The sequence below is a fragment of the Candidatus Leptofilum sp. genome (assembly GCF_965223525.1).
Taxonomy (GTDB): Bacteria; Chloroflexota; Anaerolineae; order Promineifilales; family Promineifilaceae; genus Leptofilum.
Window position 1 is genome coordinate 807,401 of the sequence record NZ_OZ245005.1, and the last position, 57,216, is coordinate 864,616.

At 51.1% G+C, this 57,216-nt stretch carries 54 protein-coding genes and 1 riboswitch (1 of these 55 running past the window's edge); of the genes, 28 read left to right on the top strand and 26 right to left on the bottom strand.

Going from position 1 to position 57,216, the window contains the following annotated elements; translation table 11 throughout:
- From ACOQPM_RS20520 to tsaE, 6 genes are all read right to left on the bottom strand, one after another.
- Window positions 1-2,657: the 5' portion of a S8 family serine peptidase gene (locus ACOQPM_RS20520; protein WP_420632123.1), read on the bottom strand. The gene continues 652 nt to the left of window position 1, outside the view; only the first 2,657 of its 3,309 coding nucleotides appear in the window; the start codon lies at window positions 2,655-2,657; its stop codon lies off the left edge, out of view.
- A 261-nt stretch (window positions 2,658-2,918) separates the two neighbouring features.
- Window positions 2,919-4,229 carry a GAF domain-containing sensor histidine kinase gene (locus ACOQPM_RS20525; protein WP_420632124.1) on the bottom strand — a complete coding sequence of 437 codons (1,311 nt, stop codon included), beginning with the start codon at window positions 4,227-4,229 and terminating at the stop codon, window positions 2,919-2,921.
- A 130-nt stretch (window positions 4,230-4,359) separates the two neighbouring features.
- Complete coding sequence (locus ACOQPM_RS20530) at window positions 4,360-5,376, bottom strand: GDP-mannose 4,6-dehydratase (protein ID WP_420632125.1); 1,017 nt, start codon at window positions 5,374-5,376, stop codon at window positions 4,360-4,362.
- Between the two features lie 147 nt (window positions 5,377-5,523).
- A complete protein-coding gene (gene rimI / locus ACOQPM_RS20535; protein WP_420632126.1) occupies window positions 5,524-6,054 on the bottom strand; it encodes a ribosomal protein S18-alanine N-acetyltransferase in 531 nt (176 codons plus the stop codon).
- Window positions 6,055-6,069: 15 nt separating this feature from the next.
- Window positions 6,070-6,735: a tRNA (adenosine(37)-N6)-threonylcarbamoyltransferase complex dimerization subunit type 1 TsaB gene (gene tsaB / locus ACOQPM_RS20540; protein WP_420632127.1), complete on the bottom strand. Its 666-nt coding sequence runs from the start codon at window positions 6,733-6,735 to the stop codon at window positions 6,070-6,072.
- Between the two features lie 5 nt (window positions 6,736-6,740).
- Window positions 6,741-7,241 (bottom strand): tRNA (adenosine(37)-N6)-threonylcarbamoyltransferase complex ATPase subunit type 1 TsaE, encoded by a 501-nt coding sequence (tsaE, locus tag ACOQPM_RS20545; protein WP_420632128.1) that lies wholly within the window; start codon window positions 7,239-7,241, stop codon window positions 6,741-6,743.
- Window positions 7,242-7,355: 114 nt separating this feature from the next.
- Between tsaE and ACOQPM_RS20550 the strand changes: the two genes are divergently transcribed.
- Together ACOQPM_RS20550 and ACOQPM_RS20555 are read left to right on the top strand one after the other, a co-directional pair.
- On the top strand, window positions 7,356-8,102 hold the full coding sequence (locus ACOQPM_RS20550) for a metallophosphoesterase family protein (protein WP_420632129.1): 747 nt from the start codon (window positions 7,356-7,358) through the stop codon (window positions 8,100-8,102).
- A 122-nt stretch (window positions 8,103-8,224) separates the two neighbouring features.
- The gene (locus ACOQPM_RS20555; RefSeq protein WP_420632130.1) at window positions 8,225-9,184 is read left to right on the top strand and encodes a DUF4349 domain-containing protein; all 960 of its coding nucleotides are present in this window, start codon (window positions 8,225-8,227) and stop codon (window positions 9,182-9,184) included.
- Window positions 9,185-9,313: 129 nt separating this feature from the next.
- Here ACOQPM_RS20555 and ACOQPM_RS20560 read toward each other — a convergent pair whose 3' ends face one another.
- From ACOQPM_RS20560 to ACOQPM_RS20570, 3 genes are all read right to left on the bottom strand, one after another.
- A complete protein-coding gene (locus ACOQPM_RS20560) occupies window positions 9,314-10,081 on the bottom strand; it encodes an ABC transporter ATP-binding protein (protein WP_420632131.1) in 768 nt (255 codons plus the stop codon).
- Window positions 10,082-10,179: 98 nt separating this feature from the next.
- Window positions 10,180-11,163, bottom strand: a complete 984-nt coding sequence (locus ACOQPM_RS20565) for an ABC transporter substrate-binding protein (protein ID WP_420632132.1) — start codon at window positions 11,161-11,163, stop codon at window positions 10,180-10,182.
- A gap of 62 nt (window positions 11,164-11,225) precedes the next feature.
- On the bottom strand, window positions 11,226-11,996 hold the full coding sequence (locus ACOQPM_RS20570; RefSeq protein ID WP_420632133.1) for an ABC transporter permease: 771 nt from the start codon (window positions 11,994-11,996) through the stop codon (window positions 11,226-11,228).
- A 298-nt stretch (window positions 11,997-12,294) separates the two neighbouring features.
- Window positions 12,295-12,517, bottom strand: a riboswitch (FMN riboswitch).
- Between the two features lie 172 nt (window positions 12,518-12,689).
- Here ACOQPM_RS20570 and ACOQPM_RS20575 point away from each other — a divergent pair.
- Together ACOQPM_RS20575 and ACOQPM_RS20580 are read left to right on the top strand one after the other, a co-directional pair.
- The gene (locus ACOQPM_RS20575; protein ID WP_420632134.1) at window positions 12,690-13,154 is read left to right on the top strand and encodes a CoA-binding protein; all 465 of its coding nucleotides are present in this window, start codon (window positions 12,690-12,692) and stop codon (window positions 13,152-13,154) included.
- 156 nt (window positions 13,155-13,310) lie between these two features.
- On the top strand, window positions 13,311-13,496 hold the full coding sequence (locus tag ACOQPM_RS20580) for a hypothetical protein (protein ID WP_420632135.1): 186 nt from the start codon (window positions 13,311-13,313) through the stop codon (window positions 13,494-13,496).
- A gap of 68 nt (window positions 13,497-13,564) precedes the next feature.
- On the opposite strand, the gene ACOQPM_RS20585 is transcribed toward ACOQPM_RS20580, so the two are convergent.
- The gene (locus ACOQPM_RS20585) at window positions 13,565-13,963 is read right to left on the bottom strand and encodes a RidA family protein (RefSeq protein WP_420632136.1); all 399 of its coding nucleotides are present in this window, start codon (window positions 13,961-13,963) and stop codon (window positions 13,565-13,567) included.
- Window positions 13,964-14,114: 151 nt separating this feature from the next.
- On the opposite strand from ACOQPM_RS20585, the gene ACOQPM_RS20590 reads away from it, so the two are divergent.
- A complete protein-coding gene (locus ACOQPM_RS20590; protein ID WP_420632137.1) occupies window positions 14,115-17,633 on the top strand; it encodes a WD40 repeat domain-containing protein in 3,519 nt (1,172 codons plus the stop codon).
- On the opposite strand, the gene ACOQPM_RS20595 is transcribed toward ACOQPM_RS20590, so the two are convergent.
- Window positions 17,630-19,060, bottom strand: a complete 1,431-nt coding sequence (locus ACOQPM_RS20595) for a class I SAM-dependent methyltransferase (RefSeq protein WP_420632138.1) — start codon at window positions 19,058-19,060, stop codon at window positions 17,630-17,632. The two genes, ACOQPM_RS20590 and ACOQPM_RS20595, sit on opposite strands and share 4 nt — an antisense overlap.
- A gap of 111 nt (window positions 19,061-19,171) precedes the next feature.
- Between ACOQPM_RS20595 and ACOQPM_RS20600 the strand changes: the two genes are divergently transcribed.
- On the top strand, window positions 19,172-19,828 hold the full coding sequence (locus ACOQPM_RS20600) for a nitroreductase family protein (RefSeq protein WP_420632139.1): 657 nt from the start codon (window positions 19,172-19,174) through the stop codon (window positions 19,826-19,828).
- A 280-nt stretch (window positions 19,829-20,108) separates the two neighbouring features.
- Here the strand turns inward: ACOQPM_RS20600 and ACOQPM_RS20605 are convergent, their stop codons facing one another.
- Window positions 20,109-21,200 (bottom strand): transposase, encoded by a 1,092-nt coding sequence (locus ACOQPM_RS20605; RefSeq protein ID WP_420628758.1) that lies wholly within the window; start codon window positions 21,198-21,200, stop codon window positions 20,109-20,111.
- Between the two features lie 124 nt (window positions 21,201-21,324).
- Window positions 21,325-21,903 carry a hypothetical protein gene (locus ACOQPM_RS20610; protein ID WP_420632140.1) on the bottom strand — a complete coding sequence of 193 codons (579 nt, stop codon included), beginning with the start codon at window positions 21,901-21,903 and terminating at the stop codon, window positions 21,325-21,327.
- A gap of 246 nt (window positions 21,904-22,149) precedes the next feature.
- Here ACOQPM_RS20610 and aroF point away from each other — a divergent pair, with 246 nt between their 5' ends.
- From aroF to ACOQPM_RS20640, 6 genes are all read left to right on the top strand, one after another.
- Window positions 22,150-22,986 carry a 3-deoxy-7-phosphoheptulonate synthase gene (gene aroF, locus ACOQPM_RS20615; RefSeq protein ID WP_420632141.1) on the top strand — a complete coding sequence of 279 codons (837 nt, stop codon included), beginning with the start codon at window positions 22,150-22,152 and terminating at the stop codon, window positions 22,984-22,986.
- 103 nt (window positions 22,987-23,089) lie between these two features.
- Window positions 23,090-23,542 carry a YqaA family protein gene (locus ACOQPM_RS20620; RefSeq protein ID WP_420632142.1) on the top strand — a complete coding sequence of 151 codons (453 nt, stop codon included), beginning with the start codon at window positions 23,090-23,092 and terminating at the stop codon, window positions 23,540-23,542.
- Window positions 23,543-23,751: 209 nt separating this feature from the next.
- A complete protein-coding gene (locus ACOQPM_RS20625; RefSeq protein WP_420632143.1) occupies window positions 23,752-24,627 on the top strand; it encodes a cyclase family protein in 876 nt (291 codons plus the stop codon).
- Window positions 24,628-24,772: 145 nt separating this feature from the next.
- The gene (locus ACOQPM_RS20630) at window positions 24,773-25,321 is read left to right on the top strand and encodes a TetR/AcrR family transcriptional regulator (RefSeq protein ID WP_420632144.1); all 549 of its coding nucleotides are present in this window, start codon (window positions 24,773-24,775) and stop codon (window positions 25,319-25,321) included.
- 37 nt (window positions 25,322-25,358) lie between these two features.
- Complete coding sequence (locus ACOQPM_RS20635; RefSeq protein WP_420632145.1) at window positions 25,359-25,826, top strand: hypothetical protein; 468 nt, start codon at window positions 25,359-25,361, stop codon at window positions 25,824-25,826.
- Window positions 25,827-25,858: 32 nt separating this feature from the next.
- The gene (locus tag ACOQPM_RS20640) at window positions 25,859-26,383 is read left to right on the top strand and encodes a DUF2867 domain-containing protein (RefSeq protein ID WP_420632146.1); all 525 of its coding nucleotides are present in this window, start codon (window positions 25,859-25,861) and stop codon (window positions 26,381-26,383) included.
- Here the strand turns inward: ACOQPM_RS20640 and ACOQPM_RS20645 are convergent.
- Window positions 26,363-26,776 (bottom strand): arsenate reductase ArsC, encoded by a 414-nt coding sequence (locus tag ACOQPM_RS20645; RefSeq protein ID WP_420632147.1) that lies wholly within the window; start codon window positions 26,774-26,776, stop codon window positions 26,363-26,365. The two genes, ACOQPM_RS20640 and ACOQPM_RS20645, sit on opposite strands and share 21 nt — an antisense overlap.
- Window positions 26,777-26,832: 56 nt before the next feature.
- Window positions 26,833-28,035: a tryptophan synthase subunit beta gene (gene trpB, locus ACOQPM_RS20650; RefSeq protein ID WP_420632403.1), complete on the bottom strand. Its 1,203-nt coding sequence runs from the start codon at window positions 28,033-28,035 to the stop codon at window positions 26,833-26,835.
- A 304-nt stretch (window positions 28,036-28,339) separates the two neighbouring features.
- Here trpB and ACOQPM_RS20655 point away from each other — a divergent pair, with 304 nt between their 5' ends.
- Window positions 28,340-30,028, top strand: coding sequence for a GMC family oxidoreductase N-terminal domain-containing protein (locus tag ACOQPM_RS20655; protein WP_420632148.1), 1,689 nt, complete (start codon window positions 28,340-28,342; stop codon window positions 30,026-30,028).
- A gap of 125 nt (window positions 30,029-30,153) precedes the next feature.
- Here ACOQPM_RS20655 and ACOQPM_RS20660 read toward each other — a convergent pair whose 3' ends face one another.
- From ACOQPM_RS20660 to ACOQPM_RS20675, 4 genes are all read right to left on the bottom strand, one after another.
- Entirely contained in the window at window positions 30,154-30,699 is a 546-nt protein-coding gene (locus tag ACOQPM_RS20660; RefSeq protein WP_420632149.1) for an NUDIX domain-containing protein, read from the bottom strand.
- A gap of 69 nt (window positions 30,700-30,768) precedes the next feature.
- Window positions 30,769-31,431 (bottom strand): hydrogenase nickel incorporation protein HypB, encoded by a 663-nt coding sequence (hypB, locus tag ACOQPM_RS20665; RefSeq protein WP_420632150.1) that lies wholly within the window; start codon window positions 31,429-31,431, stop codon window positions 30,769-30,771.
- A complete protein-coding gene (hypA, locus tag ACOQPM_RS20670; protein ID WP_420632151.1) occupies window positions 31,428-31,790 on the bottom strand; it encodes a hydrogenase maturation nickel metallochaperone HypA in 363 nt (120 codons plus the stop codon). The genes hypB and hypA overlap by 4 nt, the downstream gene beginning before the upstream one ends.
- Before the next feature lie 4 nt (window positions 31,791-31,794).
- Complete coding sequence (locus ACOQPM_RS20675) at window positions 31,795-32,472, bottom strand: phosphoribosylanthranilate isomerase (protein ID WP_420632152.1); 678 nt, start codon at window positions 32,470-32,472, stop codon at window positions 31,795-31,797.
- Between the two features lie 97 nt (window positions 32,473-32,569).
- Here ACOQPM_RS20675 and ACOQPM_RS20680 point away from each other — a divergent pair, with 97 nt between their 5' ends.
- Window positions 32,570-32,965 carry a hypothetical protein gene (locus tag ACOQPM_RS20680; RefSeq protein ID WP_420632153.1) on the top strand — a complete coding sequence of 132 codons (396 nt, stop codon included), beginning with the start codon at window positions 32,570-32,572 and terminating at the stop codon, window positions 32,963-32,965.
- A gap of 113 nt (window positions 32,966-33,078) precedes the next feature.
- Here ACOQPM_RS20680 and ACOQPM_RS20685 read toward each other — a convergent pair whose 3' ends face one another.
- Entirely contained in the window at window positions 33,079-34,011 is a 933-nt protein-coding gene (locus ACOQPM_RS20685) for a CPBP family intramembrane glutamic endopeptidase (RefSeq protein WP_420632154.1), read from the bottom strand.
- A 238-nt stretch (window positions 34,012-34,249) separates the two neighbouring features.
- Here ACOQPM_RS20685 and ACOQPM_RS20690 point away from each other — a divergent pair, with 238 nt between their 5' ends.
- Window positions 34,250-35,083, top strand: a complete 834-nt coding sequence (locus tag ACOQPM_RS20690; RefSeq protein ID WP_420632155.1) for a hypothetical protein — start codon at window positions 34,250-34,252, stop codon at window positions 35,081-35,083.
- A gap of 107 nt (window positions 35,084-35,190) precedes the next feature.
- On the top strand, window positions 35,191-36,282 hold the full coding sequence (locus tag ACOQPM_RS20695; protein WP_420628758.1) for a transposase: 1,092 nt from the start codon (window positions 35,191-35,193) through the stop codon (window positions 36,280-36,282).
- Between the two features lie 69 nt (window positions 36,283-36,351).
- Here ACOQPM_RS20695 and ACOQPM_RS20700 read toward each other — a convergent pair whose 3' ends face one another.
- On the bottom strand, window positions 36,352-36,984 hold the full coding sequence (locus ACOQPM_RS20700) for a GyrI-like domain-containing protein (protein ID WP_420632156.1): 633 nt from the start codon (window positions 36,982-36,984) through the stop codon (window positions 36,352-36,354).
- A gap of 214 nt (window positions 36,985-37,198) precedes the next feature.
- Between ACOQPM_RS20700 and ACOQPM_RS20705 the strand changes: the two genes are divergently transcribed.
- The 8 genes from ACOQPM_RS20705 (at window position 37,199) to ACOQPM_RS20740 (ending at window position 48,107) form a co-directional block, all read left to right on the top strand.
- Window positions 37,199-38,647: an arginine decarboxylase gene (locus tag ACOQPM_RS20705; protein WP_420632157.1), complete on the top strand. Its 1,449-nt coding sequence runs from the start codon at window positions 37,199-37,201 to the stop codon at window positions 38,645-38,647.
- 130 nt (window positions 38,648-38,777) lie between these two features.
- The gene (locus ACOQPM_RS20710; RefSeq protein ID WP_420632158.1) at window positions 38,778-40,406 is read left to right on the top strand and encodes an ABC transporter substrate-binding protein; all 1,629 of its coding nucleotides are present in this window, start codon (window positions 38,778-38,780) and stop codon (window positions 40,404-40,406) included.
- Window positions 40,407-40,493: 87 nt separating this feature from the next.
- Complete coding sequence (locus ACOQPM_RS20715; protein WP_420632159.1) at window positions 40,494-42,131, top strand: VWA domain-containing protein; 1,638 nt, start codon at window positions 40,494-40,496, stop codon at window positions 42,129-42,131.
- A gap of 182 nt (window positions 42,132-42,313) precedes the next feature.
- Window positions 42,314-43,312, top strand: coding sequence for a tRNA dihydrouridine synthase (locus tag ACOQPM_RS20720; protein WP_420632160.1), 999 nt, complete (start codon window positions 42,314-42,316; stop codon window positions 43,310-43,312).
- 67 nt (window positions 43,313-43,379) lie between these two features.
- Window positions 43,380-44,567 carry a hypothetical protein gene (locus ACOQPM_RS20725; protein WP_420632161.1) on the top strand — a complete coding sequence of 396 codons (1,188 nt, stop codon included), beginning with the start codon at window positions 43,380-43,382 and terminating at the stop codon, window positions 44,565-44,567.
- A 467-nt stretch (window positions 44,568-45,034) separates the two neighbouring features.
- Entirely contained in the window at window positions 45,035-45,685 is a 651-nt protein-coding gene (gene folE, locus ACOQPM_RS20730; protein ID WP_420632162.1) for a GTP cyclohydrolase I FolE, read from the top strand.
- A 112-nt stretch (window positions 45,686-45,797) separates the two neighbouring features.
- A protein-coding gene (locus tag ACOQPM_RS20735; protein WP_420630785.1) for an IS5 family transposase occupies window positions 45,798-46,614 on the top strand; the annotation gives its coding sequence in 2 pieces (ribosomal slippage) (window positions 45,798-46,174 and window positions 46,173-46,614; 819 coding nt in all).
- Window positions 46,615-46,817: 203 nt separating this feature from the next.
- Window positions 46,818-48,107, top strand: coding sequence for an NAD(P)/FAD-dependent oxidoreductase (locus tag ACOQPM_RS20740; protein ID WP_420632163.1), 1,290 nt, complete (start codon window positions 46,818-46,820; stop codon window positions 48,105-48,107).
- 31 nt (window positions 48,108-48,138) lie between these two features.
- Here ACOQPM_RS20740 and rpe read toward each other — a convergent pair whose 3' ends face one another.
- From rpe to ACOQPM_RS20755, 3 genes are all read right to left on the bottom strand, one after another.
- Window positions 48,139-48,831: a ribulose-phosphate 3-epimerase gene (rpe, locus tag ACOQPM_RS20745; protein ID WP_420632164.1), complete on the bottom strand. Its 693-nt coding sequence runs from the start codon at window positions 48,829-48,831 to the stop codon at window positions 48,139-48,141.
- Window positions 48,832-48,835: 4 nt separating this feature from the next.
- Complete coding sequence (tkt, locus tag ACOQPM_RS20750; RefSeq protein WP_420632165.1) at window positions 48,836-50,824, bottom strand: transketolase; 1,989 nt, start codon at window positions 50,822-50,824, stop codon at window positions 48,836-48,838.
- 64 nt (window positions 50,825-50,888) lie between these two features.
- Window positions 50,889-51,659 carry a 3-hydroxyacyl-CoA dehydrogenase gene (locus ACOQPM_RS20755; protein WP_420632166.1) on the bottom strand — a complete coding sequence of 257 codons (771 nt, stop codon included), beginning with the start codon at window positions 51,657-51,659 and terminating at the stop codon, window positions 50,889-50,891.
- A 182-nt stretch (window positions 51,660-51,841) separates the two neighbouring features.
- Here ACOQPM_RS20755 and ACOQPM_RS20760 point away from each other — a divergent pair, with 182 nt between their 5' ends.
- The 4 genes from ACOQPM_RS20760 to ACOQPM_RS20775 all read left to right on the top strand — a co-directional run bounded on the left by ACOQPM_RS20760 (window position 51,842) and on the right by ACOQPM_RS20775 (window position 54,607).
- Window positions 51,842-52,048, top strand: a complete 207-nt coding sequence (locus ACOQPM_RS20760) for a hypothetical protein (RefSeq protein WP_420632167.1) — start codon at window positions 51,842-51,844, stop codon at window positions 52,046-52,048.
- 81 nt (window positions 52,049-52,129) lie between these two features.
- Window positions 52,130-52,816, top strand: coding sequence for an SOS response-associated peptidase (locus ACOQPM_RS20765; protein ID WP_420632168.1), 687 nt, complete (start codon window positions 52,130-52,132; stop codon window positions 52,814-52,816).
- Window positions 52,817-52,869: 53 nt separating this feature from the next.
- Entirely contained in the window at window positions 52,870-54,030 is a 1,161-nt protein-coding gene (locus ACOQPM_RS20770) for a hypothetical protein (RefSeq protein ID WP_420632169.1), read from the top strand.
- A gap of 16 nt (window positions 54,031-54,046) precedes the next feature.
- A complete protein-coding gene (locus tag ACOQPM_RS20775) occupies window positions 54,047-54,607 on the top strand; it encodes a D-glycero-alpha-D-manno-heptose-1,7-bisphosphate 7-phosphatase (RefSeq protein WP_420632170.1) in 561 nt (186 codons plus the stop codon).
- Between the two features lie 50 nt (window positions 54,608-54,657).
- Here the strand turns inward: ACOQPM_RS20775 and ACOQPM_RS20780 are convergent, their stop codons facing one another.
- Window positions 54,658-56,319 (bottom strand): polysaccharide biosynthesis tyrosine autokinase, encoded by a 1,662-nt coding sequence (locus tag ACOQPM_RS20780; protein ID WP_420632171.1) that lies wholly within the window; start codon window positions 56,317-56,319, stop codon window positions 54,658-54,660.
- 185 nt (window positions 56,320-56,504) lie between these two features.
- Window positions 56,505-57,092, bottom strand: a complete 588-nt coding sequence (locus ACOQPM_RS20785; protein ID WP_420632172.1) for a D-sedoheptulose-7-phosphate isomerase — start codon at window positions 57,090-57,092, stop codon at window positions 56,505-56,507.
- Window positions 57,093-57,216: the final 124 nt, after the last annotated feature.

Sequence of the window (57,216 nt, forward strand, 5' to 3'; positions counted from 1 at the left end):
CCCAACCTGGACATCAAGGCCACAATATGGCCGCCAGGAGCCACCACATCAGGCTTCACAAAGCCTTCTACAGTCGGACCTGTAGACGAGAAAGAGGCCAGAAAATCGTCGGACAAATCATCTTTCGTGAAGTTGTCGGACACGGCACCCACCGTAATGATGTAAGGCACATTGCCCGGCACACCAATGCTCATCGCATCTGGCCCATCATTGCCAGCCGCTGCAACAACAACGATACCTTCCTGCCAAGCCCGCATTACCGATTGGTTCAGCGGATCATCCCAGTAGTAAGATTGAGGTGGCGCGCTAAAGGATAGGTTGATAACCCGAATATTGTGTGTGTCTTTATTAGCAACGGCCCAATCCAAACCACGAATGACATCCAGGTAGCTGCCAGAACCGTTGGCGCCAAATGCCTTGATGGAAACCAAGTCCACATCTGGGGCTACACCCGCACTGTCGCCATCGCTATCGGTATTGTTATTGGCAATAACGCTGGTAACATGACTGCCATGTCCACTTTCATCGTTAGAAACTTCAGTTGATTGGTCAATAACCTGATCAGTGATGGCATCGTACTGCACAATCTCGCGTTCGGTACCGTCACCTTTTGTGGTTAAGGCATCATCTGCCAAAAAACCGGTATCAATAACTGCTACCGTGATGCCGTTGCCCGTATAGCCTGCCTCATGAAGCACATCAGCCTGAATGATCTCCGTATGGGCAATGTCCGGTATCGTTTCAGCTACGGTATAAGTGATCATAACATCATCTACATTTAGGTATCCATCAACCTCTTCATCGTAGCTGATGAAACGAATCTGGGTGTTAGCACTTGCGTAGGGCGTAATGTCAAAACTATGAGTTAATGGCTGATAATCATAGTGCCACAAATGATAGGTCGCCAAGTTGACCCAGGAATTACCATCACTGCTAATTTCTAATTGAATGCTCCCTTCCTCACCGTCTCGGAGGTAGCTCAATGTTAATGTCGCGGAGGTTGCATTGCTTAAATCAGCAGCACGCTCAATGCTGTGATTGAGGAGGTAAACTTCGTATCCCCCCATTTCCAGACAGTAGCCCGGATCACAGTACGATGTAACTGCCATTCCGCCGCGTGAGGGACCATCAAACTCGCCAGATTCTACCCAATTCCCATTCCAGTTAGCAGTACCATCATTGCCACTGTAGGAAACGGTATTAAACTCATCACGGAGGGTATATTCAACCAAACTGTCCTGGTTACCTTCGTTGCCACCTTCCTGTGAATCAGCACCAACAAAGTAGGAAACTTCTACATCGTCAATGTAGAAATATTCGTCGCTTCCCCCATAATAATTGTCAACACGAAAACGAATCGTTGTTTGAGGCGAGGCAAAATCTGAAATGTCGTAACTTCTTGAGCCGGTGTTGCTACCACTGATATGCTCAATTAATTCTAACGTGGTGAAATTGCTACCATCTGCCGAAATCTCTATAGCGATGGCATCATTGTAATCAACCCCAGATGAAGTGTTGTAAAAAAAGCTAAAGGTGGCTGAGGTTGCCTGAGAAAGGTCAACTTGCCGTGCTACAAAGGGTGTCAGGCTCTTTTTGGGGTAATTACTCAGGCTTAATTCCTGGTCACTCACGCGAACAGCGCCCACAGATGGCCCATCTCCCAATGACGCCGAATCATACTCTTGCCAATTGCCGAGCCAGTTAACATTACCACTACTTCCGGAGAAATCATTGTTGGCAAAACTGTCTTGTGCCGAGATCATGGTCTCTTCAATTGGCGGCAGCTCAGAAGGAGCCTCATCCATTGTGTACGTAACACGGAGCAAAGGCGCGTTGCTGCTTTCGCCATCGTAGGATTCAGCTGTCCGTGTACCTGAGCCGGTTACGATAATGGCTAAATCATTGCCACTGTTCCAGCCACCGCGTGACACAACTTCTTGAATAACGGAAGATATATCTGGTGTTTGATGTTTTTCGCTTATCAGATCCCATTCAGGAATGTTCGACCAATTGACTGATGCGGCCGTTCTTGGGCGATTGCTAATATTGTTATAGGCAGTTGTAAACGTGGCTGCATCATCAACAGCTTCCGCCTGAATGACTACTGAAGTGGAAGAATAGGTTGTTTCATCTGTTTCAAATTCTATGGTGGCGCTGGTAATTGTAGCACCTTGAGGAATTTGTATGCTTTGGAAGCGCATCCCGACCATTTCAGAGCCATATTGGCTATCCTCAGAGAGCTCAAGATCAGGGCTGTGTAAATACACCGAGCCATAGGCCGTTTGTTCAGCATCGTCGGAAGAGCTGTTAATACGCACCTCAACTGTTTGAGGTGTGTACGTGGTCATTTGTAGCTGGTGGTTTTCTTGCAAATTGACAATTGCTGAATTATTTTCCAACCGCATCACCTGTGATGGTGTGAGGTTGGCACCGACACCGTTGATAATGTCCAGTCTATGAGTGATTTGCCCACCTATTTGCTCTACGGCCGTTACGGCTGATTCTAAATCTTCTGCCTGCACAATGTAACTCGACAAGGTGGTGTCGGTAAAAACGGCCGTGCCACCCATCGGCACTAGCCATAAGGCAAAGGTCAATAAAGCAAACAACGCCAGGAACAGGCCCCGGCTACGAGTTGAGAGATATTTTTGGTTCATGTGACTCCCGAGCATTTTTAGTAGCTACTACTCTTCCATATTTTTGATGAAAACTTCTTTTTAAATGTAAAGACTTTTATTTTGTAGACTACGCTAATGACGACAGCTTACGAAAATTGTTACAAATATTGCAAAGTGGCTTAAGTAGTGCCATTGTACTCCCTCGCAAGCAGCCAATATGATGCCAAACAAAAAAAGCCGCTTCCAAAATGGAAACGGCCGTTTCATATTATTTATTTTATTCACCATCTAGCTTGTATTTCAGGCAGGCTCTGGTTCTGGAACCGCCGACAATTTTGTTGGCAGCGTAACAGTGCATACAGTACCAGGTAAACGCTCCTGATCATAGCCGCTGCTTTGCAAGCGAATAGATCCACTATGCGCTTCAACAATTCCTCGTGCAATAGGTAATCCTAGGCCAAACCCGCCACCCCGAAAAGCACTCTTGCTAGTGGAATGGGTGTTCAATGAACCGAGCATATGGAACATATCAAACACTCGCTGCTGCTCTTCCAGCGGCACGCCAATGCCAGAATCTTTTACAGCAACTTCAACTTGTCCATCCACGTCACAACGTGCCGTTATCTCAATGCTGCCACCATCTGGCGTGTACTTCACTGCGTTGCCAATGATATTTTGGAAAACAACTTTCAATTGACGAGGGTCTGCCCATACCTCAGGGAGTGCTTGCATATTGTCCACTATAATTGTTAGCTGACGCAGCTCGCAAATGGCTGCCAAATTATCTACGACTGGTTGAATAACATCTTTCAGCCGAACTTCACTAAACGATAGCTCTAACTGACCAGAAGCGATGCGGAAAAATTGCACAATTTCATCAATAACCTGGCGCATTCGTTCAGTCGCTTTGTCCAGGTTGGTTGCGGTTCGGGTAAGCATGGGATCGTTGTGCAACCCGGCTTTTTCAACAATCATATTCATCAGTTGGGCGTTGGTAGAAACGGCCGTCAGCGGCGTCTTTAGCTCATGTGAAATCAAAATAATAAAATTTGTCTTCAGCTCATCCAGCTCTGTAAGATGATCATTGGCAATTTTGAGGTTTTCAATAAGCTCCGTATTCTCAATGGCAATGGCCGCTTGGTTAGCAAATAACTGCAAAGGTGCCAAATCAGAGTCCCGGAAACGGCCGCGCACTGAACGATTTTCTACATAAATAGCCCCAATCGTACGGTTCCGCGTAATGAGCGGCACGCACATGATTGAGCGCAACCGCAGCGCCATGACGCTACGTGCCGTACCAAATTGTGGATCGTGCATCGCGTCGCTTAATACCACCGATTCGCCAGACTGCACCACGTTTTCCAAAATGGAGTAGCTGATTTCATCTGTGTCGCCAGGCAAATCATTTCCCTTATTGTCTCGCCGTATTCGAAAATCAATCGAGCCATCTTCGTGCCTAAGCACAATATAGCCACGTTCAGCCCCGATCATCGTCAGCACTTTATCAATTGTATATGCCAGCAGCGGTGCCAGTGCGTGAGACTCAGCCATCCGTCGGCTAACCCGCAGCACATAATCCAATAGTTCAATACCTTCTAGACGTTTACTCATGCCTTAATAATAAAGCCTACTACCCCTAAGTTAAAATGGGAAAAAGGGGGTACTATTCCGCGCTTCCCGGTTTTTACACGGCCGTTGCTATTTACCAAGCATTACACCGTTTCTTGGGAATTTATTTCACTTAAAACAGTGTCGGGTTACTGGCAACCCAGCTAAATAAATCCTGAATCCCCTGCCGGGGGGAAATGGTAGGTTGCCACCCCAACTGAGTCTTGATTTTACGAATGTCGGCTACAAAAACGCGCTGATCACCGGGCCGCCAATCGGCACGGTTTACGGGCAGTTCATAGCCGGCTAGCTCCGCTAGCAGCGGCCCAAATTCTGTCCAAATTGAGAGCGTGTTTTGTGGCCCACCACCAATGTTGTATACCTCGCCACGCCGTGCTTCAATCTGCTGGATGCCAAGCTCATAGGCGCGAATTAAATCTTGTACATGTAGCAAATCGCGTACCTGTTTGCCATCGCCGTAAATGGTGATGGGGCGGTTCTTTATGGTGGCAATGACAAAATGGGCCACCCAGCCCTGATCCTCTACGCCAAATTGCCGCTGACCATAAATACAAGATTGCCGGAATACCATCGTTTTTAGGCCGTAGATACGGCCGTAATCCAGCATGTATTGGTCACCAGCCCCTTTAGAGCAGCCGTACGGTGAGTGAAAATCAAGTGGATATGTTTCAGAGATACCGTGAGCATATTCGGCATACTGGTAACGGCCGTTTGCCATTTCCACCCTGGCTCCCTCCATACCCCCGTACACTTTATTGGTAGATGCGTACAGAACGGCCGCTTCCGGCGCATGATGTCGCACCGCCTCCAGCACGTTAAACGTCCCCATAGCGTTAATCTCAAAATCTTCACGCGGATTTTGCACAGAGGTCGTCACCGCCACCTGACTCGCCAAATGAAGCACCACATCTGCACCGCCAATGGCCGCGGCCAGCGCCTCATAGTCGCGCACATCTCCAGACACAAAAGTAAGCCGCTCGCCGTGTCGCGCCTGCAGCCATTCCAAATTGGCAGGGCCACCCTTACGCGATAAATTATCAAACACGACAACGTAATGCCCCTGCTGCAAAAAGTAATCGGCGCTGTTACAGCCAATAAATCCAGCCCCGCCCGTAATAAAAAATTTCATACTTAATTCCTTCCCTCTTACATCTTCAAGGCTTACGCAACCACGGCAGCCCACCCAGAGAAGTTCAACTTTTGGCAAAAGTTGAACCTCTGAGCAAGTGCGTAAGTCCTAATCGTTTTCTTTCTTGGTTATACAAATCTCAATCGTCTACGCCTCACTTTGCAGCCGCTGCAATAGTTTAACCTGTTGATTTTCCAAAAATTGATGGTAGCGAGCGTTTAGCAATGGCACCGTCATCAGCAAAGCGTCTTCGCCAGTGTCCCGGTAGTAACGCGGGCGTGACCCCACTTCCGCAAACTGATATTTGTGGTAGAGGGCTTGCGCCACTTTATTGCTGTGTCTCACCTCCAATGTCACCATGGTGGCGGGCAAGGTATACGCCTGAAACAGCAGATTGAGCAACAGCAGTTCGCCCAAGCCGCGACCACGCCATGTTGGGTGCGTGGCAATGGTGCTCACATGCACCTCGTCCGCAATAAGCCAAAATCCGGCAAACCCAATAATCGTTTCGGCAACACCCAACACTTGGTAATGGGCAATTTTGTTTCCGTCTAGCTCATGCTCAAATAGCCCAGCCCGCGCCGGGGTTGGGAATGAGAGGCGATCCACTTCGCGCACAGCGGGAATATCGGCCAATTGCATGGCACGCAGCCAAAATGGGTCTGGGGGTGTCAACATGTGAGAGGAACAGCTTTAATTGCCAGCCGGATCACGCAAGTAAATGGGTGCCAATGTCTGGGCATTGTCGGCGTTACCAGCACGCAGCTTTTGCCAGCCAAGCTCTGCCAGATAACCAGCCCGCCGAACGGCCGTTGCTGGTGGCATAATCTGAAACGACCGGTTCGCGGCCTTAATCTGCTTGGCTGCCTGCGCCGTAATCTCACCAGCAAAGGTTACGCGCCCTTCCAGCGTGGGCAGCAGCGATTCCCAGCTTTCGATCACAGGCGTTTCATTGGTTTGCCAGCCACGGCCGTTTTCCCACTCATACGGTGCAGTACAAATGCGTGTGCGGCCAGCTTCTGCCACCACCCATAGCTGCCCCGGAAACGGCCCCACCGCTGCGGCCACAACATCTAATGTAGAGATGCCGAGCAGCGGCGTCTGGTTGGCCAGGGCCAAACCCTTCGCCAACGCCATCCCTACCCGCAACCCGGTGTAAGAACCCGGCCCAACGGTCACGGCAATCCCCGCCAAATCTGCTGCCGACACGTTGGCTCGCTGCATCATCGTCTGCAAGTTGGGCGTCAGCTCAATCGTGTGGTTGTTTAAACAACGCCAACCCATCTCGGCCAAAACGGCCGTGCCATCATGCAATGCCATGCCAAGCCAGCGCGTCGCCGTATCAATCGCTAAAATCATCTAAATCAAACTCCAAAGGCACTTTTCTTAAAATCTTCCAGTAGCTCGGCCGACCGTTCGCCAGTGGCCGAGATTCGCAGCTTGCGCCGTGTCTCGCTCACGTAGGTCAACGCAATCCACAGGCGGTCTTCTGGCAACAGCGTTTCAATCCGCTCCGGCCATTCCACCATCACCGCGCCGCTGCCAAAAAGAATATCTTCCAGCCCGGCTGTCATCTGGTCTACGGCCGCCTCCAGCCGATAGCAGTCAATGTGGTATAGGATACGGCCGTCTGCCAACCGAGGATACTCATTCACCAACGTAAACGTCGGGCTGGTGACACGCAAACCGCTGCCCCAGCCACGCCCAATTCCACGCGCCAGAGCCGTTTTGCCCGCCCCCAGCTCACCAGACAGGCAAACCAGGTCATGCACCTGAAGCAATTCGCCCAAGCGCACCCCCAGCCGCGTTGTCTGCTCCACGCTGCTGCTCACAAAATCAATTGTCCATCGGTCTAAAATAGCCATTTAGTCACCCATGTCATAAATTCACGGCTGATTTATTATACCCTCTACCCTCGAACATGGTATCATAAACAAATGCCCCAGTTGGGGAGCAAATTTTACTTGAGCAATCCATTCATGCGAATTCTGATCATCTCCGACATACATGCCAACCTCACTGCGTTTCAGGCTGTATTAGAAAACGCCAAAAACAAGTGGGACGTCATCTGGTTTCTAGGCGATCTGGTTGGCTATGGCCCAGACCCCAACGAATGCGCCGAGGAACTGCGAAAGCACAATCACCTCGCCCTCTCTGGCAATCATGATCAGGCCGTATTGGGCAATCTAGACATTAAATCTTTTAACCGAGAAGCAAAGTACGCCATCACCTGGACTCAGGAAGCAATCAACGAAGAAACACGCAGCTACCTAGCAAACCTACCCTCCAAACAGATCGAAGGCAAATTTACACTAGCCCACGCCAGCCCTCGCCACCCCATTTGGGAATATATTTTGGATCCACTCACCGCATCCGAAAACTTCAACTGGTTCGACACTGAGTTTTGCTTGGTTGGCCATACCCATGTTCCGGTCATGTTTGAGGAGCATCTAAATGGGTTTCGCCGGGTGAATGTCTACCCGCCCCGTTACCATCACGGGCATGAAGCACGCCTGCCGCTAGGGCCACACCGTCTCATCATCAATCCTGGCAGCGTGGGCCAACCCCGCGACTCTGACCCCCGCGCCGCCTATGCCCTGCTAGACACAGACGACATGACCTGGAGTTATCAGCGCGTCCTCTACTCCGTGCGCGAGGTGCAGGAACGCATGGAGCGTTCCGGTATGCCAAAACGCCTGGTCAATCGGCTAGCCTACGGCGTTTAATAATTTACTTCAAGAAGTTTGACAGTTACCTACCATGCAGCGCAGGCGGGAACTTATTCATATCCCCCATCGTTTTACTCTCTAGAAGCACATTAATTTCTATTTTTCAGGAGAGCACGAGCATGACCTATAAAAAATCAATTATCTTTGTAATAACTGTTCTAACAATTCTTTTGGCAGCTTGTAGCGGCGCAGCAGAAAGCTTTGAAAGCAGCGCAGCAGACGGCTTCGCAGCAGGCAGCGACACGGCCGATTTTGACGACTTTGAAGCGGTTGAAGAAGCCATAATTGAAGCAGATTTCGCCACAGACGGCGACTTGGGCGTAACCAACACAGCGGGCGAAGTTAGCGCCCAGGTTACCCAAGAGCGCCTCATTATCCGCACTGCCAATATGAGCCTGGTGGTTTCAGACACAGAAGAGGCCATGGCTACCGTTAGCCGCATGGCGGAGGAAAACGGTGGCTGGGTGGTGAATAGCTCTCTCTTCCAATACAACGAAAACGCCAAGACGGGCAATATCACCATCCGAGTACCATCCTCTGGCTTCAACAGTGCGCTGGAAGCATTGCGCGGCTTGGCCGTTGAGGTTCGTAATGAAAGCACCTCTGGCCAGGATGTGACGGAAGAGTATGTAGACCTCTCTGCCCGGCTGGAGAATTTGGAAGCAACGGCCGCTCGCGTGCGCGGCTTCCTGAATGACACAGAGACGGTAGAAGAAGCTCTGGCCGTCAACCAGGAATTGAGCCGCCTGGAAAGCGAAATTGAAGCGATGAAAGGACGGCTGCAGTTTTTAAGCCAATCCGCCTCCTTCTCAACCATTACAGTTGACCTAACGCCTGATGTAGTAGCACAGCCCATTGACACAAGCTGGCGTCCGGCGATTGTCTTCCGCAATGCGATGGACTCTTTGGTTGAGGCATTACAAGGCGTGGCAGAGTTTGGCATCTGGCTGGTGATTTATGCAGTGCCGCTGCTGCTCGTCGTGGGGGTTCCGCTCTGGCTGGTGGGTCGCTTCATTTGGCGGCGGGTTCGTCGGCGACGGGATGTGGTTCAGTCAGAAACGGCCGTTTCCACCGAATAGTAAATTTTGTAACTGGGTAACTATTTCTCAGTTACTCAATCACGTCACGCAACGCGGACTTCAAAAGTCTTGCATCTCTCTGGCAAACCACAAGAATGCCTGCAAGACTTTTGAAGTCTCTTCACTGAATTACCTCTTTCCATTTTCTACTTCCTCAATCGCCTGCCGCACCGCCCCCGCACATTGCTGAAACTGCTTATCGCCCTGCATCTTAATGGTGCGAGGGCGTGGCAGTTGAATCTGAATCTTCTTGGTGACTGTGGCTGGTTGACCGCCCATCACCACCACCTCATCTGCCAACAGCACCGCCTCTTGAATGCTGTGCGTCACCATAAATACCGTCACGGGCAGTGCTGCCCAGATGCGTAAAAGCTCCTGCCCCATCCGCTCCCGCGTCAGGGCATCCAGCGCGCCAAATGGCTCGTCCAGCAGCAGCAACGACGGCCGATGCACCAACGCCCGCGCCAACGCCACCCGCTGCGCCATCCCGCCAGAAAGTTGAGCAGGGTAGCTTTGGGCAAAGCCATTCAAGCCAACCAAAGTCAGCATTTCGCGCACGGCCGTATCCGCCTCACTATTTGCCGCCCCCTGCACTTCCAGCGGCAGCCGCACATTTTCATATGCCGTGCGCCAGGGCATCAGGTTATCCTTTTGAAACATGAGGCCAATGCTGGGCGGCTGGCCGTTGGGCTGGTGAGTGTACGTGATTTTGCCGGAAGACGGCCGTAACAACCCCGCCAGCAGCCGCACCAGCGTTGATTTGCCCACACCGGACGGCCCCACCAACGCGGTAAAGCTCCCCGCTGGCAGAACAAATGAAAGATCCGCCAGCACTTTTTGCTTATCTTCAAAAACATGGCTCACGTTTTGAGCAACGAGGAAAGGTTTTTGATTCATGCTATGTATAAGTGCGAAGACTTCAAAAGTCTCCCCTACATTGGTATTTGCCAAGTTGCTTTAAAGACTTTTAAAGTCTTGTCCACAAATTTACTCAATTACTGCTCGTTGGCCAGTACAAACTGATTGGTGAAAACGGCCGTTAAATCCCCAATAGGTTCATCTAGCAAGCCAGCATTCAGCAGCACCTGCTGCGTATTCTCCCAGGAAATCAACTCTGTCAAACCCAGCGTCTCGGCTTGCCACATGGGTAATGACGCTTCCAAGACTGGTTTACGGCCGTCTTCCAGTCCCTCTACGTAATTTTTGCTGATTTCAAAGGCTGCGTCCGGGTCGGCCAGCGTATCTGCCAGGCCACGCAAAATTGCCCCAACAAACCGCTCTACGAGGGCCGGGTTTTCGGCAATGACCGTCTCATTGGTAATGATGCCGTTGGCAACCATATCAATATAGTCCGAAACCAGGATGACGTTGATGGCTTCCCCCTGCCCGGCAAGCTGCACAGGCTCATTGTTGGCGTACCCTACCACAGCCTCCGCTTGGTCAGCCAGCAGCGATTCCACCTGGTTAAAGCCAATGTCGTTGGCGCTAACATCCTTTGGCTGCAAATCATTTGCCGCCAACAGCCCCAGATAGCCCACATAGCTTGCGCCAAAAAAGCCGGGGAGACCTACGGAACGGCCGTGCAAATCCTCTGGCGACAAAATATCACTTTCTGCCTTGCTCACCACCGCGATGGGGAACTTCTGGAACCATTCCATGACGTACACCACCGGCACATCCTGCGCCCGCGCTAGCAGCACCTGCTCACCGCTCACAATGGCAAAGGGCAGCTCATTGGCACCCACCAAAGCCACCCCGTCCGTCTCAAAACTGTAATCAAATTCCACCACAAACCCAGCCTCGGCAAAGTAGCCTCGCTCCTGCGCCACATAAAAAGGCGCATATTGCGGATCGGCCACAAACCCCATCGGCAGCCGAATGTTCATTAGCTCTGCTTCCTCTGGCTCGCTTGCCCCGCAGGCAGCCAAGAGCAAGATAGTTATTAAAATTATAATGGTTATACGAATTTTTTTATTCACAAGATCGTCCTTTTTCGTTTTGGTGGTTAGTAAAAAACGAGCCACTAACCACTAGCCACCGTTTACTGATGCCTTTGCCAGCGCAGCAGCCGCCTCTCGGCCAATGTCACCAATCCGTACAGGCTCAACGCGATGGCTGCCAGGGTAAACAGCACCACAAAGACCAAATCCGTCTTAAATTGATAACGGGCCGTGATGAGCAAATAGCCCAGCCCCTCGGTTTTAGGCTGCACAAACTCCCCCACCAATGCCCCAATGACGCTGAGTGTGGCTCCTAACTTCAGACCTGCCAGTACAATGGGCAGCGCAGCAGGCCATTCCAGCTTGCGGAAAATTTGCCAGCGTGTGGCCTGCATCGCGTGCATGAGCTCATAAAGCTCACGCGGCACAGAGCGCAAGCCCGCTATGATGTTGATGAGCACGGGGAAGAAAACAACCAACACCGCCACCAGCACCCGTGCCCAAAAGGTAGAGTGTATCCAAATGGTGAGCAGCGGGGCAATGGCAATCACGGGAATTGCCTGCGAAGCAATGAGGTAAGGCGAGATGAGCCGCTCGGCCAGGGGCGATTTGGCCAGCAAATAGCCCAACGGCAATGAAATGCCCGCCCCGATGAGCAGGCCAGGTATCACTTCACTCAGGGTGATGAGGCTGTGGCGCAGTAAACGGCCGTCCACCATCACCACCCCAAATTGCCGCGCCACATCCAGCGGGCTGGGCAAAATAAATTGATCGTACCCCCCTAAAACAACCACGCCCTGCCATAGCAAAAGCAGCAGCAAAAACGAGAGGCTCACCGTCACTGAAACAGGCTGCCGACGCAACCAGGTCATAAATTCCTCACAAAGTTATTGGGGCAAGGGGAATGGATACGCGAAGCGACAGGGTTTGCTATTACTAGCCAACCGCTGCGTGGTGAAGCAAACCACAGAAAGTAATTTGAAAATCAAAGGGCGATTTCTCTGTAGTTTGCTCAAGTAAAAGTGGGCAAAACGGCTCTACTTATTTCAAAAACCTTCCCACTTTTATACAGAAGACGGCCGTTTCCTACCCACCATGCCACAAAAAAAGCCCCACAAAATTGTGGGGCAAGCAATACATGGCATGACAAACAAAAACGCAGCGCGTCTCGTTTACCTTCTCCCATCCAGACTATACTGTCGGCTCTGGAATCTCACCAGATCAACCGTGTTCGGTAATCAGTGGTCAGTAATCGGTAATCAGTAAAACAACTGATTACTGAATACGGTTTACTGATTACTGGAACGCAGTTCGCGGGCTTGGCCTGCGTGGGCCACACCGCCGGTCGGGAATTGGCACAATTTTTGCACCGCACCCTGCCCCGAAGGTTACTATTTTGTTGTGCTTTTGATTATACAAAAGTGATGCGCTGCGTCAATGGAAGGATGTTACAGTCAAAAATGACAAACATCATATCTTTTTTTGCACAACCGATACTGGACAGACGCGACCAAAACTTCCATGATTTTGGTGTGTGGTCACTTGCTGACCAAAGGAGCTAAAAAGTGAGTCAATTTGAACAGTTAGCCAAGCAGTTTTTGGCACAGAAGCAGATTGCTGTGGCAGGTGTTTCGCGCAATCCCAATGAAACCGCCAATGCCATTTACCGCGCATTCCGAGACAGAGGGTATGAGGTATTTGCCGTAAACCCAAATGCAGAAACCATCGAGGATGATCCCTGTTTCCCCAATATCCAGTCCATTCCCGGCGGAGTGGATGCTGCCATGCTGGTGACCAAACCAGAGCACAGCCTCCAAGTGGCACATGATTGTGTTGAGGCGGGCGTGAAGCATGTATGGATGCACAACAACACCTTTGCGCCCTCCAGCGTCTCGGACGAGGGTACGGCCGTTTGCCGAGAAAATGGCATCACCGTCATAGACGGAGGCTGCCCCATGATGTTCTTCGATCCGTTTCACAAATGTATGAAATGGGTTCTGGGTAAAATGGGCCGACTGCCAACCGGGTAAAAGGCCTGTCCACACAGTATCTTCAACTTGATCAGCAGAAGCGGCAATTCATTTAGCCGCTTCTTATTTTTTAGTAATCTTTCACCAGAAAAAGTGATTTATGCTATACTTTGGGGCGCAAAATAGAAGAATGAATTTATTAAGGAGTCTTTATCAATGGCTAAAACAAGAAAACGTCGTCAGCCAAAAAAGAAAATGCCGCAGGTCAGCGAAAAGACGCGCATTTACAACCGTAAGCGCACCTTTGCCGAGAAATTTCTGATCGTCATGGGGATTTTAATCGTTTTAAGTATGGTACTCACTTTGATCTTCACCAATCCTGGCTCTGGATTTGGCTTTTAACTTTTTCTCATAACGCATTCCCCGGTTCGGCCACCGCCCCACCGGGGTTTTATCTGTTTGGTTTGTGGTTAAACGGCCGTATCCAAACAAATCGCATCCGCCTCAATTTCCACCAACATCTCTGGCTCCAATAGCGAATTAACTTCCACCAGCGTGGCCGCTGGCCGAATTTGGCCAAATAGTTCCCCATGGGCCCGTCCAATTTCATCCCAATCCGTCACGTCCGTTACGTAAATGCGCGTCCGCACTACATCCTTTAGCTCCGCACCCGCCTTCTGCAACGCCGTCTCAATTTTTCGCAAAATGTAGATGGTTTGTTCATACGGATCATCTGCACCAATGATTTTGCCATCTCCGTCTGCGGCCGTTGTCCCTGCCACATGCACATAAGGCCCCACCCGCACCGCACGCGAGTAGCCCACAATGGATTCCCAGGGGGTGCCGCTTGAAATATTTGTGCGAAACATAGCTTCCTCCAGATTGCGTGACGGCCGTCTTGCTGGCTACTAATAATTTTTGGCTGAACGGGTCACATTGTAACAAAAGTTCTTTGTATTGTGAAAACGGCCGTTTTCCGGCAAAATAGGCAAAACCAAACGCGCGTAATCATTGCAAACGATGAGCAATCAAGAGCAACCCCCAACCAATCAGAATGCTCAACAGCTTCGGAAAGAGTTGCTGGAGCAAATGGCAACCGCCTTCACCAAAGCGGATGTGGAGGTTTTGTGCTTCCAGGCAGAGATTCCTTTTGCGGAGTTGGGCAGCGAGACGCTGGGACTGCGCCCCACCCTCGTTAAGCTCATCGAGATGGCCGAGCGGCACGGCAAGCTGGACGCGCTCATGGCCGCCTGTACCCAGGAACGCCCCGGCTACGATTGGCCGATTGGCTCCCAACCTGACCAACCTTGCCCCTATCGCGGATTATTTGCCTTTCAGGAGGAGGATGCCGCCCTCTTTTTTGGTCGGGAAGCGTTTACGGAGATGCTGACGGAGTTTGTGCTGGCGCGACCGCTAACGGCTGTTGTCGGACCATCTGGTAGCGGTAAGTCGTCGGTGGTGTTTGCTGGCCTGGTGCCTGTGCTGCGCCAGCAGGGTAAGTGGTTGGTAGTGAAGTTTCGTCCAGGGGAACGGCCGTTTCATGCACTCGCATCCGTCCTGCTGCCTCACCTCGACCCCACGTTGAGCAAAGTAGACCAGCTCGCCGAAACAAAAAAACTGGCCACCCGGCTGCTAGCTAGCGACCTGACTTTGGCGGACATCCTCCCTACCGTTTTGGGGCAGCAGCCCCCAGAAACCCGCCTGCTGCTCATTGCCGACCAGTTTGAGGAGCTGTTTACCCTCTGCCCCGATGAAGAGACCCGCCACCACTTTTTGGATCTGCTGCTCGCGGAAACCAATGCCGACGGAATGCACCTCGTTTGCACCCTGCGCGCCGACTTCATGGGGCAGGCGCTGGCTTACCCGCCGCTGGTAGCCGCCCTGCAAAACAACGACGTCAAGCTAGGGCCAATGACCCCAGACGAGCTGCGCCGCGCCATTGAAGCACCCGCCACCAAAGCCCACGTCCAGTTTGAAGAGAAGTTGGTAGACCGTATTTTGGAGGATGTGGGCACAGACGGCCGTAATCTCCCCCTGCTAGAGTTTGCCCTGACCGAATTGTGGCAGCAGCAGCGCAACCACCGCCTGACCCACACCGCTTACGAGCGCATTGGCCAGGTGCGCGGCGCGCTGGCCCGCCATGCCGACGCCGTTTACAACAGCTTAACCACCGCTGAACAAGCCCAGGCAGAGCGCATTTTTGTCCAGCTAGTACACCCTGGTGCAGGGGCAGAGGACACCCGCCGCCTGGCCACCAAAGACGACATTGACGAGACAGATTGGACTTTAGTGCAAAAATTGGCCGACAGCCGCCTGCTGGTAACCGACCGGGATGAAAGCGGCCAGGAAACCGCCGAAGTGATCCATGAAGCCCTTATCCAGCGCTGGCAGCGGCTGCAAGAATGGATGAACACCCACCGCGAGTTCCGCGCCTGGCAAGAACGGTTGCGTGCCGATTTGCAGCAGTGGCTAGACCATAACGCAGAAAATGGCTTTTTGTTGCAAGGAGCACCCTTGAGTGTGGCAAAAGAGTGGTTCACGCAGCGCAGAGATAGTTTGAGCAAAGCAGAAAGAACTTTCATAAAGGCCAGCCTTAAACAATTGGAACGAGAGGAAGCAGAAAAAGAAGCACAGCGTCAGCGTGAATTAGCGCAGGAACGAAAGCTAAGTGAAGAACGCCGCCGAACCAATATCCGATTGGGCTTTTTAGTGGTGGCGGCCTTTATTGCCACCGCAGTTGCCATCTTTTTTGGCGTCAGCTCAAATCTTGCTAGCCAAAAGGCAATTGCCGAAGGGCAGGCTCGAACCTGGGCAGCCTCAGCTGACAGATTGCGCCTCAACAACAATGCCCGGCAAAGCTTAATATTTGCTTATCAAGCCGTTAATATAACCCACCAGCAGGATAAAACAGTAACAGCCGAAGCCTTTAATGCCTTGCAAAACACGTTGGGTATCACAGAAATCGAAGGGCAATTGATTGGTCATACCGCCTCGGTTAACAATGCCGTCTTCTCCCCTGATGGTCACCGTATCCTCACCGCAAGTGATGACAATACCGCCAGGCTGTGGGACGCTGATGGCACCCTCCGAGCTACACTGATTGGACATAGTGCTCTGGTCAGAAATGCCGTTTTCTCGCCCAATGGCGATCGCATCCTCACTGCCAGTGAGGACAATACTGCCAAACTATGGAATGCTGATGGCACCCTCCTTAACACCCTCGAAGGTCATACCAATTTGGTCAATAAAGCTGTCTTCTCGCCCAATGGCGATCGCATTCTCACCGCCAGCGGGGATTACACGGCCAGACTATGGAATGCTGATGGCTCTCCCCTAAATATCCTTGAAGGACATACCAATTGGGTCAGCAGCGCATCATTTTCACCTAACGGTAATCGCATCCTCACCGCCAGCGGGGATTACACGGCCAGACTATGGGATGCTGATGGCTCTCCCCTAAATATCCTTGAAGGACATACCAATTGGGTCAGCAGCGCATCATTTTCACCCGACGGCGACCACATCCTCACAGCCGGTGGAGACAACATTGTCAAACTATGGAACGCTGACGGCTCTCTCCTCAACACCCTCGAAGGTCATACCGATTGGGTCAGCAGCGCTTCATTCTCGCTGGATGGTAATCGCATCCTTTCCGCAAGCCATGATAGCACTGCCAGACTCTGGAACATCGATGGAACCCTCCTCACCATCCTAGAAGGGCACACAGGTTGGATCAGCCAAGCCGTTTTCTCGCCCAATGGGATCCGTATCCTCACCGCCAGCGGGGACCATACCGCCAGATTGTGGGACGCTGACGGAACCCTTCTCACCACGCTGAAAGGGCATGATGCTCTGGTCAGAATTTCTGTCTTCTCTCCAGATGGCAACCACATCCTCACCGTTAGTGATGACAACACGGCCGGACTATGGGACGCTGACGGCACCCTCATACACATCCTTGAAGGACATAAAAATTGGGTCAGCAGCGCATCATTCTCTCCCAATGGCGATCACATACTCACCGCCAGTGGAGACTATACCGCCAAATTATGGGACGCCGAGGGTTCTCTCCTCAACACCCTCGAAGGACATACCGGTTGGGTTAGAAGTGCTGTCTTCTCTCCAGATGGCCAACGCATCCTCACTGCCGGTGACGACAACACCGCCAAAATTTGGGACGCTGACGGCTCTCTTCTCAACACTCTCGAAGGTCATACCAGTGGGATCACAAGTGCTGTCTTCTCTCCAGATGGCCAACGCATCCTCACTGCCAGTCACGACAACACCGCCCGAATTTGGGATAGCAACGGAAATCTCCTGGCCACCCTTGAAGGCCACACGGGTACGGTCAGCAGCGCGGTTTTCTCCCCCGATGGCCTGCGTATACTCACCGCCAGTTCTGACAAAACCGCCAGACTGTGGCCCCATTATCAGGATGTGGAAAGTATGTTGGCAGAGGCCAAACGGCGTTTATTGCTCATGACCACTGAATCAGAATGTCTGGAACTGTTTACCGAATCAGAATGCGACAATCGTTAAAGCTGCACGTCGGCGCGTGACCACGCCTTGGGGAAATGGCTCTCAATTTGGTTGGATTTGGCACGATACACACCTAATCCCAGCGGGGTGCCACGGTAGCAAACCACCACCTGGCCGGTGCTTGTACAGCTTGCGGTCTGCGCTTGGCTGGGGGTAACCATTTGGCGTTCCAGGTATGCTTTGGCTTGTTCAGTAGTTAACTCAACCCGGTTGCGGGTAGCGTACTGGCCCAGCAGCATCGTCGCCGCCGTGGTCATTTTGGGGTAGCGGCTGCCCGCCCGGATGAAGAACAGCCCCGGCGAATCGAGGCGGGGCTTGGTGGGCAGCTGCTGGTTTTGGCTTACCAAATAGACCCCTCGCTTGCTCCAGCGCACAATGTCCAACCCATTAAAAACAGACCTATCAAACCCAAACCGCTCCGTCACCATCTCCAACCACGGCTCATTTTCCACCGCCATGTCCAAAAACTGACCACCGTTAACTGAATACTGATTACTGTTCACCGGTAACGGATCACCGATCTTCTCAAGTACAGCCACAAAAAAGCCCCCCGTGTCATTCTGCTGGGGCCAAATTCGGCTGGCAAGGTGCAAATCGGGGTGAAGCTGTTGGCCTTGCCATTCGGTGAGGCCGGGCGAGGCGGTTAACCCGGGTATGGCGGATGAGCAAAGGTGCAGCGTGTCGCCAGAATCGCGCAAAACGACATCGACGACCAGCTCATTTTCTTCCGGGGCAAAGGTACAGGTGGCATAAACGATGCGCCCGCCGGGGCGGCATAGCTGCACCGCCTTGCGCAGCAGCGCGGTTTGAATGCGGGCAATCTTCTTGGAGGCACCGACGGATGAACGTTCCAACACGGCCGTATCCTTTCGACAAGTCCCTTCACAAGAGCAAGGCACATCCACCATAATTTTGTCAAACAGCCCCATCTCAGCAGGCAAATTCCCGCCATCTCGAACCATGGTGGTGACGTTGACGAGACCGATGCGGTTGAGGGCATGACGAGCAGCGCGCATACGGCCGTTACTCCTGTCATTGGCCAGCAACGTCCCCCGATTTTGCATCATCGCCCCCATTTGGGCCGTTTTGTTGCCAGGGGCGGCGCACATATCTAGCACCCGCTCACCGGGCTGCGGATCGAGCAGCAGGGCAGGCAGCAGCGCCGCTTCCTCCTGCACCTGGTACAGTCCCGCCAAATATTCCCAGCGCAGGCCGGGCATCACTCCCTCCGGCAGGCGAAACGCGCCAGGATACCAGGGTACGGGCGCAAGGTCTATCCCGCTCTCAGCCATGAGGCTTTGCAGCTTGTCTGGCGTAATTTTTAGTGGATTGGCCCAGATGGTGGTGGGTAACGGCCGTTCCACCGCCGCCACAAACGCATCCCAATCCTCAATAATATTCCGATACCGTTCAAAATAAGCTGTCATAAAGTTGCCCAGAGCGTTCGTTGTGTCAAAATTAGAATGCAACTGTTCTGGTGTTCAAGTAAAGTACACCAGAACGCTTGAAAACCTAGACACTGATTAGGAGAAGATCAGATGGACCTCACTACCGTAGACAAATTATTAACCACCACCCGCTCTGTACGCAAACGGCTCGATTTGGATCGGCCCGTGCCTCCGGAAATTATTGAGGAATGTTTGCAAATTGCCATCCAGGCTCCCACAGGCGGCAATTCGCAAGGCTGGCACTTTATGGTTGTCACTGATGCGGAGAAAAAAGCGCAAATTGGGGAGCTTTACAAACAATCTTTTTTCATCTACGCTCGTTCCAAAGAGGAGCAAATGGAGAGCCGGGGCAGCCGGGAGCATGATCCTAACCAGCAAAATCGTGTGGTGAAATCGGCCGTTCATCTGGCACAAAACATGCACAAAGTGCCCGTAATGATCATTCCCTGCATTGAGGGGCGTGCAGAAAATGCCGGGCCGATGGCACAGGCGGGGCTGTATGGCTCCATCTTGCCCGCAGCCTGGTCATTTATGTTTGCTCTGCGCGCCCGCGGCTTGGGAGCTGCCTGGACGACCCTTCATTTGCGCTATGAAAAAGAAGTGGCCGAAATCTTAGGCATTCCCAGCCACTTCACCCAGGCGGCGCTGCTGCCCGTAGCATACTACACAGGCGACGACTTTCGCCCTGCCAAGCGCGTACCGGCAATTGAAGTGACCTCTTGGGAAAGCTGGGGAAATAAGCGGTAGGGTGAGGCTTTCACCCTCACCCCAACCCTCCCCCTCAAGGGTTCAGGGGCGGACAGGGTGCAAAATGAGGTTCGTATTGGGGATTGGGGTGTCATTCCGAACAAAGTGAGGAATCTTTCTACTTACACAAATGGAAGATTCCTCGTTGCACTCAGAATGACAAGTTCAGTGAGCAGATTTTGCCTCAAAATGATTGCCTGTCCGCCCTTAATCCCTCAAGGGAGAGGGAGTTGTTCCCTCCCCTTGTAGGGCTGAGGGGAGGACACCTTTTCAGGCAAGCCTAGGGTCGGGCAAGAATTGTAAATTGTAAATTGATAAAATGGTTATGTCTCAAAACAAACTCAAAGAAGAATTGAAGCCCCTCTTTGAACAAACTCCAATGACGACGTATACGGCCGTCTGCATGACGCTGCATTGGTTGAGCAAGACCTTGCGAAACCGCAACGCTTCCCAAAGCAAGCGACCAAGCATAGGCGACCACCAGGAGAACAAGCAGACGATCCATATGGTCTGGATGACTAATCCGACTGTCTGCCCAATGCCAGCCACCGCTTTTGAGGTCGCGGAAACTTTGCTCCTGCCAATTGCGGTTGGCATACTCAAAGCCAGTCAGCGTAGTGTCATTGGTTACCAACGCCCATGCTTGGTCATAGCCTGCGCTCCAAATCGCATGTGCGGTTGCTGGCAACCGGCCGCGCTGCTTGAAAGCGAGTCCATCAGCCGACCACTGTTGACCAGCCTGTACCATGTTGGCAATGGCAAAATCGCCTGCCTCGGTGCAGATTTTGGTCATGCTGGTAACGCGAAACAGATAGCACCAACCCAAGCTGGCCACAGCCTGACACAAATCAGGAGATGTCCCAATCCCTCGGTCAGCCAACACCACGACGTTTCTGTCTGCTGCAATGCCCTTCTTGACAGTTTGCAACAGGGCTGTGACCATGCCAACTTGCCCCTCGGCTGGGTACTGGTCATGATTGTTGGCAATATAACAACGCCAGGCCAGAGGGATACAACGTCCTTCCCAGGCAGCGCCAACCACCATGGCAGCCAAGCGGTCTTGCAACTTTGTCTCATCCACCAGCAGATAAAGCTTGCCTGGTGGCAACTGGCTGACAATCCAGGCTGTCCATTGGCTGAAGAAGGCTTGCAGAGGAAAACGTTTGTTGTCCAGAAAACGTCGCAAGCGACGGGCACAACTTTCGACCCTCTCGCCTGTAGCAACCTGGCGGGCAATCTGTTGCTGTTGGCAGCTTTCTGCTCGCATGATGCCCAGGCTAAACAAGCCGACGTTATCGACTTGCCAGCTATTGAGACAAGGCAATTGGCTGGCGATTGTTTGATTCCATTGATAAAGTACTGGATAGCTCATTTTGGCCTCCTTCTGACGTTTTGGAACACATCAGAATTGTCCTTGATGAGCTATTCTTTTTTCAACCCTCTAAACATGTCCTCCCCTCAGCCCTGGTAGGGGAGGGCTAGGGTGGGGGTGGGTTTTACTCGAGCGAATCGAGGAATTGGTTGATGCCGCGCTCATCCCAGTTATCGCGGGGGCCAAAGATCATCAGCATCCCAGAATTACCACTCTTGGTTTCAAACACACCTATGATTTGCCGAATGCTGTTCCCCTGCTCATCTATGCCTTCATAGGTGCCAAGAGCGACTTCTTGGCCGTTGATGGTCACATCTTCGCTGCCAACAAACTCCAGATTCACGTTTTGCCCGCCGGTTTGGGTGGCAAAGGCATCACGCATCTGCTGCTGCATATCTTCTTCGCTGCCCGTAAAAACATCAGAGAACTCGGCCAACATAATGGCTGTTCGTTGGTCTGTTCCAGAAATCATGGCGACTTCCATTACAAACAGGTTCATTGCGCCGATTTCTTCATAACCTGGTGGCAGGTCGTAATCAACGATTGATCCTGCCAATTCAGCGCCAGCTTCAGGATCCTCGAAACCTTCAGCAAAGTCCTCAAAAACGCCTGGTAATACCAATGCCGCGACGATGGCTATGATGCAGCACACGCCCAAAATACCAGCGATGATGCCGACCACAATTTTTGTATTTCGACTCATGAAAATCCTCCAAAGTGGAAAAATGGAAACGGCCGTATCAAACCGTTATGTAAACAAATCTGCAAACAGCTTACAACCCACACGGTATTAAAAGCAGATTCACACTATTTTGTCAACCAAACAACGCGAGAAGCTTAACAGGGTGTGTAAAAATTGACCCTAGTCACCAAAGTTTAGTATAATTCGTTCAAAATATTTTGAAAGTTATGTGTGCTTCCTTGAAGCACCACACTATTGAGGAAACCTGTGAGCACCTTGCCATACATTCAAACATTTGCAGCGGTAGAAACGGCCGTTGCTACCCAACCTGTCCCTATTACGTCAGATTTTGCCATTGGTCGCAATGATGTCGTGCTGATGGCTGGCCCCTGCTCAGTAGAAAGCTACGCGCAAACGCGGGCAGCGGCAGAAGCGGTGGCTCGCGTAGGCGGGCGCGTGCTGCGTGGGGGTGCATTCAAGCCTCGCACATCCCCCAACAGCTTTCAGGGGCTTGGCCAGCGAGGGCTAGAAATTTTGCGCGATGTCGCCGATGAGTTCGGCTTGCTAGTCATTACCGAAGCCCTGGCGGTGGAACATGTGCCGCTAGTAGCTCACTACGCCGACATCATTCAGCTCGGCAGCCGCAACATGCAGCATTACCCGTTGCTGTGGGCCGTGGGAGAATTAGACAAGCCAGTGATGCTCAAGCGTGGCTTTATGTCAACAATTGATGAGTGGCTGAAGGCTGCCGAGCATATCAGCAGCCGGGGCAACAACAAAATCATGCTGTGCGAGCGGGGCATCCGCACCTTTGAAACCGCCACACGCAACACGTTAGACACAAACGGCATTGCCCTGGCCAAACAGCTTTGCCCCTACCCCATCATAGCCGATCCCAGCCACGCCACTGGCCGCGCCGACCTCGTAATTCCGGCGGCACGCGCTGCCCTGGCCGCTGGTGCAGATGGCTTGCTGGTAGAGTTTCATCCAGACCCGGCCAATGCGTTGTCCGATGGTCAACAATCGCTGCCGCTTGGCGTTTTGCCCCAGTTTGTAGCAGAGATGCGGAAGATAACGGCCGTTTTCAACCGCAACTTCACTTAGATTTCTGGCCATAGAGAACACAGAGAGAAAAGAGAAAATCCTCTAATATCTTTGTGACCTCTGTGGCAAAACACAAAACACCCGTTCAACAACCTGAGAGATCATGACCGACTTTTTTCTCAGTCTGGGTTATTTTGGACTGTTTCTTATCAGCTTTTTGTCTGCTTCCTTGCTGCCATTAGCCTCAGAAGTATTTGTGCTGGCGATGCCACCACTGGGCTACAACGCTTGGTGGATTGTGGTGGTGGCTACCCTGGGTAGCTATAGCGGTTCGGTGCTCAACTACTTCGTTGGCAAAAAAGGCACCGATTTTGTTTTGGGCCGGCATATCAAAATTGATCCCAAAACGTGGACCAGAGCCGAAAAATTTTACAAACGGTGGGGGCCAGTGGCCCTCTTCTTTTCCTGGGTTCCCTTCATTGGCGATCCGTTAACGGCCGTTGCTGGTGCACTCCACATGCACTTTGGCATCTTTAGCTTTTGGGTCATCTTTGGTAAAACATTGCGCTACGTGGTCTTGCTGGGCATCGCCTCCCGCTTCTTTAACATCTTTTGAACCAATTTTAGAGGAGTGGAGCATCCTCAGATGCGGAACGGCATTTGCTACAACCGTTCGCATCTGAGGATGCTCACTCCGCCCTGTCTGAGAAGTATCCTGTTCAAGACAGAACAGCTTTAGAATATCCCCCGCCTGTACTATAATTCCCTCATCGTTTAGAAGATCACAACAGACTTTAATCACTATACGCAAAAAGGAGATGTGTCGTGAAATTTATCGATCTCACCATTCCCCTGGGCATTGGAACACCCCCCTGGCCCACTTATGAACCACTTCAAGTAAAATATTTCAAACGTTTGGCACCCAACGGAGCCAATGGGCAGGTTGTAACCCACAGCAACCATGTGGGTACCCATCTGGATGGCGAAATTCATTTTTACACCCCCGGCAAAGATATTGCCCAGCTCGATTTTGAGTTTCTGGCAGGCGACGCCGCCATTGTGGATTTGAGCGACGTTTGTGGCGATTACGATGTGTACACGCCGGAGATGATTGAAGAGCGTGTGGAGGTGCGCGAGGGCGATATCCTCATCATCCACACCGGCTACCACCACTTTGGCTGGGACCAGCCCTACGGCAACGAGGTGCGCTACATGGTGATGCACCCTGGCCCGGACGCCCGCTTTGCCCAATGGTGCATTGACAAAAAAATCAAATGGATTGGCGTGGACTGCGGCAGTGCGGATCATCCAATGAACACCAAAATTCGGGACTGGATGCCCGCGCAAGCAGAGGATGCAGATGCTCATTTCCGCAAAAAATATGGCAAGCCGCTGGCCGAATACTTTACCAAAGATATGTACCAGATGATGCACCTATGGATGTTCGACAAAGGGATCATCCACGCTGAATGTGTGGGCGGCGATATTGATCTGCTGATAAATCGGCGCGTGCAGGTCGGCTGCTTCCCCTGGCGCTTTGTAGATGGCGAAGCCAGCATTGCCCGTATTGTGGCCATGGTGGATGATGACGAATATGAGCATCTGATGGCGCGCAAAGCAAAGATGCCCAAAACCAAGTTTGGCGACTGCTACGACCCAGTTCATGTAGAACGGCTGGGTGGTCGCGGGCCAGTTTATTAGGTTTTTTGCCACAGAGAACACAGAGCAAAAAGAGAAAAACCTCTTCTTCCTCTGTGCCCTCTGTGGCTATTTTTATTTCTTGACAACATACCATACGGTATGGTACAGTGCGCTTCGACAAAACATACTAAAGGGTATGATTCTGATGGCGAGGAAGACAAAACGAGATTGGTTTGTAACGGCCGTACAAATTCTGCGGCAAGCTGGCCCCCAAGGGCTGACGATTGAGGCATTATGTCAATCTCTGCAAATGACCAAAGGCTCCTTTTATCATCACTTTGGCAGCTATGAGGGATTTAAGACGCAATTTTTGGCATTTTATGAGCAGGAAGGCACGCTGGACATTATCTCGCAGCTAGCCGACTTGCCCACCCCAAAAGAAAAATTACAGCAGCTTTTGAAAATCGTGGTGGAATTTTCTACTAAACTGCCAGACAACCCAGATGTAGCCATGCGAATCTGGGCCTTGCAAGATACGGCCGTTGCCCAAACACAATCTCGCGTAGACGGCCGTCGCCGTCAATATGTGCAATCGCTCTGCGAAGAAATAACTGGGGACAGCACCCAAGCGGCCACAATTGCTAATCTAATTTACGCCGTTTTGGTAGGCAGCGAACAGATGCAGCCTCCCATTGTCGGAGCAGCGTTACAACATCTATTTGATGAATGTTTGCGGCTTTATAATTTGACATAAATAATGTTATATCAAGTCTTACTCTGTTGGTATTTCTATGTATTTGGTCATTGGAATATTGGGAACCATTTTAGCAATTAGTTTGCTGCTCATTCTGGCTTTGCGCTTTATTGCCATGCTACGGGGAACCCACCAAGTTGAGCCATCTATTTCGCTAGAAAACAAGGGCATTAAAAAGCGTTTCTATGAAGCTGATTACGTGGATTCTTACAGAGCGCAGCTACGAGAATCTAATCTGCAAAATATAGAGGCTGTGGCTCAATATGCTTTCCAAAAAGGGCAAGAAGTAGGCCGCAGCAAGTCGGAAATTGTTTTTCAAGAAGGTGCTCCAGGGCTTGGATTTATTGTAGCCTACAAACTTGAGCCAGAAAGGCAGCCCAAAACCATCACAATGACAACGGCCGTTTCCTTCAACGAACCCAAAGGGAACATTTACTTTAGACTTATCTGCCCAATCCACTGCACGCTCTTACCGTTTCTGCTCAGTCGGATGGCGCGAGCATAGCCTGTTGACCAACTACAATTTTGGAGGAAATAATGAAAGATGAGGCTCTTTTTACGGCCGTTCCCAATCTGCCTGAACTTATGGAAACAGCCGATCATATTGACATAAAAACAATATCCGGGGATGTGAGCATGCGCCAATTTATTGCCGAAATGCTCTCTTACTATCCCGACTGGATAAAATTTCTATACCGGATACGCTGGTTTTTTGTACGGCTACTCGGGATGAAACAGGAGGGCATACCGCAAAATATGGTCATGCAACCGGAGAATGTTTCCTTTGTTCCAGGTGATCCAGCCGCCTTTTTCAAAGTCCAGATGGCTGAAGAAGATCGCTACTGGTTTGTCGCCGAAACGGAGTCACATCTAACGGCGCATTTAGGTGTAATCATGGAACCCGGCCACGATGAGAATCGGTTCCATGTGCTAACCCTGGTGCACTATCATCGCTGGACGGGGCCGGTGTACTTTAATGTGATACGGCCGTTCCACCACATCGTGGTGCGTCAAATGATGAAGGCAGGGGTAAAACGGCAGTTACGATTGCAGAAAGCCTAAAACCTGATCCGCAATTTGATCACGGACTTGGCGGAAGACGGCCGTAACTTCCTCATCTGTCCCTGTCGCCTCTGCCGGATCATAAAAGCCGATGTGTGTCTTTTGCCCCGCATCTGCCAGCCAAACCGGGCATGTTTCTTGGGCGGAATCACAAACGGTGAGCACATGGTCAAAATATTGTCCTTTGAACAATTCGGTTGATTTAGATTCATTCTGGCTCAAGTCAATACCCAATTCACCCATCACGGCAATCGCTTTGGGATGTACATAGCCACTAGGCGCTGTACCCGCCGAATAGGCCACAAATTGGTCGCCCAATCGGGCGTTAATCAACCCCTCTGCCATCTGACTGCGGCAGGAGTTGCCCGTACAAAGCACTAACACTTTTTTCATTCACTTTCTCCTAAACGGAAACTGGAGATTGGAAACTGAAAAGCAGTCTCCAATCTCTATAAATCCAGCGCGGCCATCACCGTGTTTAAATCTTTGTCGCCGCGACCGCTTAAATTTACCAAAATGATTTGATCCGGGCGCATTTTGGGCGCTTGCTTTATCGCTTCGGCCACGGCGTGGCTCGACTCCAGCGCAGGGATGATTCCCTCCGATTTGCACAACGTTTGGAATGCCGCCAACGCTTCCTCATCAGTGGCGTAGGTGTAGCCAGCCCGCTCCTCGTCGCGCAGCAGGGCGTGCTCTGGCCCCACGCTAGGGTAATCCAGTCCGGCACTGATGCTGTGCGTTTCCATGACCTGGCCATCGGCCGTTTGCATAACATAGCTTTTGGTACCGTGCAAAACGCCGACGCGGGCAATGTCCATATCGGCAAAGCGGGCGGCGTGCTTGCCGCTGGCAATGCTCTCCCCACCAGCCTCTACGCCAATCAAATCCACGCCGTCGTCATCGCGGAAGGCGTGAAAGATACCCATGGCGTTGCTGCCGCCCCCCACGCAGGCGATGATTGTGTCGGGCAAACGGCCGCATTCGGCCAAAATCTGCTCTCTTGCTTCGTAGCCAATCACGCTTTGGAAGTCGCGCACCATCATCGGGTAGGGATGCGGCCCCAAAACGGAGCCAAGCAGGTAATGGGTATTTTCCACATTGGTCACCCAATCCCGGATGGCTTCGTTGATAGCGTCTTTGAGCGTTTTGCTGCCGCTTTCTACTGGGCGCACCTCCGCACCGAGTAGCTTCATGCGGTAGACGTTGGGCTGCTGGCGAGCAATATCTATGCTGCCCATGTAGACGATACACTCCAGCCCCAGCAAGGCACAGGCCGTCGCTGTACCAACGCCATGCTGCCCTGCACCCGTCTCGGCCACGATGCGGCTTTTGCCCATGCGCTGTGCCAGCAGTGCCTGACCCAGCGCATTGTTAATTTTGTGTGCGCCAGTGTGGTTCAAATCCTCTCGCTTGAGGTAGATTTGGGCGCCACCAAGGCTGGTGCTGAGTCGTTTGGCGTGGGTGATGGGAGACGGCCGTCCAACATAACTCTTCAGCAAATAATTAAACTGAGTCATAAAGTCCACATCGTGGCGGGCTTCCTCGTACATGCGAATGAGTTCATCCAGGGCAGGCATGAGCGTTTCCGGCACAAATTGGCCGCCATACGGGCCAAATTTACCTCGTTCATCGGGAACTGATACAGTTTGGATCATTTGATTGTCCTCGTGAAAGATTTCAAAAGTCTTCACAGCAATTTGGCAAACACCAGAAGAAATTGAGATTTTTGAAATCTAGGTTTTGTGAGGCTGATTATAGCAAGGGGTGGGAATTGTGGGGTAAACGTTTTGTAAACGGCCGTTTGAAAAAGTGTATTTCAAGCACAGCCAGCAATCCGTTCAAACTAGTATACAATTCTTACATGAGATAGCCTATAATCTTTAACCTAGCAACCCGACAAACTCACCCTCAACAAAATCAAGCCAACGCCGATCACTCAAAAAGGAGACAAAAACCATGCGCCTTTCGTCCCCAAAATCTGAGCTAAAAGAGCAGTATCAAATTGTTGTCATCGGTTCCGGTTATGGCGGCAGCATTGCGGCTTCCCGACTGGCACGGGCTGGTCAGGAAGTATGCGTGCTGGAACGTGGCCGTGAGCTTTGGCCTGGAGAATACCCGGACAATGAACTGGCGCTGGCCAAAGAGACCCAATTAAACACCCCCTTAGGCCATGTTGGAACTAAAACAGCCCTCAATGAATACCATGTCAATGATGAAATGACCGTCTTGGTTGGCTGTGGCCTGGGCGGCACGTCACTTATCAATGGCAACGTTTCCTTGCGTACCGATCCGCGCATCTTCGAGCATCCCGATTGGCCACAACCGTTCCGTGATGACGTGCCTACGCTGCTAAAAAATGGGTATGACTTGGCCGAGAAAATGTTGGGAACCGCTACCTATCCAGAAAGTTTGCCACCCACGCCCAAATTTACAGCGATGAAAAAGGCAGCCAAAGGCTTAGGCGCAAATTTTTACCCCGCACCAATGACAGTTACGTTTCAGGATGGCCCCAACGTGGTGGGGATTGACCAAAAAGCGTGCAAGCTGTGTGGCGACTGCATGACAGGCTGTAATTATCACGCCAAAAACAGCACGCTGATGAACTATTTGCCCGATGCCAAAAATCATGGTGCCACGATCTTTGTAGAAATGGAGGTTCGCCATTTGACTAAGCAAGATGGTTTGTGGCAGGTGCATTGCACCGATTTAGGGGACTCATCTGAGCGCAGCATTCAAGCAGAAATGGTGATTTTGGCGGCTGGCACGTTAGGCACAACAAAAATTTTGTTCCGCTCCAGAGAGGCAGGTCTGGATTTGTCGCAAAAGTTGGGCCATCACTTCTCGGGCAATGGTGACGTTGGTGGTTTTGCTTACAACAGCGATGTGTCAGTTTATGCGATTGGAACGGGGCCCAAAGTGGACAAAATGCCGCCCGTTGGCCCCTTAATCAATGGGGTGATCGATACCCGGCCGCAGGCTGAGAATTGGGAAGATGGTATGGTCATTGAAGAGGGGACGTTGCCGAGTGCAACGAAGTTGGGATTGGTCAAGGGGTTAAAAATCATGGCCAGAGCTACTGGAGAAGATAGTGACAGTGGCTGGCTTGATGCTTTGCGAGAAAAGTTCAGGGAGCTTGTGAGTATGATTCGTGGCCCTTATCATGGGGCTGTCAAGCACACGCTAACCTGGCTGGTAATGACGCACGATGATAGCCGGGGGCGGCTGCTTCTGGAAAATGATCGAATCCGGATTGAATGGCCAGATATTGGGGAACAGCCTTTTGCACAACGGGTGAATGATTTTTTGCGACGGGGAACGGCCGTTTTAGGCGGCACGTTTGTCTCTAATCCTCTGTGGAGCTTATTAAAGTCACAACCAATGGTCACGTCCCATCCATTGGGCGGCTGCCCCATGGGAGAAGATGCTTGGCAAGGGGTCGTGAATCATAAGGGGCAGGTTTTTGCAGGTGAACGAGGAACGGCCATTCATGAAGGGCTCTACATTTGTGATGGCTCAGTCATCCCCCACTCCATTGGCGTAAACCTGCTGCTCACCATCTCTGCCATGACTGAAAGAGCTATGGTGCTTCTGGCACAAGATCACGGCTGGCAGATTGATTATAGCTTACCTAACCAGCAGTCTTAGAATTTATCTGAAAAAGCCACAGGCTTGTGCCGAGCGAAGCCGAAGCAGGAAAAAGAGGAATCTGAGAAATGAACCTTCGCCTCAAAACGCTCTGTGCTCTCTGTGGCCAATATTCGGATGGGAACTTAAACCAGGCTTCGCAGTTTATCGGCACAAAGGAGCAGAGCCAGAACCGTATTGCCGTCACTAATTTGGCCGCTGTGGGCCATGTGCAGCACCTCGCCGATGGGTTTTGTGTGTACTTCTATTACTTCGGCGGCTTCATGAACAGGTTTGCCAAGGATGACGTTGGTGGCCAGATAGTAAACGCCCAGCTCGTTGCAAATGCCGTTGGCGGTGTTAAAACGGCCGATTTCAACCAAATCATCCGCCGTTTTCCCACCCACTTCTTCTTTTAACTCGCAAACGGCCGCTTCCAATTCGGTTTGATTTGGCTTTATGCTACCCGCAGGCACTTCCCAGCCCCAGGCATCTACCGTGTAGCGATAGGTGTAGATGAGGGCAATCTCCCCCGCTGGGGTAACGGGCACAATCCAAACCGAGGTGGGGCTTTCGATGACATTGTACTGGCCTGGACGGCCGTTTGGGGTAATGATGCCATCTTGCCGCACCCGATACCAGGGACACGACCAGACAATCTGGCTAGAAGTCGTTTTGAATGGTTTCGTCATGGTTTTTTGGCCACAGAGAACACAGAGGAAAAAGAGAAAAAAGCTCTTAAATCTCTGTGTTCTCTGTGGCTATTTCTTAGTTTTCAGACGGGTGAGTAGCCAATTTTTCCATGCTTCGGTGCCTTCACCAGTTTTGCAGGAAAGCGGGAAAATTTGCGCTCGCGGATTAAGTACTTCAACGCCAGCCTTGAAATAATCGAGGTCAAAATCAATGTAGGGTAGCAAATCCATCTTGTTGAGGATGAGCGCATCAATGCCCCGGTAAATGTTGGGGTATTTGTACGGTTTGTCGTCCCCTTCTGGCACGCTGGCAATGACGATGTTGAAATGCGTGCCTAGTTTGAAAGAAGCAGGGCAGATGAGATTGCCCACGTTTTCCACAATGAGCAACTCAATTTCGTCCAGGGGAAGCTGGTGTAGACCGTTGGCCACCTGCACGGCGTCTAAATGGCAATTGCCCCCGGTGTTAATTTGGACGGCTGGCATACCAACGGCCGTAATTTTATCTGCATCTATGGTGACAGCGGCCGTATCCCCTTCAATAACACCAATGGTAAGCCGGTCTTGCAATAGTTCAATGGTTCTCAAAATGACGCTGGTTTTGCCCGAACCCGGTGAGGCCAACACGTTGATCCCCAAAATGCCCTTCTTATCCAGGAGTGCCTGGTTGCGGGCGGCCAAATCATCGTTAGCATTGAGGATATTTTCCACAACAGGTATGCGTTGTTTCATGCAGATTCTCCGACTGATTGCTGATCTATCTCAATCGCTTCCAAATAAAATTCTTCACCCGCAATGACCTTGCTAAGCGTGCTGCCACAGGCAGGGCAAGGCAGCGATTCGTTGGGTGAATAAGTGTGCTGGCAGCTTTGGCATTGCATTTGCGCCGCCACCCGCCGAAAATGGAGCGTGGCACCTCCGGCCATGCTGCCCTGGCTCACAAAATCCCAGTAAAACTGCACGGAATCATCCACAATGGAAGCCAATTCGCCTACCACCAGGTACAGGTCAGAAATGCGGCTGGCTTCGGCATCAGCCGCATGGCGCAGCGCAATTTCCAGAATGCTTTCGGTAACGGCAAGTTCGTGCATAGGGTTAGCCACTATTTTTGGCGTTGTGGATGAAGGCTCGCACTAAGGTGGGGTCTTTTTTGCCGGGGTAGGCTTCTACTCCGCTGGCCACATCTACAGCAAACGGCCGTACCAGCCGCACCGCCTCCGCCACATTTTCCGCATTCAAGCCCCCCGCTAGCATCAAACCCGGATTGGACTGCGCCAGTTGCGCGCTCATCTCCCAATTCCCCGTCTCCCCCGTGCCGCCCCGCAGCGTGGGGTGGTAAGTTTCAATCAATAATGAGGGAGACTGATTACTATTTACCGATAACCGATTACTGGTCACTGAATACCACTCCGCATCCGCCTTAGCTTCGGCCAAGCTGGTGGGGCGCAGGGCTTTGTAACAACGGCCGTAAATCGGTGACTGTTCATCCCCCACCAAAAATGGCACCTCTTCGCCACTTAACTGAGCCAAATCCAGGCCAACTTCGTCCAGAATCTCGGCCGTGTGCTCCCCGGTTTCATTCACAAAAACACCTACCAGCACTGGGCAGTTAGGGGCAGCACGCAATGTTTGCACAATGGCCTTTGCCGTGTTTATGTCAACTGAACGCTTGCTGGGTAGGTAAAAAATGAAGCCCAGATAGTCGGCTCCGGCAGTTACGGCCGTTTCTGCATCTGCCAGGTTGGTAATACCACAAATTTTTACTTTCATCATTTATGTTTTTCCATGACGCTTTCATAACGCAGCCACACTATGCTACGGGCATCAAACTTGAACAGCAAATTTTCACAATTTTTAGAGGAGATAGAAAATGAGTATACAACTGAAATGCCAAAACTGCTTTGCTCCCCTCAAACTAAAAGACCAGCGCGAACTGATCGTTACCTGCCCCTATTGCGATTCGGAAAATGTATTGCCAGGTACAGTAAAAACGATCACCCGCGTCAACGCCCAGCGCTTTTCTTCACTGCTTTACCGCTACATTGCCGAAGAGTTCAACATGACCGGTATCCAGGATTTGATTATGAAGCTAAACGGCCGTCTCCAGCACGCCTCGGTTGATTTTGATGATTTGGGCGGCAATGACCGCCGCATGAAAGCGATGGAGCTGGTGAAATGGTGCCAACGGCGGGATGAGTTGGATACCTTGACGGCCGTTGTGCAGGCGGAACGGCCGTCTTCTGTGCTTGAACTACAACAATCATAGGAACTCTGGAAAAAGCTCCGCCAACGCCAACCAGCAAATACAGCACCAAATCGAGCCAGCCTTGTGGTTTGGGCGCTATCTCTTGCGGCATTTCGGAAACGATTTGTTCAGGCTCAACCATGTATTACGCCCTCTGCAACTGGCTCGCTCTGACGGTTTCGCCGAAATAAAACGAGGTAAAAAATTATTGCCTCGGCCCAAAAAGAAAGTAGCGCATAGAGTGGGTTCAATTCTGTAACCAAAAAGATAGATTCTGTCTGCAAAGCAGAGTTGGTGTAGTTGGCAAACAGCGCAGCGTACAGGTTGTTAGCTGCATGAACCCCAATTGCTAGCTCCGCTGAATTGTCGCGCAGGGTGATGAAGGCAAAAAACGCACCGATGCTCAGGTAAAACAGCGGCAACAAGATGGCGCTGGCGGCCAATTCTGGATTGGCCAAATGGGGAACCATGAACAAAATGCCGTTTATGATCGCCAACACCCAAAAGTTGCGGCTCAAATGCCCCGTCATTTGCAGCAAATAGCCGCGAAATAGCAGCTCCTCGGCCGTCGTTTGCACGGGCGTAAGGAGCAGCACAAACAGAACAAAGAACAAAAATCGGCGGGCATCTAAAACAATCGTGTAAATCTCTGGATTAAGCAAATACTCTACGCCGCTGGCCAGGGCAATGAGCAGCAGCCACAAACCAAACCCCTGCCCCAACCGCCGCCAATTTAGCTTTTTGGCAGGAGTGATGATGGTGCGAAACGGCCGTCCATGCACAAACCGCACCACCACAAAAACCCCAATAATTAGCGGCACAAAGGTCAGATTTGCCGCAATATAATTCACTAGCGGATCGAAACCATCCACCAAGCCAGTTTCCAGATTTACGGCCGTTTCCGGGTTGTCATCCACCACTGCCCAAAAAGCTGGCACGAGCACAAACAAACCACCCAAAACGAACCAAAAAAAGAGAATCAGGACAATGCCAAAGAAGTAGCGAAACCACTCCGTTTGGCCTAACCGCACCTGATCTAAAAATGAAAAAGGTTGTTCATTCTCCATACATAATCCTTAGAAAAAGCATACAAACCTTTGGCTAGTTGCCATAAACCGCGCAAATCATGTATATCATACCTCAGCAACATCTAAAACAAACATTTGATTAGCGATAGCTTATGATGTGGCTGATTTATCTCAACCAATCACGAATAGCATGAAAAACGAATGAGACAAATTTCTCGATAACTATTCGTAAAATTCGTCCATTTGTGTCATTCGTGATTGTAACTGGAGAATATGTATGAAAAACCACCATGAACACACGAAACGGCCGTTTCACACCCTCCTGCTCCTCATCCTCATTTGTGGCGCAACCCTGCTGGTTTTGCACCACACTTCGGCGCTGATGGCTGAAAACGGCCGTCCCACCTCAGAAAATGAGTTCATCTACCTGCCGCTAATTACAAATCCGCTCGATTGCGGCATTTCTGGGGCCAGCTACAGCAGCCTTCCCATCGCCTCCGACCCCATCACTCGCCCCGCCTGGGATCATCCAGACATAAACCTTGCCATCCGAGGGTATGAACAAGTGAGCGCCAGCCTAATGCTGGTAGAGTACGCCGGAGGCAGCGACGCCAACGCCCCACAGCTAGACACCCTGTTCAGCCCAGCCCGCGTGCCAACCTTCACCAATGCCTACCAAATTTACCGCTGGGATTGGGCTTGCAACTGCCGCCTCGACCTGATGAGCAACTGGCCCACCACCCTGCTGGGCATGGGCACCAGCGAAGGAGAACCCATCCACGTACCAGATTCTGGCTACGATATTGGCGGCGGCAACGATGTGATGGTGCTTTACGCCACCGACAACCGCATCACCCTCAAATACACCCGCGAAGACAATGTGGTGTTTGGCTACACCGTCCACATCGAAGATATCTGCGTTGATCCAGCACTGGTGAGCCTGTACGATTCGCTAGACGCAGCCGGGCGCGCCCAGCTACCGGTGCTGGCGGGCGGGCAGCCATTTGGCCGCGCTTTGGGAGATGAAATTAAAGTCTCGATTCGGGATACGGGCAACTTTTTAGACCCGCGCTCACGCAAAGATTGGTGGCAAAGTCAGCCCCCTCCCTAACCCTCCCCTTGGCAGGGCTGAGGGGAGGACATGTTTAGAGGGTTGAAAAAAGAATAGCTCATCAAGGACAATTCTGATGTGTTCCAAAACGTCAGAAGGAGGCCAAAATGAGCTATCCAGTACTTTATCAATGGAATCAAACAATCGCCAGCCAATTGCCTTGTCTCAATAGCTGGCAAGTCGATAACGTCGGCTTGTTTAGCCTGGGCATCATGCGAGCAGAAAGCTGCCAACAGCAACAGATTGCCCGCCAGGTTGCTACAGGCGAGAGGGTCGAAAGTTGTGCCCGTCGCTTGCGACGTTTTCTGGACAACAAACGTTTTCCTCTGCAAGCCTTCTTCAGCCAATGGACAGCCTGGATTGTCAGCCAGTTGCCACCAGGCAAGCTTTATCTGCTGGTGGATGAGACAAAGTTGCAAGACCGCTTGGCTGCCATGGTGGTTGGCGCTGCCTGGGAAGGACGTTGTATCCCTCTGGCCTGGCGTTGTTATATTGCCAACAATCATGACCAGTACCCAGCCGAGGGGCAAGTTGGCATGGTCACAGCCCTGTTGCAAACTGTCAAGAAGGGCATTGCAGCAGACAGAAACGTCGTGGTGTTGGCTGACCGAGGGATTGGGACATCTCCTGATTTGTGTCAGGCTGTGGCCAGCTTGGGTTGGTGCTATCTGTTTCGCGTTACCAGCATGACCAAAATCTGCACCGAGGCAGGCGATTTTGCCATTGCCAACATGGTACAGGCTGGTCAACAGTGGTCGGCTGATGGACTCGCTTTCAAGCAGCGCGGCCGGTTGCCAGCAACCGCACATGCGATTTGGAGCGCAGGCTATGACCAAGCATGGGCGTTGGTAACCAATGACACTACGCTGACTGGCTTTGAGTATGCCAACCGCAATTGGCAGGAGCAAAGTTTCCGCGACCTCAAAAGCGGTGGCTGGCATTGGGCAGACAGTCGGATTAGTCATCCAGACCATATGGATCGTCTGCTTGTTCTCCTGGTGGTCGCCTATGCTTGGTCGCTTGCTTTGGGAAGCGTTGCGGTTTCGCAAGGTCTTGCTCAACCAATGCAGCGTCATGCAGACGGCCGTATACGTCGTCATTGGAGTTTGTTCAAAGAGGGGCTTCAATTCTTCTTTGAGTTTGTTTTGAGACATAACCATTTTATCAATTTACAATTTACAATTCTTGCCCGACCCTAGGCTTGCCTGAAAAGGTGTCCTCCCCTCAGCCCCCGCAAGGGGAGGGCTAGGGAAGGGGTCTAAACTTGCTTAAACAGCCACTACTTCCTTCATCATAAACGGCTGGCGAATCACCGTTTTCAGCCGCTCCGGCGCGGCACGGCGGGGGTCACTGAGGTAAATTTCATGATGTTTGCTGCTCAGGACACCACCCAGCTCCCAAACATGCTCGTGCAGGCGCTGAATGGTGGGGCCTTCATCAGCGTAGGGGCCCGTGTACAAAATTTGTACGGCCGTCCCCTCCACATACTTCTCCAATTTTAGCCGATCTACCGCGGCCAGACCTTTCTTTTTCTTCACCTGCCCTTTGGCTTCGGCAATCATTTCAGCCGTTACAAAATCTGGCTGCATGATCATCATTTGCCACAGCCAAGCATCCTTGTCGCCCATCGAAAATTGGCTCATGTCCGGCACCCACCAGAGCCCTTCCAACGGCATCACGCCATAATCAATCGCCAAATTACCCTTCTTAACCATAAATTTAACGGTGTATGCTACAGAATATAGTGCCGAAACCGCATCCTGGTATGCTTGGGAACTATTTGGGTTTCCTTGACCAGTAATGGTGAGAAAATTCATTGGCGGCACATCAACCACACTAATTTTCTTGCCAGATGGGCGGTAAAACTCTTTTAACTCACGCTTGAAATCTATCTTTTTCATAATTTGCTCCTATAACCTCTGGGAGGTTGAATTCCAAATATGACAAAAGCGTAGTATGAGAAACGGCCGTTCGCTATTCCATTCTTGCGCTTTTGTAACGTACCCACCAACCAATCTTCCAAACTGCTTTTCCATTGCCCTACAAATTTCGCTATAATGCAGAGAGTCATGAGACAAAACAACCCGAAAACTGTCAACAAGCTGGAGCAGATGAATGAGTGACCCTGAAAACCATCCAATAATTGGCTGGGAAAAAGAAACGGCCGTTCCCGAAAATCATCAATTTAATAGCTACCTACATGCCAAAAACGGACATCTGCACATGGATGGCCTCGATTTAGCCCAATTTTTTCTAAACGAAGCCCCACAAGGCTTTGAAAGAACCTTACCCAGTCCCCTGGAAATTGTCTATCTGCCCCAAATTCGCAAGCAAATCCACAAAATGATGCAACTCTTCGCCGATGTCATTGCCGAACTGGATTACGAAGGCGCGTTCCATTACACCTACGCCTCCAAAGCCAACGCCGCCGAAGAAGTGATCCGCACCACGCTCAGTGCCGGAGCGCAGCACGAAATGTCCTCCACGGTTGACGTAGACATTGCCAAAATCATGATCCAGCGCGGCCTGCTCACGCCAGACCGTATGGTGGTGTGCAACGGCTTCAAAGGCCCCAGTTCCCAATATGCTGCGAATATTTTGCAGTTACGCCTGCTACACGAAAACCTCATTCCCGTCATCGAAGATTTGCCGGAAATTTCCCCCCTACTCAGCTCCGGGCAAACATTTAACGTTGGGCTGCGGCAAAAAAGCTACGGCCCCAACGAAACCCAGGCCGAGATGGACCAAGCCAATTCACGCTTTGGCCTGCACACCGATGACATCTGGAAAGCCGCCGATTACATCGCTGCTGCCCCCAACCTGACGCTAAAAATGTATCATTACATGGTCGGCAGCCAACTTACCGACATTCCCGCCTTCATTAGCTGGCTCAAGCCCGGCATCGAGCTCTTTGCTCGGCTGCGTCAACGATACCCTAGCCTCAGCATCTTCAACTTTGGCGGTGGGATGCCCGTGGCCATGACACTCAATTTCAGCTTCGATTACCATGAATTTGCTCGCCAACTGCTCACTGCCCTGCAAGAGGCGTGCCGTCGTTACAATGTGCCTGTACCAGATGTGATGGGAGAATTCGGCCGTTACACCACTTCTGAGCATGGGGCACATCTCTTCAAAATTATCGCTGCCAAAGAGAATGGTTCCGAGCGACCCTGGTACCTTATTGACGGCTCGATTATGAGCTCTTTCCCAGACAGTTGGGCTTTGTCTGAACATTTCATCGTGCTGCCGCTCAACCACCTAGACAAACCGTTCCAGCAAGTGCAGCTTGGTGGCATCACCTGCGACAGCGACGACGTCTATCCGCCCAAACCAAGTAGCTCCCCACTTTATCTCCCGGTGGAAACAGATGAGCTGTACATCGGCTTTTTCAGCATCGGCGCATACCAGGAAATGCTTGGCGGCGTGAAAGGGAGCAAACATTGCGTCCTGCCAGAAGCGTATGAATTGATTATTGACAAGGATGAAGACGGCCGTTTCCAATTCCAAATTCTCCAGGGCCAACATCCAGACGACGTCCTCCGCAACCTGGGCTACGCCGTCTGAACCCATGCAACCCAAAAGGCAAAACAGCCGTAAATACAGGTAAAATCATCTAAAATCACAAACTATCCCCACATACAGGGGGCTAACCATTTACAATTAACCATTAATCATTTTTTCTGAGGAAAAGCACATGAACCTAGATCGCACCCGAATTATCTTCATCGCCATCATAGGCGTCGCCGCCTTGGTTATTTGCGGCGTCGCTGCCTACAGCATCATTGGCAACCTGACCGACGACGGGGATACGGCCGTAACCGAAACCAACAACAATAGTAGCAGCAACAACAACGGCGCCACCGTCAGCGAGATTGATCTCGACTCGCCAGACCCTATCTGGGGGCCAAACTACGACGCCGAAGACGGGCTGCCCACCTACATCTGCGGCGCTGACGCCTTCGGCAGCTACTTCACGCTCCAGCAAATGCAAATGAGCGGCAAAGACATCGAGCACGGCTTCCATCTGGGCATCATCCCCTTCTTCCTCACCGATGAATACGACATCACCGAAGGGCAGCGCACGGCTCTGCTAGACTCTGGTCAGTGGAGCTGCCTGCTCACCACGCTAGACTCCGTGGCCCTCTCCAGTCCTGGCGTCATCACCGCCATCGTGGATGAAAGCGCAGGAGCCGACCAGCTTTGGGGCCGCGACATCGAAACCATCAACGACCTGTCCGGCAAACGCATTGCCTTTGCCAGCGACAGCGTGGGTGAATATTTCGTCTACTACGCCCTCTCCATCGCCCAGCTTAGCCCACGTTCGCAGGTAACGCTGGTGCCTCAAGATAGCGTAGAAGATGCCATTGACGTCTTCAACAATGGCCAGGCCGATGTGGTCTCTGCCTGGGAACCTAATATTTACGACGCCGAGCAAAGCGGCGGCGTGAAGCTGCTCAGTTCCGAAGAGCTACGCATCGTCATCGACGTCATCGTCACCTCCCGCCAATCCATCCAAACCAATGCCGATCTGGTACAAAATTTCCACAACGCCTGGTTCGACACCCTCAAATCACAAGTAGAAGATTTTGATACGGCCGCTTCCCAAATCGCAGCCTGGGGCAATAACGACTGGAGCTTCGTCTACCCCGAAACCGCCAGCGACGACTTTATTCTGTGGTTAGAAAGCGTGGCGCAGGCCGACCTGGGCGATAACGCCTTTGTGATGCGGGACACGCGCCCCATCATCTCCCGGCTAGAAATTGCTCGCCGCGTTTGGGCAGCCTCTGACGTGAACATTCCCGATGATGACGTAAACGATCTGGTGAACGCAGGTTTTGTGCTGCGTGCGGCCGATCAACCTAGCTTGCAGCCGAACGGCCGTCCTGTCAACGACACCTTCTCCATTTCGGCACAGGTTGATTTGTCTGGCGTCTCTACCGATGCTGCCGCCACGCTAGCCGTGCTGCCCTGCCGCACCTTTGCCTTCTTGCCAGAATCCACCGAGCTAACGCTGGAATCCCGCCGTATTTTGGATGACTGTGTGGTTCCTACCATGTCCCAATCCATCGGCCTATTCCTGCGTGTGCGCGGCTCTTCTGCCTGGCCCGCCAACGACCCACCATACACCGAAGATGAAATTCTGGAAGTGGCCGAGGGCCGGGCGCAGAGCGTGGTGGATTACCTGGTATCGCAAGGCATTGATCCTGCCCGCTTTATTGTGGAAGCCACGCTGCCGCCAGAAGACCGTCGCGGTACGGATGATCCTAATCTGCAAGCACAAGATCGCTTTGTAGAACTGACATTAGTCACGGCCGGACGCTAATAACTCTAGCTGTGGCCGGTCTCCTGACCGCGCCACTTGGCGGCACGGTCAGGAGATCGGCCACAGCACACGAGTTTGAGGATTTTTATGAAATTAAAAAACTTTCGCGGGTTTCCCCTGCTTTTTATCCTGTTAGCCTTGCCCATGATGGCTTGTGGCCTGTTTGGCCTGAGTGGGGATGGCATTCCCAGCAATGCGGTGGTTGTCAATGTGATGGCCAATACGACGGCCGCGCCTTGGCTAGAAACGGCCGTCACTACCTTCAACGACTCCGAAGCTGAAACCAGCAGCGGTGACCCCGTTTTTGTGATTGTGAACGCCGTGGAGTCCGGCGAAGCCATTGCCGCTTTGCAAGCTGATCCCAGCATCGCCCTCTGGCTGCCAGAGGAGGCCGTTTGGACAGACGTGCTGGCCGACGACGGCGACAACAGCTTCCAAAACGACTGTGAGAGCGTGGCGCAAAGTCCGCTGGTCATTGGCATGTGGCGCGAAGTGGCCGAGGCACTAGGCTGGCCCGGCCTACCGCTGGGCTGGCTAGACATCGGCAGTTTGGCCGCTGACCCTGCCGCCTGGAACTATTACAGTGGCGGCACGCTCGGCCAATCGTTTAAGCTGGGCCATACGCACCCTGGCCTGTCTGGCTCTGGTGCCAGCACCCTGCTGGCCATTGTGCAAGCCGCCGAATCCAAGACAGATGCCGTAAGCGTAGGCGACATTGGTCAGCCGATTGTGCAGGCCAGCGTGGGCGCCTTTGAAGGCGGCGTCACCTGGTTCAGCAGCAGCACCCAATCGTTGGCAACAACCATGGCCGAGCGAGGTGTGGATTACCTGACGGCGGGCATTATGTACGAGGCCAACGTTGCCCAGCTAGGCGGCGATAATATCGTGGCCATTTACCCGCTGGAGGGCACCTTCATAGCAGAATTCCCTGCCTGTGTGCGTGATTCTGTGACGGCTGCTGAGAGGGAAGCGGCCGCTCTCTTCCGGGACTATTTGTTAAGCGCAGAAGGGCAGCAGTTGGCGGCTGATAATGGCTTACGCCCAGTAGATTCGGCCATCTCCCTGCCCGCCACCGAAGCCATTGACCCCAGCCAACCCGCGCTAATTTTTGATGCCCCCTCGACGGCTTCCATTTTTGCCGTGCAGGAGCTGTGGCAAGAAGCCCGCAAAGATGTGAACCTGGTGATGTTGCTGGACACCTCTGGCAGTATGCGCGGCTCTAAAATTCGTAACATGCAGGAAGCGGCCGTTCAGTTTGTCAGCCAAATGGGAGACGACGATTACATCTCGCTCATCGCCTTCAGCACCGAGCCAGAACTCATCGTGCGCCACGTGTTGGTGGGCGAAAATCGGGACAAAATCATCAATGCCATCAACGACTTGAGCGCCGTCGGCGACACCACGCTGTTTGACGCCATTGGCGACGGCTCCGCCTTGCTGACAGAAACGAGCTTGCCCTCCACCGCCAACGCGATGGTTGTCTTGACCGATGGTCAAGATACGCGCAGCTACCGCTTCAACTCGGCCACGGCCATGCAGGAGGCGTTGGCCAACGATGCCACCGTCTTCACCATTGCCTATGGCGGCGACGCCGATGAAAACACGCTAGAACGGCTGGCCATCCAGGCCAACGGCAACTTTTTCGTCGGCGATGAAGCCTCCATTGCTGCCATTTACGAAGAGATGTCGGCTGCCTTTGGCGGCAGCGTCGGCGTGGGACGATAACCCCGTCGTAGGGGCGATGCAATCGGCCAAATATTGGCAAAACGAACTAACTTCTCTCCGATTGCGTCGCCCACATGCCAGAAACGTGGGCGAGGCGGTGGCTGGCAAAAATTTCACGCACCGACCAACACGATTCGCCACTGCCTCGCCCCTACCGCACGTTTTTTGTTAAAATACCCTCTATGACGCAACAACCGCTATTCACCGTGGGCAACGTGCCTGTCTTTGGCGACGCCATCCTGGCCCCGATGGCCGGGTATTCGGACGTGCCATACCGGGCGCTGTGCCGCGCCTACGGCTCCGCCATGCACTACACTGAGTTCGTCCCCGTCGAGGCGCTGCTGGGTAAGCGCGTCCACGAACGGTTTCGCCGTCGGTTGGACGCGCAGCCGGGCGAACATCCGATGGTGTTCCAGATTTTCGGCAACAATGCCCAAATGCTTCTGGATGCGGCTCTGCGTATTCAGGAGTGGGGGCCAGACATTATCGACATCAACATGGGCTGCGCCACGCGCAAGGTAAGCGGGCGCGGCGCGGGCGTAGGTATGATGCCCCAACCTGCGCTCATCGAGGAGACGTTTAGGCTGCTCAGCCAAAACCTGGAGGTCCCAGTCACTGGCAAAATTCGGCTAGGGTGGGACTCTACGCAAGAGAACTTTTTGGAAATCGGCCGTATTTTGGAGCAAAACGGGGCGGCGCTAATTGCCATGCACGGCCGTACCAAAGTGCAAAAGTACGGCGGCAACGCCAACTGGGACGCCATCGCCGAGCTGAAGCAGACGGTCAGCGTGCCCGTCATCGGCAACGGAGATGTGCAAATGCCGGAGGACATTGGCCGAATGAAGGCCCACACTGGCTGCGACGCGGTGATGATTGGCCGTGCTGCCATCGGCAACCCGTGGATTTTTGCCCGCCAGCGACGCGAAGAGTTAGCCGTGGATGAGATCATTAAGGCAGCACGCCTGCACGCCTGGGAAATGGTGAATTATTACGGCGAAGCCCCTGGCCTGCGCCAGTTCCGCAAGCATTTGAAGCGTTATCTTGAAGATATTCCTAATCTCGCGCTGGATCAGTTATTGAGCACTGAGTCATTTGCAGAGTTTGAGGAGATTTTGGTTTGGGTGGAAACGGCCGTTTCCACCCAAACCCCGCTCAAAAATCTACAAGCTGCTAATACTTAATCCGTACTCCAGACAATTGAACAAAACCAGTTTCTCAATCTCTCATAACAAAAATTAGTTGGTATATATGACTCCGAAAGAAGCTGAATTATTGCTCCCAGACATCCGAAATGACGAAAGTCTATGGAACCAATTTTCCTTTTCCCCATTCAAGGATAAAGATGGAAGCATTCTCGATAAAAATAGTAATGCTAGATATGCTCTCATCATTGCGCTTCAATACAACTGGTCAACCTCAGATGAAAAACTGCTTCGATTTATTGTCCAAAATGAAGTAAAGATGCACCAAAAGGCCTCCGGCCTTCTTTACTCATTACACATCAGCACCTATCTTCTGGCGAAATACAAAAACCTTGAGAACGTGTTCTTGTTTTTTGAAGCGAAAGAAGCCAATTTCGACACATATTGCGGCCTGGATATTGAAAAAGTATTTTCTGCGGGTGTGCAAAAGACAATTGAATATCTAAAACAGTCAACCAACCCCGTGAGTCTTAGAATTCTGGAAAGAGTAGACGGTTCGATTGTTGACGATTACCTGGATGAAGAAAGATTGCGAGATTGGTTTGAGGAAGTTGCACGCGCCTATCCCGACACAGTCGAAAAAGAAAGACGAATTACTTTAATTGATAGAGCGATAACATTTAAAGAATTTCAAACAGGACGAATTTTGGTTAGAGAGTGGTTTAACGATCATCTGAATCAAGACTATGAAAAAGGTAATGAGTTTATCCAAAAAAGTAATTTAGCCAATATTGTAGGTCGGGCTAAAGTATTGGGTGACTTTAGTCTGGCAATTGATGCCCAAAAAATTGCGCTAAAATTGTGCGACTCGCCTTTCGATAGAATCTCTAAAACCCAAACATTAGCTGAACTGTATAGACTTTCTGGTTCACTGCTAAAAGCATGGACAGAACTTAAAAATTGCCAGCCAGACCTTGAAATATATAAAGGCTGGAACACAAGTGGCTTAGGGCGTTTTGTAATAACTACAGCCTTACAGTTAAGCTTAGATTGTGACAAGAACGACAAAATAAAATCGGAGGCATTTTATTGGGCACATATGCTCATTAGCCAATCCCGGTTCATAACTTTAGTGATCTTTGAACTCGCATTTGAGGCGGCTTCAGCAATCAATAATTCGGAACTTATGACTCAGTATGAAATTTTGCGAGACAATGAGCAAAAACGACTCGAAGATATGCTAGCTTCTCTGCACCCTCGCAATAATTTAGGTGAGGATAGTCAGAGTCAGTAGTTTTCGCGTTATCAAACGCGAGAGGCCGGCATTTGAGGATGAGCTACCCCTCGGTTTTGGCTTAGATACGGCTGTTCCCACATACAATCCCTGTGCTAATGATGTCTAACCCCTCATTTTTTGCCCAGAAATTGTCCTATTTATAAGTAAAAGATGAACAGATCAAAGCCTAAATGTTGACAGAATATCAACAATAAGTATACAATTGGGCTTGACAGGAAAATTTAGTAAGGAAACGGCCGTAAACCACATCAAAACAACAGGTAAAGCCGCAAGACAAACTGCCCTCATTTTTGACCCTACCCCTTCCCTAGCAATGTGTGACAAAATAGATGGCAAAATTGTCTTAACTATGGATATTCAACAACCAAGCGCATTTGCATCCCACTGCCTCACCAGGCAACGCTGCGCCCAATGGTTATACATAAGCGCTGTCGGGCAAACAGGCAGCATCGAGGAGAACAACTATGTTAAACGGAATCAAAGAATTCAACGGCTATCATGCCAATGGTCATGCGAACGGTAAAACCGCCCACGTTGAAGCCCAAATTGACAAAACAGAAGCCAAAGAAGCAATCGAAACGGCCGTACGCGCCATCCTAACCAACGTTGGGGAAAATCCCGACAGAGAAGGCTTACTTGGCACCCCAGACCGCATTGCCCGCATGTACGACGAAATCTTGGCAGGCTACGCCACAGACCCTATCAAACTCGTTAACAACGCCCTGTTCGACGTGGATTACGACGATCCAGTTATTGTCAAGGAAATTGAATATTTCTCCATGTGCGAACACCACATGCTTCCCTTCTTTGGCCGCGCCCACATCGCCTACATTCCGTCAGACAAAGTGATTGGCCTCTCCAAAATTCCACGCATCGTCGAGATGTTTGCCCGCCGCCTGCAAGTGCAAGAGCGCATGACCCGCCAAATCGCCGAAATGATTGATGAAGTTCTACAGCCGCAGGGCGTGGCTGTTGTTTTAGAAGGCTCCCACATGTGCTCCATGATGCGCGGCGTAAAGAAAGAACACCCTAAAATGATGACCAGCACCATGCTGGGCAAATACAAAGAAGATCGAGAGCTTCGCCGCGAATTTATGGATCAACTTCGCAAATAAACATCTTCCTTCCTCCTTCAAAAAAAGCAGCACCCGATAATGGCTGCTGCTTTTTTTGTTTCGAGTTTAATTAGACCTCTTGCATAAGTGAAAAATCAGGCATAATTGCTAGATGAAATATGCTGAGATTCAAAACCTATCCGATGCAAAATTTAAACGGTTAACAGGTGTTCCACACCCAATCTTTAAGCAAATGGTGGCAATTTTAGAAAAAACAATGCCCACCTTTGGTATACCACCTAAATTATCACGGGCCAACCAGCTCTTGTTGACCCTGATGTATTGGCGAGAATATCGTACCCAGTTTCATATCGGCCAAGCTTATGGAATTAGCGAGTCAGCTGTTTGTCGGATAATCCAACAAGTTGAAAATGCGCTGATCGCGTCTGACCAATTTACATTACCAAGCAAGAAAAAGCTGCAAACAAATGATACGCTCATTGAGGTTGTTATTGTTGATGCCACAGAACAACCGATCGAACGACCCAAAAAAACAAAAGAGACATTTTAGTGGTAAGAAAAAGTATCACACGCAAAAAGCACAGGTCATTGTCAACTTAGCAACCCTGGAAATTGTGGCCACAGCCTTTAGTGAAGGCAAGAAACATGATTTCAAGCTGTTCAAACAGAGTTGTCAAGGGATGATACCAACCATAACATGCTTGGCTGATTCAGGATATCAAGGCATCGTTGAGATTCACAACAACAGTAAGATACCTAAAAAGAAGTCAAAGCATCATCCTCTCACCAAAGAGGAAAAAGCAGCGAATCGAGCCTTGGCGAAAGCCAGAATCTATGGCGAGCACGTGATTGGCAAGCTCAAGATATTTCGTATTTTGAAAGAGCGATATCGCAATCGGCGCAAACGATTTGGCTTGCGATTTAACCTGATTTCTGCAATTTACAATCTGTCACTTGGATTAAAGTGACTTTTGCAAGAAGTCTATTGTTATTTGGTACTGAGTTTGGAGTGGAAACGACAGATAGTCATTTCAAAATTTTTTGTGTATAATATGTGAAAAATATCACAATAGGTATTTTTTATAGTATCAACAACTCGTTGCTTTTGTGAGCAAACCAGAAAAATTTAACGTTTGCTCCTAACCCAACAAAAGCAAAAGGAAGTAACAAAATGAATACGAAACAGCCTCGCGTTATTATTGTTGGGGCAGGTTTTGGCGGCTTATTTGCAGCCCGTGCCTTAGCAAATAAACCAGTTGATGTGTTGCTCATTGACCGCAATAACTTTCATACATTTACCCCCCTGCTCTACCAAGTTGCCACTTGCGCCCTCGATCCGTCCGAAATTGCATACCCGGTACGCACTATCTTTCGCAAGAACAAAAACATTCGCAGCTTGTTGGGCATGGTTACTGATATTGACTACACGAAGAAGAGCGTCACGATTCAAATTGGCGCACAAACTGTGCAGGAAGCGTACGATTATCTGATTCTGGCTTCTGGCAGTGTACCCACCTACTTCGGCCAGGATGCTTTCCGTGAAAACTCGTTGGAATTGCGGACGCTGAGCGATGCCGTTGAGCTACGCAACCACGTTTTGACCCTGTTTGAAGAAGCGGCGTGGGAGGAAGATGAAGCTGTTCAAGAAGCGATGACCACGATTGTGGTTGTGGGCGGCGGGCCAACTGGTCTGGAAACGGCTGGTGCTATTTACGAGCTTTATAATCATGTGCTTAACCGAGAATATCTACACCATGAGCTGGAAACGCGGGTCATTTTAATCGAAATGCAGCCCTTTTTGCTGGCTCCTTACCCGGACAAATTGCAACAAGCCGCTCTGGAGCAGCTTCGTTCTCTTGGCGTAGAGGTGCAATTGGGTAGCCCGGTAAAAGAGGTGACGGCCGATCACGTTACTTTGGCAGATCGGACGATGATTAGAACAAAAACGCTGGTGTGGGCGGCTGGCGTTAAGGGGTCGCCTTTGGCAGAAATGCTCGACGTTCCGCTAAACCGCGCCGGGCAAGTCTCTATTTTGCCCACAACCGAAGTGCCAGACCGCCCGGGCATTTATGCGGTTGGGGATATGACTTATTTGGAACGGCCGTCTGGTGGTGGCTACCCGATGATGATTCCAGTGGCACAGCAGCAAGGTGAATTGGCGGCTGAAAACATTTTGGCGGAGATTGGTGGGCAGGAGAAACGGCCGTTTCGCTATCACGATCGAGGCATTATGGCCACCATTGGCCGCCGCCGCGCCGTTGCCTGGATTTACAATAAAATCCCGATGCGCGGTTATTTAGCCTGGCTGGCTTGGCTGGCTTTGCATCTGGTCACGCTTCTTGGCTTTCGCAATCGGCTAAATGTGTTTATTAACTGGATGTGGAATTACTTCACCTATGATCGCTCTGTGCGGATCATTTTGGAGCAGGGGCCGCAAGAGGGGAAAGCTTCCAATCTCTAGCTCCAGTGGCGCGGAAAGAATCCGCGGCTACTTAAATTGAGAAGGCGGTGCGGACGTGGTTTTTTATTTCGGCGATGTTTTCTGCCACCGGTTTTTCGCCGCCGAAGACGGCGCTGCCAGCGACGAGTGAAGTCGCGCCAGCAACTGCCACTTCCGCCGCATTTTTGGCACTTATGCCCCCGTCAACCTGAAGCCAAGCATTGCTGCGTCGCTGGGTGAGCAGTTGGCGCAGACGGCGAACCTTGTCCGTACTTTGTGGAATGTATTGCTGCCCGCCAAAGCCTGGATTTACGGTCATAACAAGAACAAGATCGACATCGGGCAGGATTTCTTCTACGGCCGTTAACGAAGTCGCCGGATTGAGTGCCACACCCGCCTTCACGCCCAGCTCCTTGATTGCCTGCACGGTGCGGTGCAGATGGCGCGTTGCTTCGGCATGAACTGTGAGCCGAGCGGCACCAGCTCCGGCAAACTGGGTCAGGTAGCGGTCTGGTTCTTCAATCATGAGGTGGACATCTAAAGGCACATTGGCGGCGTCGGCCAACGGCCGTATCGCCTGCGGAATCATCACGCCAAAAGAGATGTTGGGGACGAAACGGCCGTCCATCACGTCCACATGCAGCCAGTCCGCGCCGCCTACAATCGCTTCAGAAATGTGTTCCCCCAGGCGGGTGAAATCCGCAGCCAGAATGGAAGGTGCAATTTTTACAGGAAGATGAGCCATTTGCTTATCCTAACAATGCCAATGCTGCTTCGACCATTGTGTCAGCGGTGAGGCCAAGATTTTGAAAAATATCCTTATGCGGTGCTGATGCGCCGTATCGCTCCAGGCCAATCGCCGTGCCCGACAAGCCAAGATACCGTTCCCAGCCCAGCGTTACACCTGCTTCAATGGAGACGCGGGCAGTGACCGACGTGGGCAGCACTGATTCCTGATAGGCGGCGTCTTGCGCGGCGAAAAGTTCCCAACTGGGCATGGATACCACGCGAGCCGCCACGCCTTTCTCTGCCAATTTTTCCTGCGCTTCCAGGGCAATTTGCACTTCGGAGCCAGTGGCCAGCAACAGCACCTGTGGATTAGGAGCATCGCTGAGAACGTATGCGCCTTTGGCTGCGCCAGCGGCGGCGGCATATTTGCTTCGGTCCAGGTTGGGCACGCCCTGACGGGTGAGGACGAGTGAGGTGGGGCCAGATTTATTTTCTAATGCCAAGCGCCAGGCAACGGCCGTTTCTGCCCCATCGGCCGGTCTGATTACAGTCATGTTGGGCATGGCGCGCAGGGACATGATATGCTCGACTGGTTGGTGGGTTGGGCCATCAGTGCCCAGGCCGATGCTGTCGTGGGTGAAGACGTAAATAACTGGCTCACCCATCAGGGCAGAGAGGCGGACAGAGCCACGCATATAGTCAGAAAAGACGAGGAAGGTGCCTCCGTACGGCCGTATGCCACCGTGCAGCGACATGCCGTTCAAGATGCCGCCCATCGCGTGTTCACGTACGCCAAAATAGATGTAGCGGCCACTAAAATCATCCTTCGCCAGTGCCGCTTCTCCCTTAAGGTCGGTTTTGTTGGAGCCAGTAAGATCAGCAGAGCCACCCAGTAAGTAAGGCACATGGGGGGCAATAGCGTTTAGCACCTGCCCCGATGAGGCGCGGGTGGCCATGCTTTTATCCACTTCAAACGTTGGTAAAATATCATCCCAATGGGCGGGTAATTCGCCGTTCAGAAATTGCTTAAAACGCTTTGCATCTTCTGGGTAGTTGACCAGGTAATTTTCCCACACAATTTCCCATTCGCTTTGGAAACGGCCGTCCATCTTCATAAAGTCACGCGCAGCCTCAGGAATGTAGAAAAGTGGCTCGGTCGGCCAATCCAACGCTTGTTTGGTGAGTACAATCTCCTCATCACCCAGGGCAGAGCCATGCACACCAGAGGTATCTTGCTTGTTAGGACTGCCATACCCAATATGTGTACGACAGGCAATGATAGACGGCCGTTCCCCTTCAGCCCTGGCACTTTCGATAGCCGCCTTCACAGCCAGCGGATCGTGTCCGTTTACCTTTTGCGTGTGCCAGCCATAGGCAGCAAATCGCGCCATCACATCTTCAGTAAAGGCGATGTCCGTTGTGCCGTCAATGGTGATGCGATTGTCATCGTACAGCACAATCAGCTTGCTCAAACCCAAATGCCCAGCTAGAGACGCAGCTTCCTGAGAAATACCTTCCATCAAATCCCCGTCCCCAGCAATGACGTAGGTATAATGATCCACAATGGCGTGGTCAGGGCGGTTAAAACGCGCTGCCAGCCACCGCTCTGCCAGAGCCATGCCAACGGCATTGGTAATGCCCTGCCCTAGCGGGCCAGTGGTGGTTTCTACGCCAATTGTGTGGAAATTTTCTGGATGACCAGGGGTTTTGCTATCCCACTGGCGGAACCGTTTTAGCTCTTCCAGCGGCAAATCATAGCCACTCAGGTGCAGCAGGCTGTAGATGAGCATGGAGCCATGCCCAGCCGACAAGACAAAGCGATCCCGGTCTGGCCAGGTGGGGTCTTGCGGGTTGTGGCGCAAAAATTGCGTCCACAGCACCACGGCCACGTCGGCCATGCCCATCGGCATTCCGGGATGCCCTTCGCCTGCTTTTTGTACCGCATCCATCGTCAAACCACGAATGGTGTTTGCTGCCTGGCGGTGTAGGTCTAAATTGTAATCACTCATCAATTTCTCCAATTGTGCCATTTAGAAGTTCGATTTTGTTAAGAAATCGAACTTCTCTGCGTATTTAGCGAGGAGCCATGCGGATGGCTCCATCCAGGCGAATAACTTCGCCATTAAGCATTTCGTTTTCAATAATGTGCTGGGCCAGAGCAGCATACTCGTCTGGGCGGCCTAATCGTGATGGGAAAGGCACCTGCTGTCCTAATGAAATGCGGGCTTTTTCTGGCAGGCCAGCCAACATTGGCGTCTCAAAGATGCCTGGGGCAATGGTCATAACGCGAATGCCGCTGCGGGCTAAATCACGGGCAATGGGTAAGGTCATACCCACCACGCCACCTTTGGAGGCTGAGTAAGCAGCCTGCCCCATCTGGCCATCAAACGCAGCCACAGACGCGGTGTTGATGATAACACCGCGTTCGCCCGCTTCGTTGGGTTCAGACTTGGCCATCATCGCCGCTGCCAGCCGAATAACGTTAAATGTTCCGATAAGGTTAACCTGAATTACCTTACTGAAGGCATCTAAATCGTGAGGGCTACCGTCGCGCCCCAGCACTTTTGTGGCGATGGCGATGCCGGCACAGTTAATGGCTCCGTGAAGACCACCGAATGTGGATACGGCCGTATCCACTGCCTCTTGCACATCTTCAGCAGAGGCAACATTGCAATTAACGAAGGTAGCATTATCACCAAGCTCGGCGGCTAACGCTTCACCTGCTTCGCTATTAAGATCAGCAATAACGACATTCCCTCCAGCATTCACCAAGCGGGCGGCTGTAGCCGTCCCCAGACCAGAGCTACCCCCTGTAATTAAAAAGGTTGACCCTTGAACGTTCATAAATTTGTCTCCAGTTTGTTCAGAAGAACAGTGATTTGATGGTGGAATTGTAACAAGCGCATGCGGCCGTTCGCAACAGCAAAATCTGCAACATAAGTGACTTGGGAATCTTTATGGTGTCTAAAATGCAAATGAAAATCCAAATCTCCTCCGAGACCCATTTTTAAACATCAAGAGTCCGTATGAAAGAAGCAATTTTACCAGATGGAACGGCCATTACCGCTGCAGAAGACGCGCCCTCAGAAGCAATTTGCCCCCAATGTAGCGGTGTATTACTATTGCGTCAGCGGCGCACGATGAAAAAATCTGTTGTCGCTTTTTACTGGCGACATACCAGTAACCAGAACTTGAATTGTAAGGCGCGGAGACGGCCTACCGGTGGTCGGTAATCAGTAATCGGTAAGCAGTATTCAGTAGAGTTACACTGATTACTGGCCACAGATTACTGATAACTGAAAAAGGAGTCTGTAATGTGTGGACGGTTTGCTTTGATGACCCCAACTGAGCAGTTAGCGATGCAATTTGACGTGCCAGAAACGGCCGTTGCAGCACTCCCACCTTCAGTCCCCCGATACAACATTGCGCCTACACAGTCCGTAACCGCCATTCGCCTCGGCGAAAACGGCGGACGAGAGCTGACTTTCTTTCGTTGGGGGCTCGTTCCTTCCTGGGCAAAAGATATAAAAATTGGCTCGCGCATGATCAACGCCCGCTCAGAAACAGTTGCCGAAAAACCGTCGTTTCGGGCGGCTTTTAAGCGGCGGCGTTGTCTCATTCCTGCCGATGGCTTTTACGAGTGGCGAAAGCTGGGCAGTGGTAAGCAACCCACGTTTATTCGCCCAGTTGATGGCGAAGAACGGCCGTTTGCCCTGGCAGGTCTGTGGGAAGTGTGGCGCGATCCGGACGGCTCATCGCTACAAACCTGCACCATCCTCACCACAACGCCCAATGAACTGATGGCACCCATCCACAACCGAATGCCAGTCATTGTGGAGCCGGAAGATTTTGATTTGTGGCTAAACCCGGAGCCGAACCCGGAACTGGGATTGCATTTGTTACGGCCGTATCCCGCCGAAAAAATGAGAGCCTACCCAGTTAGCACGATCGTCAACAGCCCTCGCAACGACGTGCCAGAGTGTATCCAGCCAGTTGCATAACCAGGTAATCAACTATTTTCATATGGGAGCATTTGGGGCAGCTTATTAACCTGATGAAAAAAATTGTTTGCGTAGTTCTGGCGTGCAGTTTCTTCATATCAGCCTGCACCAACGGCAATGCAGCCTTGCCTCCCAGTGAAATCCGCTATCCTCAATTGGAAAATTCAACGGCACAAGCTAATGTCGCCGCACAAAGTACATTAACCGCAACACCAACACATCTACTAAATCCCTCATCGCAACCTTCACCTCACATAAACATGCTAACTTCCACACCAACGGCAGCACCAACTTGGTGGAGTCATCCCCCGGCCACGCCCTCCAATGATCAAGTTACACCCACCCCCATGCCACCGATTATCTTCACAAATGTAACAATTCCAGTTAATCAAAATGGCATCGTTATTTTCGATTCAGAAAGACAGGAAAGATGGGAAGCTGCGTCATCACCCTTGCCAGAGTGGGAAGTTGCCACAAATTGGGGAACTGATCACGATCCTGTTTTTGCTACAGTATCCGCAGACTTTAAACCAACCCAGATTCGAGCCCAAAGCCCAATTATCTTAGCTCCGTATGTAAACGAATCAATTACAATTGATGGCAACTTTGATAACTGGCAGCAAGTAGAATATGCCATTCCTGGCTATGATTCTAGCTTGACTTACCAAAGTTGCCGGTTGAGTGGGGGTGCACATTTTATTTGGGACAATGAAAATTTGTATCTCAAATTCCGGCTACTATTAGGTGAAAAGGTTCAACTAGCATTTGATAGTAGTCTCGAAGAAGACTTTCACAATACGGAACCCTATAACGATGACACAATTATAGAGGTGTCGGTTGACAATAGGGGAGTATTGACCATAGAAATAATCTCTAACACCAATAGAAACAACTTTGATATTAGGACGGCCGTCGGCCAGCAAACCGATGAAAATCATCCATTGTATGCCAATACATTCCCCGTAGAAATCTCGTTCCCTTTAGAGTTTTTTGGGCTAGCAACTAATTCGCTTCAAAATCTAACGCCTGGCTGGGGCATTCAATCTCATGAAGATTATTTGTTTAACCCATTATCATTACGGGTTTACTATCCTAACGTCCAAGGGGTTATTGGATTTGGCATACAATCATCTTGTGCAGCCTCAGAGTCTTCCGTTTTAAATCCAAATGATCCAACTAGCTGGGGAACGCTCGTCTTCTCATCGGACAGATAAACACAAGGATAACTTTATGTCAAGGCACCCTGCCCTTTTCCTAGACCGCGACGGCGTTTTTATTGAAAATCGGGCTAACTACGTGCGTAGCTGGGAAGACGTGGAATTTTTCCCGCAGGCATTGGCCGCATTAGCACGAATTCAGGAAATTCCATACAAGATCATTGTGGTCACAAACCAGTCAGCGGTGGGGCGCGGCATCATTTCTTTGGAGACGGCCGTTGCTCTTAACGAGCGCATTTTGGATGTGGTACGGGCGGGGAACGGCCGTATAGACGCCAGCTACCTATGCCCTGCCAAACCAGGCACAAACGACCCGTGCCGCAAACCGCGACCCGGCATGCTCCTTCAAGCCGCCGAAGAACATAACCTCGATCTGGCAAATTCCTACATGATAGGTGATGCCCTCACCGACATTCAGGCTGGGCAGGCGGCTGGCGTAAAGCAGGCCATTTTGCTACTCACTGGCCGAGGAAAAGACCAGGCAAAATTGCCGAAAGCAAAAGAAGTGCCCCCATTCGCTATTTTTGCCAATTTGGAAACTGCCCTAAATCATTTATTTCCCCTACAAGCATAAAAAAAGCCCGACGCAATTTCCTCACGTCGGGCTGTCTTTTTAAGTATCGTTTAGGATTGTACAGCTTCCTGGCCGCGGAGGAACCGCTTACGCAGCTTGCTCTTTGGCTCACCAGCATCTTTGTCTGGTTCATCACCATAAGTGTAGTACGGGTCTTTGTAATAATAGTAGAAGTCATGCCCTTCACTACCAGCTTTGAGCGAGTTGAGCACCGCACCTGCCAGATTTGCATTCACATCTGCCAACCGTTCTACAACCTGTTTGAACTCGTCTTTACGGCTCTTGTTTGCCCGAACGACCACTAAAGTTGTACCAGCCGTTGCACTCAAAACGGCCGCATCCGTCACGGACAGCACCGGCGGGCTATCAATGACGACAAAATCATACTGCCTGTCCAATACATCCAGCAGATGTCGCATTTTTGCCGAACCAAGCAGTTCGGACGGATTAGGCGGAATAGGGCCGCAAGTCATGACTTGCAAACCTTCCACCTGGGTGGGTTGCACGGTATCTTCAACCAAATTACGGACTTCAATGTCGGAATCATCCACGTTCAGCTTCAGTAACAGACTCGTGAGACCGCGCTTGTTTGGCAAATTGAAGACATTGTGTTGAGACGGCCGTCTCAAATCGCCGTCAATCAGCACCACATTATTGCCAGCTTGTGACAACACAACCGCCAGGTTCCCCGCTGTGGTGCTCTTACCCTCAGACGGCACACCGCTGGTCATTAGCAAAATTGAGTTTTTCTTATCAACCACAGAAAATTGAATGGCGGTGCGTAACACACGGTACGCCTCAGCCACGGGTGATCGCGTATCTGTCACCGTCACCAGCTTGCTTTCATCCTCAGAATCAATGTAGGCAATGCCTGCCAATGTTGGAATATTTCCCAGCTTCGCAATCTGTTCTGGCGTCTTCACCGTGTCGTCTAGGTACTCCAGCAAATAAGCTGCCGACGCCGACAAAACAAAGCCAATCCCTGCGGCCGTAATCACAGAAATAATGCTGTTGCTGTTCACCAGCGTTCCTTCGGTTGCCGGGTCAACAATCTGTACCGAGTTTGTAGCCCCTTCCTGCGTTAGAGAAAGCAATTCTGTGTACCGCTGCGTTAAATTTTGTAGGTTATTTTCTAGTGTGTTCAGTTCACCAGTGGCCACAGAAATATCACGCGCGCTGATCAATTCGCCAATCTCTTCCTCTTTAGCCGCAATTTGATCCTGAGTGTCTTCAATTTTAGTTTGGTAATCAGTTAACAAGCCTTGAACAAACTCCTGATCACCACTGTCTTGACCCGTTGGTGTACGCAAAGAAAGTTGCCGAGCCAGCTCCGCTGCCACCGCCATAGACCGAGTAGGATCAGTATCCGTTACCGTAATGTCTACAAAGTTGGTGTCATTCACCTGGCGGATGTCAATATCTCTGGGCAGTACATCCAAGCCAAGAGCCTGGGCTGCATCGCGGCTAAACCCAGGCTGGTTAGCAATTTCTACATATGCTGTTGCCAACTGCCTTGTGGTTGAGAAGTCGTTATTGCTCACATCGGTGGATTCTAAGTAGTTACCAATTGCCAATCGCGTGTAAGAGCGATAAACCGGAACTTGCTGACGAGTAGCAAAAAAGCTGGCAACGGCCGCAACAAACGTCGTAATTGCGATCATCCACCACCACTTTCTTAACGGAGCCAAATATTCTCTAATATCAATTTCCATTGCGTAATCCTATTTCAATTAAAAAATGCCGCTAATAGTATAGCTCACTTTACAAGCACTCAGGTGCATAAGCAGTAAAACAAGTAAAAGCAATACAGGGAAAACCCTATATTGCTTAGTCAAAAGTTGGTGAATGATGGCTGTAATGATTTGACGTAAAGCTGGTCTGGTACAGTCTAATTAAATTATGTGTGAAGTTGAAGCTGTTTCTCCTCTTGCACTTTTTGCTTTAAGGCCGTTGTCATGAGGTGTGCCAGTACTAAATGAAGATCTTCAACTTGCTCAATATTATCACTCGGTACGTGCATGTGAATATCCACCATTGGCCCCAGCTTGCCAGAAGAAAAGCCCGTTAAACCGATGGTTGTGTTTTCTCCGGTTTCATTGGCGTATTGAATGGCACGAAGCACATTTTCAGAGTTTCCGCTGGCGGAAATACCTACAACCACGTCGCCAGGGCGCAAAAAATTGGCTAGCTGCTTCACAAAGACATTTTCATATCCTTCGTCGTTGGCATAAGCAGCAAAGATGGCCATGTTGTCGGTTAACCCAATCAGGCGAAAATGTGGCAGCCAATCGGCCCGCGTGTTTTTGTTCAGGTCACATACAAAATGCGTGGCGGTAGACGCACTACCGCCATTACCCATGACAAAAATTTGCTTCTCGTTTAAACGTGCGTTGTGCAGAGCGGATACGGCCGTTTCTATCGGTGCCTCTTCCAACAAATCAATCGTGTCTTTTAAATCTGCAAAATATTTTTGTACAACAGTCATATTACACTCCCAATCTTACCGTCAAACAAACGATTTTCGGTAATCTGTAAATCACAAAAAGTATTTTGATGAAAATTGAGCCACGCAATTGTGATTTATTCAAGTAAAAGCGGGAGAATAGGTG

What these genes read in the sequence shown, in the direction of transcription:
- ACOQPM_RS20525 (WP_420632124.1), bottom strand. Translation starts at nt 4,229, where the DNA reads ATGAGTAAACGTCTAGAAGGTATTGAACTATTGGATTATGTGCTGCGG.
- ACOQPM_RS20530 (WP_420632125.1), bottom strand. Translation starts at nt 5,376, where the DNA reads ATGAAATTTTTTATTACGGGCGGGGCTGGATTTATTGGCTGTAACAGC.
- rimI (WP_420632126.1), bottom strand. Translation starts at nt 6,054, where the DNA reads ATGTTGACACCCCCAGACCCATTTTGGCTGCGTGCCATGCAATTGGCC.
- tsaB (WP_420632127.1), bottom strand. Translation starts at nt 6,735, where the DNA reads ATGATTTTAGCGATTGATACGGCGACGCGCTGGCTTGGCATGGCATTG.
- tsaE (WP_420632128.1), bottom strand. Translation starts at nt 7,241, where the DNA reads ATGGCTATTTTAGACCGATGGACAATTGATTTTGTGAGCAGCAGCGTG.
- ACOQPM_RS20550 (WP_420632129.1), top strand. Translation starts at nt 7,356, where the DNA reads ATGCGAATTCTGATCATCTCCGACATACATGCCAACCTCACTGCGTTT.
- ACOQPM_RS20555 (WP_420632130.1), top strand. Translation starts at nt 8,225, where the DNA reads ATGACCTATAAAAAATCAATTATCTTTGTAATAACTGTTCTAACAATT.
- ACOQPM_RS20560 (WP_420632131.1), bottom strand. Translation starts at nt 10,081, where the DNA reads ATGAATCAAAAACCTTTCCTCGTTGCTCAAAACGTGAGCCATGTTTTT.
- ACOQPM_RS20570 (WP_420632133.1), bottom strand. Translation starts at nt 11,996, where the DNA reads ATGACCTGGTTGCGTCGGCAGCCTGTTTCAGTGACGGTGAGCCTCTCG.
- ACOQPM_RS20580 (WP_420632135.1), top strand. Translation starts at nt 13,311, where the DNA reads ATGGCTAAAACAAGAAAACGTCGTCAGCCAAAAAAGAAAATGCCGCAG.
- ACOQPM_RS20585 (WP_420632136.1), bottom strand. Translation starts at nt 13,963, where the DNA reads ATGTTTCGCACAAATATTTCAAGCGGCACCCCCTGGGAATCCATTGTG.
- ACOQPM_RS20590 (WP_420632137.1), top strand. Translation starts at nt 14,115, where the DNA reads ATGAGCAATCAAGAGCAACCCCCAACCAATCAGAATGCTCAACAGCTT.
- ACOQPM_RS20595 (WP_420632138.1), bottom strand. Translation starts at nt 19,060, where the DNA reads ATGACAGCTTATTTTGAACGGTATCGGAATATTATTGAGGATTGGGAT.
- ACOQPM_RS20600 (WP_420632139.1), top strand. Translation starts at nt 19,172, where the DNA reads ATGGACCTCACTACCGTAGACAAATTATTAACCACCACCCGCTCTGTA.
- ACOQPM_RS20605 (WP_420628758.1), bottom strand. Translation starts at nt 21,200, where the DNA reads ATGAGCTATCCAGTACTTTATCAATGGAATCAAACAATCGCCAGCCAA.
- ACOQPM_RS20610 (WP_420632140.1), bottom strand. Translation starts at nt 21,903, where the DNA reads ATGAGTCGAAATACAAAAATTGTGGTCGGCATCATCGCTGGTATTTTG.
- ACOQPM_RS20620 (WP_420632142.1), top strand. Translation starts at nt 23,090, where the DNA reads ATGACCGACTTTTTTCTCAGTCTGGGTTATTTTGGACTGTTTCTTATC.
- ACOQPM_RS20630 (WP_420632144.1), top strand. Translation starts at nt 24,773, where the DNA reads ATGGCGAGGAAGACAAAACGAGATTGGTTTGTAACGGCCGTACAAATT.
- ACOQPM_RS20635 (WP_420632145.1), top strand. Translation starts at nt 25,359, where the DNA reads ATGTATTTGGTCATTGGAATATTGGGAACCATTTTAGCAATTAGTTTG.
- ACOQPM_RS20640 (WP_420632146.1), top strand. Translation starts at nt 25,859, where the DNA reads ATGAAAGATGAGGCTCTTTTTACGGCCGTTCCCAATCTGCCTGAACTT.
- ACOQPM_RS20645 (WP_420632147.1), bottom strand. Translation starts at nt 26,776, where the DNA reads ATGAAAAAAGTGTTAGTGCTTTGTACGGGCAACTCCTGCCGCAGTCAG.
- ACOQPM_RS20655 (WP_420632148.1), top strand. Translation starts at nt 28,340, where the DNA reads ATGCGCCTTTCGTCCCCAAAATCTGAGCTAAAAGAGCAGTATCAAATT.
- ACOQPM_RS20660 (WP_420632149.1), bottom strand. Translation starts at nt 30,699, where the DNA reads ATGACGAAACCATTCAAAACGACTTCTAGCCAGATTGTCTGGTCGTGT.
- hypB (WP_420632150.1), bottom strand. Translation starts at nt 31,431, where the DNA reads ATGAAACAACGCATACCTGTTGTGGAAAATATCCTCAATGCTAACGAT.
- hypA (WP_420632151.1), bottom strand. Translation starts at nt 31,790, where the DNA reads ATGCACGAACTTGCCGTTACCGAAAGCATTCTGGAAATTGCGCTGCGC.
- ACOQPM_RS20675 (WP_420632152.1), bottom strand. Translation starts at nt 32,472, where the DNA reads ATGATGAAAGTAAAAATTTGTGGTATTACCAACCTGGCAGATGCAGAA.
- ACOQPM_RS20680 (WP_420632153.1), top strand. Translation starts at nt 32,570, where the DNA reads ATGAGTATACAACTGAAATGCCAAAACTGCTTTGCTCCCCTCAAACTA.
- ACOQPM_RS20685 (WP_420632154.1), bottom strand. Translation starts at nt 34,011, where the DNA reads ATGGAGAATGAACAACCTTTTTCATTTTTAGATCAGGTGCGGTTAGGC.
- ACOQPM_RS20690 (WP_420632155.1), top strand. Translation starts at nt 34,250, where the DNA reads ATGAAAAACCACCATGAACACACGAAACGGCCGTTTCACACCCTCCTG.
- ACOQPM_RS20695 (WP_420628758.1), top strand. Translation starts at nt 35,191, where the DNA reads ATGAGCTATCCAGTACTTTATCAATGGAATCAAACAATCGCCAGCCAA.
- ACOQPM_RS20700 (WP_420632156.1), bottom strand. Translation starts at nt 36,984, where the DNA reads ATGAAAAAGATAGATTTCAAGCGTGAGTTAAAAGAGTTTTACCGCCCA.
- ACOQPM_RS20705 (WP_420632157.1), top strand. Translation starts at nt 37,199, where the DNA reads ATGAGTGACCCTGAAAACCATCCAATAATTGGCTGGGAAAAAGAAACG.
- ACOQPM_RS20710 (WP_420632158.1), top strand. Translation starts at nt 38,778, where the DNA reads ATGAACCTAGATCGCACCCGAATTATCTTCATCGCCATCATAGGCGTC.
- ACOQPM_RS20715 (WP_420632159.1), top strand. Translation starts at nt 40,494, where the DNA reads ATGAAATTAAAAAACTTTCGCGGGTTTCCCCTGCTTTTTATCCTGTTA.
- ACOQPM_RS20720 (WP_420632160.1), top strand. Translation starts at nt 42,314, where the DNA reads ATGACGCAACAACCGCTATTCACCGTGGGCAACGTGCCTGTCTTTGGC.
- ACOQPM_RS20725 (WP_420632161.1), top strand. Translation starts at nt 43,380, where the DNA reads ATGACTCCGAAAGAAGCTGAATTATTGCTCCCAGACATCCGAAATGAC.
- folE (WP_420632162.1), top strand. Translation starts at nt 45,035, where the DNA reads ATGTTAAACGGAATCAAAGAATTCAACGGCTATCATGCCAATGGTCAT.
- ACOQPM_RS20740 (WP_420632163.1), top strand. Translation starts at nt 46,818, where the DNA reads ATGAATACGAAACAGCCTCGCGTTATTATTGTTGGGGCAGGTTTTGGC.
- rpe (WP_420632164.1), bottom strand. Translation starts at nt 48,831, where the DNA reads ATGGCTCATCTTCCTGTAAAAATTGCACCTTCCATTCTGGCTGCGGAT.
- tkt (WP_420632165.1), bottom strand. Translation starts at nt 50,824, where the DNA reads ATGAGTGATTACAATTTAGACCTACACCGCCAGGCAGCAAACACCATT.
- ACOQPM_RS20755 (WP_420632166.1), bottom strand. Translation starts at nt 51,659, where the DNA reads ATGAACGTTCAAGGGTCAACCTTTTTAATTACAGGGGGTAGCTCTGGT.
- ACOQPM_RS20760 (WP_420632167.1), top strand. Translation starts at nt 51,842, where the DNA reads ATGAAAGAAGCAATTTTACCAGATGGAACGGCCATTACCGCTGCAGAA.
- ACOQPM_RS20765 (WP_420632168.1), top strand. Translation starts at nt 52,130, where the DNA reads ATGTGTGGACGGTTTGCTTTGATGACCCCAACTGAGCAGTTAGCGATG.
- ACOQPM_RS20770 (WP_420632169.1), top strand. Translation starts at nt 52,870, where the DNA reads ATGAAAAAAATTGTTTGCGTAGTTCTGGCGTGCAGTTTCTTCATATCA.
- ACOQPM_RS20775 (WP_420632170.1), top strand. Translation starts at nt 54,047, where the DNA reads ATGTCAAGGCACCCTGCCCTTTTCCTAGACCGCGACGGCGTTTTTATT.
- ACOQPM_RS20780 (WP_420632171.1), bottom strand. Translation starts at nt 56,319, where the DNA reads ATGGAAATTGATATTAGAGAATATTTGGCTCCGTTAAGAAAGTGGTGG.
- ACOQPM_RS20785 (WP_420632172.1), bottom strand. Translation starts at nt 57,092, where the DNA reads ATGACTGTTGTACAAAAATATTTTGCAGATTTAAAAGACACGATTGAT.